Raw genomic sequence first — 57,671 nt, forward strand, 5'->3', positions numbered from 1 at the left:
CTAATCTAGTACAGCCCCAAGATATTTTGTCCACAAACTACCGCCTTTCATGATAAAAATCAGATCATTAACCTAGATAAGTGCATTAGCATTACTCATCGATATCTGCAGCCCATTGGCAAACCCAAATACATAGAAATTGACATTAAACAATCAACCAATACGCCCAAAAATACCCAACCTCAAGCAAAAGAAATGAATCACACGCAATGAAACATTATCTACATTCACAAACCATTCACAAACCATTCACTTAACAAGGAGTAAGCCATGACACAAGTCAATCGCCAATACCAAAAAACCTTACCAAACAGCAACTTAACCTACTTTGACGCTCGCCAAGCCATCAATGCCATCTCGCCTGACGCTTATGATAAGCTGCCCTACACTTCTCGCATTTTGGCGGAAAATCTCGTCAATCGTGCCGATAACGTGGATTTGCCGACCTTGCAGTCTTGGCTTGCCCAGCTGATTGAAAACAAACAGGAACTGGATTTTCCTTGGTATCCTGCGCGCGTGGTGTGCCATGATATTTTGGGGCAGACCGCTTTGGTGGATTTGGCGGGCTTGCGTGATGCAATTGCCGAAAAAGGCGGCGACCCATCCAAAGTCAATCCTGTGGTGCAAACCCAGCTCATCGTGGACCATTCATTAGCCGTAGAATGTGGCGGCTACGACCCTGATGCCTTTGCTAAAAACCGTGCCATTGAAGACCGTCGTAACGAAGACCGTTTCCACTTTATCAACTGGACAAAAACCGCCTTTGAAAACGTGGATGTGATTGGTGCTGGCAACGGCATCATGCACCAAATTAACCTTGAGAAAATGTCGCCTGTGATTCAAGTTAAAAACGGCGTGGCATTCCCTGATACCTGCGTGGGTACGGACAGCCACACACCGCACACGGACGCTTTGGGCGTGATTTCTGTGGGCGTGGGCGGGCTTGAAGCCGAAACCGTGATGCTTGGGCGTGCGTCCATGATGCGCCTGCCTGACATTGTCGGCGTGGAGCTGACAGGCAAACGCGGTGCAGGCATTACCGCGACCGACATCGTGCTTGCTTTGACCGAATTTTTGCGTAAAGAGCGTGTCGTTGGCGCATTTGTGGAATTTTTTGGCGAAGGCGCAGAAAGCCTGACCATTGGCGATAGAGCCACCATTTCCAACATGACCCCAGAATACGGCGCAACCGCCGCCCTGTTCTATATTGACAAGCAAACCATTGATTATCTGACCTTGACAGGACGCGACCCAGAGCAAGTTGCGCTGGTGGAAGAATACGCCAAAACCGCAGGGCTGTGGGCGGACAGCCTAAAAACCGCACGCTATCCACGCGTTTTAAAATTTGATTTATCCAGCGTAACACGCAACATCGCAGGCCCGTCCAATCCGCACGCACGCGTTGCCACTGCCGATTTGGCCGCCAAAGGCATTGCCAAGCCCTACGAAACCCCAAGCGATGGCAAAATGCCTGACGGTGCGGTCATCATCGCTGCCATCACATCTTGCACCAACACGTCCAACCCACGAAACGTCGTTGCTGCAGGGCTTTTGGCAAGAAACGCCAACCGCTTAGGCCTAACCCGCAAGCCTTGGGTAAAATCATCGTTCGCCCCCGGCTCAAAAGTTGCCGAAATTTACCTAAAAGAAGCAGGATTGCTGCCTGAAATGGAAAAATTGGGCTTTGGTATCGTCGCCTTTGCCTGCACAACGTGTAACGGCATGAGCGGTGCGCTTGACCCTGCCATTCAGCAAGAAATCATTGACCGCGATTTGTACGCCACCGCTGTACTGTCAGGCAACCGCAACTTTGACGGACGCATTCACCCTTATGCCAAGCAGGCGTTTTTGGCAAGCCCGCCATTAGTTGTGGCGTATGCCATCGCAGGCTCTATCCGCTTTGACATTGAAAATGACGTTTTGGGCGTGGTAGACGGCAAAGAAATCCGCCTAAAAGACATTTTCCCAAGCGATGAAGAGATTGACGAGATTGTCGGTAAATTTGTCAAACCTGAGCAATTTCGCCAAGTGTACATTCCGATGTTTGACCTTGACCGCAGTCAAAAAGCCGACAGCCCGCTGTACAACTGGCGTGAAAAATCCACCTACATCCGCCGTCCGCCCTACTGGGAAGGTGCGTTGGCAAAAGAACGCAGCTTAAAAAACTTGCGTCCGCTTGCCATTTTGCCCGACAACATCACCACCGACCACATCTCGCCGTCCAATGCGATTTTGGCAAGTTCAGCAGCTGGTGAGTATTTGGCGAAAATGGGCTTGCCGGAAGAGGACTTTAACTCTTATGCCACCCACCGCGGCGATCATTTGACCGCCCAACGTGCCACTTTTGCCAATCCAAAACTGTTCAACGAAATGGTGAAAAACGAAGACGGTACGGTGCGTCAAGGTTCGCTGGCGCGTGTAGAACCCGATGGGCAAGTGATGAGAATGTGGGAAGCGATTGAAACCTACATGAACCGCAGCCAGCCGTTGATTATCATTGCAGGCGCGGATTACGGGCAAGGCTCAAGCCGAGACTGGGCGGCAAAAGGCGTACGACTTGCTGGCGTAGAAGTGATTGTTGCCGAAGGTTTTGAGCGTATCCACCGCACTAATTTGATTGGCATGGGCGTGCTGCCATTGCAATTTAAAGACGGTACTACTCGCCACACACTTGCCCTTGACGGCACCGAAACTTACGATGTCATCGGCGAGCTTGCGCCACGCTGTGATGTGCAGCTTGTCATCACCCGTAAAAATGGTGAAGTGGTCAAAGTACCCGTAACGTGCCGTTTGGATACCGCCGAAGAAGTGCTGATTTATGAAGCAGGCGGCGTACTGCAACGCTTTGCACAGGATTTTTTACAAGGGGAAATGACAGCGTAAACTTTTAATATTGTGATAAAATCGACAGACAGGCTTGGTTAAGGCTTGTCTGTTGGTTTACACTGGGCGAAATCATGGATTTAAAAAGAGATATTTCCAAGAACGTGCTTGAATTTGCGCAAAAGCGAGACGTCTTGCATCATCGCTATCTGTCTTTTGATTTTTGCTATCATTATTTTTATAACATCAATACTTCAACGCAAGATCGTGAAAAATCTTGTTATGTATTGTGGAGTTATCTGGCAAGCTGGGGAATGCTTCGTGGTTCGAGCTTTTTGTTATAACAAAATCCCACGTATCTCGAAGAGCTTATCGATTATTTTGATACACTGGATAAAAGTTATTGGCAATTAGATGTTGATGATATTGAGTATCAAGAAGTGTTGTTAGAAATCTATCAAAAAAGCAAAGAACACATCATTAAACATAATGAAGCGCATCTTGTTTTAATTACAAAAATTTTGCTTGGCGTTTTTGGTTTTGTGCCTGCTTTTGATAGATATTTTTGCAGCGCTTTTAGAGACATCAGCAAAAATCAAATGGGTTTTAGAGCGGTTAATAAAACCTCACTAAAATTTATACAAGATTTTTACCAAGCAAACCAGCAGGAAATTGACGAATTGCAACAAGGATTGTTTGTAAAAGATTTTAAAGGCAGTCCAACCACCTTAAATTACCCCAAAGCCAAAATTATTGACATGTACGGCTTTCAATATGGCTTAAATATGCCGCATAAACCCTAAAATAAACAACAGCAAAAGGAGTAGCTATGCAAACCCCCATCCCAGCCACCTATATGCGTGGCGGCACATCAAAAGGCGTGTTTTTTAAGTTATCAGATTTGCCTGCCGTATGCCAAGTGGCAGGCACGCCAAGAGATAACTTTTTAATGCGTGTCATTGGCAGCCCTGACCCCTACGGCAAGCAAATTGACGGCCTTGGCAATGGCTCGTCCAGCACCTCAAAAGTAGTGATTTTATCGCCATCCGATAAGCCTAATCACGATGTCAACTACCTGTTTGGGCAAGTCGCCATTGATAAACCGATGATTGACTGGTCTGGCAACTGCGGCAATCTCACCGCTGCGGTCGGTGCGTTCGCCATCGCGCAAGGCTTAGTGGCAAACGTCCCCACAGACGGCATTTGCACCGTGCGCATCTGGCAAGCAAACATTGGCAAAACCATCATCGCTCACGTCCCGATGGCAAATGGTGAAGTGGTAGAAACGGGCGATTTTGAGCTTGATGGCGTAACCTTCCCTGCCGCTGAAGTGGTGATTGAATTTCTTGACCCTGCCGATGGCGAAGGCGCCATGTTCCCCACTGGCAATGTCGTGGATACCTTACAAAGTCCTGATTTTGGTACGCTGTCCGCCACGCTGATTAACGCAGGCATTCCCACCATTTTTGTCAAGGCACAAGATTTGGGATTGACAGGCACAGAACTGCAAGATGACGTGAATAGCGATGGCGAATTATTGGCAAAACTGGAGCGGCTGCGTGCGATTGGCGCGGTAAAAATGGGCTTGATTGATGATGTCAGCGAAGCCGCCACACGCCAGCACACGCCAAAAATCGCTTGGGTTGCCGCCCCTGCTGACTACACCGCATCCAGTGGCAAAACCGTACTGGCAACAGACATTGACGTGCTGGTGCGCGCGATGAGCATGGGCAAGCTGCACCACGCCATGATGGGAACAGCTTCTGTCGCCATCGCCACAGCCGCCGCCGTAGAAGGCACGCTCGTAAACACAGCAGCTGGTGGCAGCAAGCGAGATAAAGTCTGCTTTGGACACCCATCAGGCACGCTCACCGTGGGCGCAACCGCCGAACTAAAAGACGGTAAATGGACAGCCACCAAAGCCGTGATGAGCCGCAGCGCAAGACGCATCATGCAAGGCGTGGTATTTGTGCCAAGTGATTGTTTTTAATTAGGTTTTTGAAAATGGCTTGTCATAAGCTATTTTGATAAACTGATATTTTGACAAGCCTACAAACTGATAAACTGGACGAATTGGCAAGTGATTGGCTTTTCGTCCTTTTGGCGTGGTTAAAATTTTTCACAACACCAAAACCCCACCAACATTCTCGCTTTACAAAACCCACAAATTAGCCGATAATTAACACTCAATCGCAAACCACCAAACCAAAACCCATGCACGCACTCATCATCGGCGCAACAGGCGCAACAGGCTCGCAACTACTCACCAAATTGCTTGCCGACCCTGCTATCAGCCACGTTACCAGCTTTGTGCGCAAAGACGCAGACGCAACGCACCCCAAACTCACCACGCACGTCATCGATTTTAATGATGTGGCAAGCTGGCAAGAAAAAGTCGTTGGCGATGTATTGTTTTGCTGTCTTGGCACGACCAAAAGAGCCGCGGGCAGCCAACAAGCGCAGTGGAAAATTGACCACGATTATCCGCTTGCTTTCGCCAAAGCCGCCAAAAATCACGGCGTGCCCACACTTGCGCTCATCTCATCAGACGGCGCAGACGCTCGCAGTCCGCTGTTTTATTACCGCATGAAAGGCGCACTTGATGATAAAATTTTGGCGCTCGGTTTTAAAAACACGCTGATTTTTCGTCCGCCGCTGCTAAAACGCCCCAATTCTGACCGCTTGGGCGAAAACCTTGCCGAAAAAGCCATCGCATTTGCCAATCGCTTTGGTCTGCTAAAATCCGCCAAACCCATGGCTGTGGCGGACTTGGCGCAGGCGATGCTTTTGGCGGTCAAGCGCCAAGAAAACGGTATTATTGATAAAAACCAAATCCGCAAACTTTTGGCAAATTAGACCGACAAAATTGACAAACTATCCATTTACCAAAAAACCTAACCAGCTTTAAAACAGGCAAACGAAAACAGACAAACGCTCTTTTGTTTGTCTGTTGCGCCAACTTTTATTGTCTTTACGCCTTGCCAATTTTCACGACACCAACAAACCACTTGCCCAATCCAAGCAAACCGCCACGAATTACAAAATTTCACAAAACACGCCCATCAAAATCAGCGAAATACTAGCATTTTTAAGTAAACGTGGTAAAATGATGTGTTACCCTATTTTTACAAAATGCGTATGACCACACAACAATCGTCTCAAAAATCTTTTTCGGCAACGCTCATCGCCATCATTTTACGCTGTATTTTGGCGGTACTTGCTTTGGTGCTGATTTTGGTGCTGGCGTTTCCCATCGGCTTTTATGGCATGGCAATGTACCTTGAGCCGACCTTGCCAGACGTGAAAAACATTGGCGATCACAAGCTAGAAATGCCTTTGCAAATCTACACTGCCGACAACAAACTCATCGGTCAGTACGGCAATCGCTACGCCATTCCAGTAAGCTTTGAAGAAATTCCTAAGCCGCTTATTCATGCGTTTTTGGCGGCAGAAGATGCCAGCTTCTTTGAGCACAGCGGTATCAGTGTCAAGGGCTTGGGGCGTGCCATCACCGAAGTGGTTACTGATGACGACACCCAAACGGGCGGCTCAACCATCACCATGCAGGTGGCGAAAAACTACTTTTTGAGCTCTGAGCGCACCATTGACCGTAAGCTGACTGAGCTTTTTATCGCGCGTAAGATTGAAAACGAGATGACCAAGAACGAGATTATGACGCTGTACGTCAATAAAATCTATCTTGGTGAAGGTGCATACGGCATCGCAGCAGCAGCCAGACGTTATTTTAGTAAGACGCTCGACCATCTAACTTTGGCGGAGATGGCGATGATTGCAGGCTTGCCAAAAGCGCCGTCCGCCTTTAACCCTGTGGTCAATCCAGAACGTGCGCTTGAACGCCGCAACTGGATTATTGGGCGTATGCTGCACGAAGGTTTTATCAGCCAAGCCGAACACGATGAAGCCGTTGCCGCGCCGATTGGGCTAAATTTATATCAAGAAAAACTTGATTTGAATATGCCGTATTTGGCGGAATTGACACGCTCTACCTTGACCGAGCGTTATGGCGAGCAAGTGATGACAAGCGGCTGGCGTGTGCAGCTCACCGTGAACAGCCGTGAGCAAACCATCGCCCAAAATGCCCTACAAGCAGGTCTGCGCAGCTATGACAACCGTCACGGCTGGCGTGGCGTGGAAGCCGAAGAAGGCGATTTAAAAGATTTTAAACGCATTGAAAACACCTACCCTGCCAAAGTTACCAAAGTCAGCGCAAGCAGCTTTCAAGCCGAGCTGCCAGACGGCAAAGCCATCACCGTGTACTGGTCTGGCATGAATTGGGCGCGCAAATATTACAGCGCCAACCGTGTGGGCGGTGGTTTTGGTAATGCGCACCAAATGGTAAAAGTAGGCAACATCGTACGCGTTGCCCCAACCAACCAAGCCATGACCGCTTGGCGTATGATTCAAGTGCCGAAAGTGCAAGGCGCGCTGGTGTCAATCCACCCTGAAGACGGCGCGATTCGTGCGCTGGTGGGCGGTTATAGCTTTGACCAAAGTAAATTTAACCGCGCTACTCAAGGCTACCGCCAGCCGGGCTCTATCATCAAGCCTTTGCTGTACGCTGCCGCCCTAGAAACTGGTAAATTTACGCCAGACACGCCAGTATCTGACGCCGCAATTCGCATTGACGGCTGGCGACCACGCAACGCTGATGGCAGATTCACAGGCTATATGCCAGTGCGCCGTGCGCTGGCTTTGTCAAGAAACACGCCATCAGTGCGCCTGCTTCGTGCCACAGGCTTAGAAGAAGGCCGTAATATGCTGACCATGCTTGGACTAGAAAGAGACCGCTTGCCAAGCAGTTACACGCTGGCGCTGGGTACAGCAGACGCCACGCCACTACAAATGGCGACAGGCTACGCCACCATCGTCAATGGCGGACACCGTGTGCAGCCTTACATCATTGAGCGTATTTACGATTTTAACCAAAAACCCATTTACCAAGCCAATCCTGTGCAGGCGTGCGCCATTTGCTTTAATCAAAATCTTGATAAGCTAAACGCCAATGCCGCCAAAGCCCAAGAAAAGGCAAACGAAGCGGCTGAAAAACAAACCGATGAAACGCTAGTACAAGAAGCGCTTAACGCCACCGCTCAAGCAGATCGCCTACAGGACAACATCGTACCGACGTACAGCCCAGCAACTCAAGCGCCACGCGTGCTAAGTCCTGAGACGGCTTATAATATGTCCATCATGATGCGCGAGGTCATCACCAGCGGTACAGGTCGTAAGGCGCGTGCTGTGGGACGCTCGGACGTGGGCGGTAAGACAGGTACGACCAACCAAGCCAAAGACGCTTGGTTTGCAGGCGTACACCCAACCAGCGCAACGGTTGTTTGGGTTGGCTTTGACCAGCCATCAACGCTGGGTGCCAGAGAATACGGTGGTGTTGCCGCCTTGCCGATTTGGGTGAATTTCACACGCCAGCAGCTTTCACGCACGCCACATCAGTGGGTGAAACCCGGCAACCGCTCACAAACCGAAAAAGAAACGCAATCCATCGTCAATCTGACGGACGATTCACCAACTGCCGCCCGCTAATTAAGACGGTTAAGGGGAAATTATGGAATTATTTCTTAGCATTTGCCTTGGTGTTGGCTTGGCTGCCAGCGCAGGATTTCGTGTGTTCGTGCCGCTGTTCGCCCTATCTTTGGCGGCGCACTTTGGCATCATTCCGCTGGCAGAAGATTGGCAATGGGTGGGCAGTACCTCAGCGCTTGTGATTTTGGGCGTGGCAAGCGTGGTGGAATCTTTGGCATATCTGATTCCATTTGTGGATAATATCCTAGATGCAGCCGCTGTGCCGCTTGCAGGCGTGGCTGGCACGCTGGTGATGGTCAGCACGCTCAGCGATTTTAGCCCTGCGATGACGTGGGCGCTGGCAATCGTAGCTGGCGGCGGTGCGGCTGCCACCATCAAAACCACATCCGCTGCCACACGCGCCGTATCGTCCGCCACCACCGCAGGCATGGCAAATCCTGTGATTGGCGCAGCGGAAACTGGCGCGGCGATTGGACTGTCCGCCCTAACCATCGCCCTGCCTGTGCTTGGCGTGGCGGTGGCAACTGGTCTACTGGTGCTTTTGATTTGGCTTGTCGTCAAAGCCAAAAAACGCGCGAAAACTTGGTAAGATTTGCCAAATTCACCACACAATCCATCTTTGTTTAAAAAACAACCCTTTGATAAATGGTTATCAAAGGGTTTTTGTTTGGTTGGCAAGCTTTATCCGAAACGTTGGGCTGCGCTTTCGCCAACCCAACTTACGGTTTGCATTTAAAGAACGATTTGTAAATTGGGCTGAGCAAAGCAAAAACCTAACATTTAAAATCAAAATCCACTCATTCTCCCGCCTGCGCGCACACCACCCAGTCATAGCCTGTTTGATAATCGATAAAGGTAAGCCATTCTCTTGGTAAATTACTGATGATTTTTTTGCCTGTTTGCACGCCTGCATCGGCGTTTTTGGGTATGGGCGCTGGTAAATTTAGACGCTTGCACAAATGCGCCATCACCTCAAAGCTGCTCGCAGGTGTAAAATCAGTCGCCAAATACAGCGGCTTTGGCGTACGTTCGTGTAAAATCCGCCACAAAACCGCCACCAAATCGGTGTCCATAATACGGTTTGTCCAATGCGCACAGTCCGCACCGTCTGTATGAGCAGTAGTCGCCAAACGCAGCAGCCGAGTGCGCGCCCTACCATAAATGCCGCTGGCACGCACGATGATTGCCCTTTCGCCAAAGGCTTGCACCAGCGCATTTTCAGCCTGCAGCAGCACTTGGGCGGTGGGCGCAGCGTGGACAGGTGGCGTGTTCTCATCGATGATGTCGCCAGCATTTTGCCCGTACACAGACGTGGACGACACAAAAATAATCCGCTGCAGCGCACCAAATTCACTCGCCAAACTCGCTAAATTAGCACACACCGCAAGGTAGCTGTCTTGATACGCTTTTACTCTATCGCTCGTTTTTCGGCTTGGCTCGATAGTTTGGGGATTGGCGGTTTGAGAGCTGGCGTTTGGCAGATTGGCGGTTTGAGAATTGGCGGATTGTGGCGTGATGACAATCACCATGTGCGTTGCCAAATGCAGCCCTGCTTGCACCAGCGCAGCTTTATCCATCGTGGCAGCGTTGATTGACCGATGACAAAGCCTGCCGCCAAGCCTTGCTTGCTGGGCGTACGCTTTGGGCGATGTAGATACGCCGATGATACGGCTGTTTGCAGTTTGCGCTGATAAATCGCCTGTTAAATCGCTCAACAAATCGTCCGCCAGCCGCTCAGTCAATGCCAAGCCAATACCGCCTTGCCCAATGATTACATAATTTGCCATCTTAGCTGTTTTCACCCTTGCTTTTCACTTTTTAATTTTCACACCTATCAAAAATACGTCAGCCACTGCGCCATCAGCTGCTGCTGGGTGTCGCCCTTGCCCCATTCCACATCGCCTGTCATGCGCAGCGCTTGGCGTGCGTTGATGTCAAATTGCGCACCGACAGACAGCTTAGGCTGAACGTACAAATCACGGCTCACGTCCGCTTTGTCGTGATGATACCACACAGGCAAAGACAGCTCGCCCAGCGCACGCCAACGCCCCGCAGGCTGATACACACAGCCCAAATCCAGTCCACCGCCCACACGGTAGCCTTGATTGAGCTTGCCAAGCTGCGCACCATAGCCAATCAGCGCATAGCACAGCGTATCGCCCAGCATTCCTGTGCCTGCTGCGCCTTGCCCCAGCGTCCATGACTTGCCCTTTTCTAGGCGAACGTCCAGCACCAAATGATTATCATTCGCTGCACTTGAAGCGTCCATCACTCGCATTAGACGCAAATGCTGCCCCCATGCACTTGCCGATTTAGGTTTGTCATCGGCTGGCGTTGCAGTTTTGGCGGTATTGGCGGTGTTAATAGTCGCGTTATTTTTGGCGGTGTTGGCAGGATTATAACTGCGCACCGAAAATATCGTCAGCTCATCAAGCGACACATCGCCATCGCTTGCGCTAAGCGTCATGCTCGGCAAGCTTAGCGCATGAAACTGGCGCACGCCTGCAGGACGATCCAGCGCGTCTTGGTATGCCGAGCGCACACTGATGATTGCCTTAGTATTGCTTGGCTGATGGTGCGCCTTATCGGCAAAATCCGTCACGCCAGCGCCCAGCCCCAGCCGATACACAGGCGAGCTTTTGGCGGCGTCATTATTGCTTGGGCGTGCCACGCTCACATCACGAAAATTGGCAAGCGGCTGCGCCAACAGCGGACGGATGTCTTCGCCATTGGTATAAGCCTTATTGATGGCGGCTTGTTTTTTGGTGGTGTCAGACGGCATAAATTCACGGCTTATGATGATGCCTTCTTGATCCATGATGCGTGCGATTTGCGATGGAATGACGATTTTACCCACCTGCTTGCGCAAATTTTCATCAGGGCGCACTAAGTCAATCAAGCGCACAATTTCAGTGGCGCAATTATCATGCGTGAAAAAATACGGCCGCTGCAAACTTTGCACTTCATAAATGTGGCGCAGCACTTGGCGCAGCTCATCATCGTTTAAATTCAGCCGATACACCCACAAATCACGCCCATCGGTGTGCAGATAATCGGACGCTTTTTTAGCAAACGGCATGATTTCCATCACGCCATCATAGCTGCCCAGCATGGATTTAATCGCGCCTTCAGCTTGGCTGTCCCTGCGATTGGGCGCAACGGTATAATTGATTGCCGTGGCGGTATCCGTGCTGCCGTCCTTATCCACACGCATAAAAACGTGCGCAAATGCTGACGCTAGGCTGTTGCCATGCTCTTCAGCAAACACCAAAGACAAGCCATGACCGCCCAGCAAATCCGCCCATGCGTCAAATTCTGCGCACGCCAACTCTGGCGTATTGATGCCCAATTTTTGCAAGTTTTCTTGGATAAAATGCGCGCGTGCAGGCAAGCGGCACAGCACAGCTTCATCTTGATTTTGCACAGCTTTTAGCATGGCGATGAGCTCAGCTGTCGGGTCTTGACTGCCGTTTGGTGCAAGGAAAAATTCTGGGTCGTCTTGCTGGCTGATGCTGCTTATCACCGCCTTGCCTGCTTTATCCTTATCCGCCGTTGGCATGAATAATAATCGCCGCCAAGTGGTGTGCGCCGCCCATGCGTCAATCTGCGCTTGGCTGAGCGAAAATGGCGTGGCGTTTTCCGTATTTGGCATATCATTTGCTGGGTTTGACACATCATTGAAATTTGCCTGACTGATATTCATCTGACTGGCAGCACTCACCGCCTGCGCCAAATCTGCCGACAGCTCGCCTGTGCTAAATGGCGATGGCAAAGCAGCCTGTGCCGACATCAGCGCACAACTTGACCACACTGCCACACCAACCCACGGCAAAAATGGCGTGCGTGCGCTGATGGGCTTGGCGTGCGCTTTTGTGGTGGCGGTTTTGGGCGATTTTTTGGTAAAATAACACATGGCGTTCTCATTAAGACGGTTTTAATTGACGATTTTACAAATTGGCACGCACCGCTGGCAAGCCGCAATTTTTCAAAATCGCTTTAAATTCTTACAATATTTTTTAAACGTGTTTTAGGCAGGATAATCATCACTATCCCAACAAAGCCGTTTTTAAAATAACTGATTTAAATCAATAAGTTTAAACCCTATTTAAAAACAGCAACTCAAAACAACACATTTAAAATAACACAAGTATAACCCATCATGACACATTTCACCATCAATAAAGGCGTACTAAGTGGCGCAGAATTCATCGCATCGCCCAATTTTAACGCACGCCCAAAGGACTGCACCGTAAGCGGTGTCGTCATTCATAACATCAGCCTACCACCTGAGCAATTTGGGCAAACCAACGCAGCAGGCGTACATCACGTCAAGGCGTTTTTTCAAAATGCGCTCAATCCTGATGATGACCCGTACTTTACCACCATTCACCAAATGCAGGTGTCAGCGCATTTACTCATTGAGCGTGATGGCACGGTAACGCAGTTTGTCAATTTTAACGACCGCGCGTGGCACGCTGGGCAGTCGTGCTATCTTGGGCGCGCTAATTGCAATGATTTTACCATTGGCATTGAGCTAGAAGGCAGCGACACCACTGCCTTTACCGCCGCACAATATGACGTACTTGCCGCCATCATCAAGGCGATTTATGCCGCCTATCCTGACACACGCAGGCATTTGATGGGACACAGCGACATCGCCCCAAATCGCAAAACCGACCCCGGCGTGCATTTTGATTGGATAAAATTGCGTGAAATGCTTGGCAAAAGCGAGTAAAATAGTCAGCTTGGCAAGTAGATTTAATCAAGCAGGTTCAATAAAGGCAAACAGCGCACTTTTTAAACACGCTTTTTTAAGTATACTTTTTTAAACAGTCGCTGGTAAATTTGGCGAGTAGTGATTTTATAGCAAGTAATGATTTTATTTTAAATTAAAATCAACAACCAAAATTAGCAGCCAAAACCAACAACCAAGCTCAAATCACCAAACCAACCCAAACCAACCGCATTTTTATCACAACACAAGGCATTTTTCATGGCTAAATCCAGACTTTTTCGCTCAACTCTCATTGTCAGTGCCATGACCATGCTCTCACGCGTGCTGGGTCTTGTGCGTGATGTGGTGCTGATGGGCGTATTTGGCGCAGGCGGCTTGATGGACGCATTTTTGGTGGCGTTCAAAATCCCCAATTTCTTACGCCGCTTATTTGCCGAAGGGGCGTTTAGCCAAGCCTTCGTGCCTGTGTTATCCGAATACAAAGAAAAACGCACCCTAGACGCTGTGCAGGTGCTGATTAGCCGTGTGTGCGGCGTGCTAAGTTTGGTGCTTTTGGTGCTGACGGTGGCGGTGATTGCGCTTGCGCCTTTTGTGGTGTCGGTTTTCGCCCCCGGATTTAATGATGATGCCGCCAAATTTAGCGCCGCAACCGAACTTTTGCGCCTGACCTTTCCTTATTTATTTTTCATCTCATTGACGGCATTTTTAGGCAGTATTTTACAAAGCTATGGACGCTTTGCCGCACCTGCTTTTGCGCCTGTACTGCTTAATGTGTGCATGATTGGCGGTGCGCTGTTTGCCATGCCGCTGTTTGAAGCTGGTGTGATTGGCGCACCGATTATGGCGCTTGGCTGGGCGGTGGCAATCAGTGGCGTATTACAGCTTGCCATTCAGCTGCCAGAATTGTACCGCCAAAAGCTGCTCATCGCCCCAAAAGTGGATTTTCGCCACGAAGGCGTGCAGCGCATTTTAAAACTGATGATGCCTGCGATTTTTGGGGTGTCGGTTACGCAAATCAACCTTTTGCTAAACACCGTTTTTGCATCTTTGATGATTGGCGGTTCGGTGTCTTGGCTGTACGCTGCCGAGCGTCTGAGCGAGTTGCCGCTTGGGCTGATTGGCGTGGCGATTGGTACGGTGATTTTACCAAGTCTGTCTGCCAGCCGTGCCAATGCGCGTGATGATGAGTTTCGTCTGACGCTGGATTGGGCGGCGCGCCTAATTGTGCTGGTGGGTCTGCCAGCAAGTCTTGCGATGTTTGCGCTGTCTGATGTGCTGATGAATGCGCTGTTTGTGCGTGGCGAATTTAGCACGCATGACGCTGCCATGAGCGGACTTGCCCTAAAAAGCATGGCGGGCGGTATTTTGGGCTTTATGCTGATTAAGATTTTCGCACCTGCGTTTTTTGCGGGGCAAGACACCAAAACGCCAGTCAAAATCGGCATCGTGTCGGTATTTGCCAACATGATTTTTAGCGTGATTTTTATTGGTCTGTTTTATTTGGCGAACTTGCCTTTGCATGGCGGCTTAGCATTGGCGGCAACGGGTGCAAGTTTTGTCAATGCTGGCTTGCTGTATTATTTCTTGCACACGCGCGGGATTTTTCGCTTTGGTGCGCACTGGCGACGTATGGGTGCGCAATTTGCCATTGCCGCTGCCGCCATGATGGCAAGCCTGTACATTGCCCTGCCGTATTATCCTGCCGAAGGCGAAATGTGGCACAAAATCAGCATTTTGCTGGGACTGTGCATGCTGGGTGCGGCGGTGTATGCGGTGGTATTATTAGCAACAGGCTTTCGTCCACGCCAGCTTAAGCCAAGCTGGAGCGGTCAATAGTGCCAAACTTTTTGCCAAGCCGCCTACGAAACGTTACACAGCACCAACACACGCTTACACTTAAGCCCTTGTAACTTTGCGCCTTGCCCTAACATAATAAGTTAAGTGTTGTTCGTTTGCTGTTCATTAGCGAACTTGGCGAACGAACAAACGCAACCAATTCACAACCAACAAAAGGACACACCATGCAACCAATCAGCCAACCGCACGCCAGCCACATTGACCCAAGCCTAAACCTTGAGCAAGTGCGTGCCGAATGCCAAGCGCTCGCCAAATCTCGCGCCAAATTCTCAGCAGGCGCCGCCATCATTCCTGTGCCGTTTTTGGACGTGGCGATTGACGTGGGTATGCTTTCTAAATTATTGCCAGAAATCACCGAAAAATTTGGGCTGATTGACCCAACCGACCCAAACAACCCAACGGACGAAAAACTGCGCCAAGAAACCATTCGTGAGCGCATTTTGGCAATCGGTGGCTTGGTGGCAACACGCGGTCTGGTGAATAAAACTCTGCAAGGCTTTGGCACGCGCATCATTGGCAAGCAAGTCGCCAAATATGTGCCGTTTGGCGGACAAATGGTGGCGGCGACATTGGGCTACATGATTTTTAAGAAAATCGCCTTTGACCACATTGACACTTGCTACAAAACCGCCAAAGAAATTCAACGCAACAGCGTTCGTGCTGGCGCACAAAGCCAAATCTGAGCGGTTTGAATGTAAACGGCCAAATCCAAACGATGATTTAAGTGATAATTTAAGCAATGAATTTTGCCAAATCACCTAAAATCTGACCATTTAACAAAATACCAGCCGTCAAATCATCATCAAAACCATGGTGCAAGCCTTGAAAATTGGGGCTTGTGCCATTTTTTTGCAAAATTTTTCTTTTTTGGCATAATAAAACTGCGTGTTTTATTTGAGAAAATCGCCCAAACACGCTACAATATACGCCACACTTTATTTCTTGAGTTTAGCCCTAATTTTTAGCCCTAGCCATTTGCCAAGGTAATCTTATGACTTTTGTTGTAACCGATAACTGCATTCGCTGCAAATACACTGACTGCGTGGAAGTCTGCCCTGTGGACTGCTTCTACGAAGGCCCAAACTTCCTTGTCATCAATCCAGATGAGTGCATTGACTGCGCCCTGTGCGAGCCAGAATGCCCTGCCAACGCCATTTTCTCTGAAGATGAAGTGCCAGCAGGTCAAGAAGAATTTTTGGCAATCAACGAAGAACTCTCGCAAGTTTGGCCAAACATCACCGAGAAAAAAGACGCATTGCCAGAGCATGAAAAATGGGACGGCGTTTCAGGTAAATTGCAATACCTAGAGCGCTAATCGCTGCGTTTTTTCAATTCTCAAACTCGCCTACGGGCGGGTTTTTTGTTTGGATTTTACTTTGTGGAGTGTTGGATTTGATGGGGTTTTTTGTTCGTCTTGGGCTTGTGCGCCCTGCCGTTCGCCCTGAGTCTGTCAAAGGGTAAACGTAGAAAGGTTTTTGGCAAAGGATTGAACCCAAAAAAACCGCCCATGGTTTTATTTTCCGTTCGCCCTGAGCTTGTCGAAGGGTGGACGTGGCGGAATTTTAGCCTAAAAAACCGTCCATGGTTCGACAAGCTCACCACGAACGGTTTTTTAAATTACAAACGGTTTTTTTTGAACGGTTTGTAGGCTGGGTTGAGCTTGCGAAAACCCAACAAATTTAAGAAGTTGTCTTAAAAAACGTTGGGTTACGCTTCACTAACTCAACCTGCAATCTATGGTTTAGATTAAGTTAGCTTAAATAAAGCAAAAACCCAACCTTTCGAACTTGCCTTTCACATAAATTACAACAAACCACCCCATTACAAACCCATCACCAACTTTAAAAACCCCAAACCCCACAATGTTGAAAATTTCTCAACTAATCTTGAGAAATGTGAAATTGCCCAATCTTATATTCCTTGTTATAGTATGCGCTTTTCTTGGCAAGATTGCCGCATTCATCTGACATAATCCAAACCATGACCAATACTCAAACCAACACACCGCACCAACAAACGCTCAGCCTAGCCATCAGCCACACGCCCATGCACGCCTATCAATGGCTCGTGGTGGTGCTGGCTGTGGTGCTAAATATGCTTGATGGCTTTGATGTGCTGGCGATTGCCTTTACCGCCAAAAGCATTCAAAGCGAACTTGGGCTAAGCGGCGCGCAAATTGGCACGCTGATGAGCGCAGGCTTTATCGGCATGGCGATTGGCTCTGTGGGACTTGCACCTTTGGCGGATAAATTTGGTCGCCGTCCGCTGCTGATGCTTGCCACACTGCTGTCGGCGGTGGGCATGCTGGGGACGTATTTTGCCGCAAGTTTTGAAGCGATTGGCTTTTGGCGTGTGGTAACAGGGCTTGGCGTGGGCGGCATTTTGCCTTGCACAAACGTCATCGTCAGCGAATACGCCAACCAAAAATGGCGCGGATTGGCAATCGCCATCTATGCGTGCGGCTTTGGCGTGGGCGCAACCTTAGGCGGTGTGTCGGCTGTCATGCTCCAAGACGAATTTGGCTTTCGTTCGGTGTTTTTGACTGGCGCAGTTTTGACAGCGCTTGCACTCGTTGCCTTGGCGGCATGGCTGCCTGAATCGGTGGCGTTTTTAGAACAAAAACAGCCTGCCAACGCCCTTGCTAGACTGACGCAAATCGCCCAAAAAATCGGCAAAACAGGCGATTGGCAATTACCCACCGCCAAACAAACCGTCAAAAAAGCGCCCATCGCCCAGCTGTTCGCCCCTGCGCAAATTCGCACCACGCTTTTGATTTGGCTGGCGTTCATTGCCGTGATGTCGTCATTTTATTTCATCAGCTCGTGGACGCCTGCGCTGCTTGAGACTTCTGGACTTGCCAAAGAGCGCAGTCAGACACTCGGCATGGCGATTTCGCTGGGCGGTACGGTGGGTTCGCTGATTTTTGGCGTGCTGGTGAGCCACTTTAGTGCCAAATCGGTGCTGATGGCGTTCGTTGCACTGTCATCTTTGGCGATTATCGGCTTTGTGGCAAGTCCCACGCTTGCCATCGCCCTTGTCATGGCGGTGCTGGTCGGCAGTCTGGTGAACGGCTGCATCACCGGACTTTATACCATCAATCCCACGCTGTATCGCACCGAATTTCGCAGCACAGGCGTCGGCACAGCGATTGGCGTGGGGCGTATCAGCTCGATTATCAGCCCGATTTTGGCAGGTCAGCTGCTGGATTTAGGCTTTGGTAAGGACGATTTATACCTTGGGGCAAGTGGTTTTATTTTGCTTGCACTTATCGCTTTGTACTTTTTGCGCACGCCAAACGCACAAAAAACGCACGCCTAATCTTAACACCCAACTTATTTTTAGCTTTTCAACTTTTCAACCCAATCAAAGGAAACACTCATGTCAAAACTTTTCCTAAACGCCACCACCAGAAACATCGCGCCTTATCGTAATGACGTGGTCGGCTCATTTTTGCGCACCGAAGCCTTAAAAACCGCCAAAACCAAGCTAAACGCAGGCGAAATCAGCCAAGCCGATTATGACATCGTGCTAAAAGATGAAATCACAAAACTTGTAGCACTACAAAAACAAAACGGACTGCACGCCGTCAGCGATGGCGAATTTAGCCGTGTGTGGTGGCACTTGGACTTTTTGGCGGAATTGGACGGCATGCAGTGGGTGGAGACGGAAAATTTCTCCGTGCAATTTAAAGACGCCAAGCCGAAAAGCTACAGCGTAAAAATCGTGAATAAGATTGATTTTTCGGACGCACACCCTTTTGTCAAGGCGTACAAATTACTCAAAGAAGCCGCTGGCGACACACCGACCAAATTCACCATTCCATCGCCTTCTATGCTGCATTTGGTGGCGTGCGTGCGTGATGTCAATTATCAGCCGCTGCCGATTTACCAAGACGAAAATGCGCTGTATGACGACATTGCGAACGCTTATATCAAAGCCATGCATACGTTTTATGACTTAGGGTTGCGTAATTTACAACTGGACGACACCAGCTGGGGGCAATTTTGTGCAGTGGATAAGCGTGCAGAATTTGCCGCGCGTGGTTTTGATTTTGATAAATTGGCACAAGATTACGTCAATATGCTCAACCGCATCGTAGACGCCAAGCCAGCCGATATGCAAATCACCATGCACATTTGCCGTGGTAATTTTCGCTCAACGTGGTTTTCAGAAGGCAGCTATGCGCCCGTTGCCGAAGTGCTGTTTGGACAGTGCCGAGTGGACGGATTTTTCCTAGAATACGACAGCGATCGTGCGGGCGATTTTACGCCGCTTAAGCACATCAAAGACCAGCAAGTCGTACTGGGCTTAATCACGTCTAAAACTGGTGATTTGGAAAATAAAGACGACATCATCGCACGCATTAAAGAAGCTGCGCAATATGTGGAGATTAACCAGCTGTGCCTGTCGCCACAGTGCGGCTTTGCGTCCACCGAAGAAGGCAATATTTTGACCGAAGAAGCGCAGTGGGCAAAAGTACGCTTGGTAAAAGAAATCGCCGAAGAAGTTTGGGGCGATTAAACCGATTGGTGAATTGGTGTAATTGACAGCGGCTTGTTGTAGACAGGCTGCTGTTTTTTAGAGCTATAGATGAGATTAAACAAAAACCTGACATCCAAAATGAGATTTGTATTTAGAAATGGTGTTTTTTATAATACCGGGTTGCATTTCTCCACCTTTCCAAAACAAAAAACACCCTGCAATCAGGGCGTTTTTCTCTTTTCGCTCAATTCAAAACCATCAATCCAAAAGCTTAAAAAAATGCTCGCGGTAATGGCGCAGCTCACGGATAGAATCACGGATGTCGTCCAATGCCAAATGCGCGCCGCCCTTTTGGTAGCCAGATGCCACATCAGGTCGCCAGCGGTAGCACAACTCTTTAATGCTTGACACGTCTAGATTGCGATAATGGAAAAATTTTTCAAGTTTTGGCATTTGTCTTGCCAAAAAACGGCGGTCTTGGCAAATAGAATTGCCGCACATCGGCGACACGCCAGCATCGCACCATTTCGCCAAAAATGTCAGCGTCTGTGCTTCGGCATCGGCAAGTGTTATCGTGCTGCGGCGCACACGGTCAATCAGCCCAGATTGCCCATGCTGATTTTTATTCCAATCGTCCATGCCGTTTAGCACCACGTCAGGCACTTTAATCGCAAGCACCGGCCCTTCGGCAAGGATATTGAGCTGATCGTCCGTAACAATGGTGGCAATCTCAATGATTTCATCGGCTTGCGTGTCAAGCCCTGTCATCTCAAGGTCAATCCAAATCAGGGCTTTTTTGGTGGATTTTTTACTGCTGGGCTTAGGATTTTGGATTTTGATTTTGTCCGTCATGATGATTTCTTGCTTAAGTTTATCGTTTGCTGTGCTTTGAGTGGCTTTTGGCAAGTGCTGATTTACCATCGCACGTTTAGCTCGCCATTGTACCACAATTTTCACATCATGAATTATCTAAAAGCACAAAACCACCAAACAAAAAACAACTTGCCAAAAACCATGTATTGAAAAAACCATTTGTCAAAACAACTCACCAAAAGACAGCTTATAAAAACCGCTCGCCACACTCATGGCTTAAAATCTCTGGCGCTTACGATTGCCGCCTTATCATTATCCAGCATGGTAAGCAGCATAGTGGCGTTATCGGTGCGTGCGTGCATGGCGGCTTGGGCGTTGGCTTGCAGCGCGCCTTCATATTGCCCACGCCACAAAAGCAGCTGACTGCGCGCTCTGAGTGCATGAATGGTGGCGATGGTTTGGGCGTGCGTGTTTTGGGCATGGTTGGCTTGCAAAGTATAAGCCTTTTGGGATAAATCCCACGCCAGCACATCATGACTGCCATCAAACGTCAAAGGCGACAGCAAATTTAACGCCTTGGCAAAATCACCTGCGTTGATGGCGTGCTGCGCCAAATACAGGCGCAAATCTCGCCTTTCAGGATAAATGGCTTGGCAAGGCGCAAGTACGTCCACCGCCTGCTGATAGTCCTGCTTGGCTGCCGCCAAATGCGCAGCCGTAATGCACGCCAGCACATCATCGCTGTCAAATTGCCCTGCCTGATAGACGCTTTGGGCTTCTTGATGGCGCTGATTATCCGCCAAATACATCGCCAACGCCAGCTGCGCACCCTTGCTGTGCTTAGCATTGACACGCAGTTCGGTTTCGTTTGCCTGCTTGCTAAGATAATTTAACCGCCAATACAAAGCGTCAAACGCCTGCGCCTGCGCTTGTTTTTGGGTCATGGTGGGCGCGGTGAAATTCGCCGCACGCTGTGTGGATTCAGACAGACGCTCCGTGGTGAACGGGTGTGAGCGCATAAAACTTGGCGCAAAAGCATTGGCGGTACGATTTAGCGACACTTGCCGCTGCAGCTGCTGAAAAAATCTTGGCATGGCTTTGGCATCAAACCCCGCCTGCGCCAAAATCTGCTGCCCCACTCGGTCGGCTTCTCGCTCATGCTCACGGCTGTGCGCCGCCATCGATTCTGCGCCCATTGTCTGCGCACCAATCATCATCGCCGCTGCCGCATCACCGCTCGCTGCTGACGCTGCAATCGCTGCCAGCAATCCACCAAGTCCAATCGCCAAAAATTTCTTGCGATTATCTAAATTATGCTCATAGTGCCGCTGCGATAAATGCGCAATCTCATGCGCCATCACGCTTGCCACTTCATCAAGCGCATCCGCTGACAGTATCGTGCCTGCATTCATGCCAATCAGCCCGCCCGGCACGGCAAAGGCGTTGATGTTGCTGTCGTTAATCAGCACCACCGACAGCAGCGACTGCCCACGCACCAGCGCATTCATCTGCGCACCCATTTGCACGAGCTGCTGCACCGCCCAAGGATCATCAATGAGCGGCAAAGACGCATTGATTTGGCGCAACGACCACGCTGCGATTTCTTTATTGCGTCTTTGTTCTTGAAAATTTGCGCCTGCGCTAAGATTTGGTGTGGTAAAATTAACCGCTGACGGATTTGCAGCTGACACGCCCAGATTTGCCGAATTTTGTAAATTCTGCGCATGAGCATTCGCGCTAAAACGCACGCTGGGCAAAGAAAATCCACCATCAAGCCGAGCAGCATCGCCAAAGTTGCCGTAATTTTGCGCTTGGCTGGAATTTAAGTTAAGACTTTGATTATTCAAAGAGTTTTTAGCAAAATCACGCACAGTGCTTGATGATTTTGCTGGATTTTGCGCCATCATTGCCGTGCTGATGGGCGCATCGTTTGGCGAATTGTTTGGCGCATCGTTTAGCAAATTACCTGATGGCAAATTTAGCGCATTGCTTGCCTGTGGTTCATTCAAGCCAACGTTTGCACTGGCTGCATTTACCAAAACCCCGACCGACAAGCCCACACCGACCGCACGTTTTATTATGGCAGGCAGTCGCTTCGGTGCGGTAAATTGGCTTGGTAAAAACGGATTTTGCGCTGGATTTGGTTGTGCGATTTGGGTCATCATCAGCACATTAGGGCGTGTTTTTCTTGTCATCAAATTAAAATAAAAAGCCGTCAATGCACTGACTATACCACACACCGCCACGATTTTCAGCCATCTTTGGTTGCGCAAATCCTGCTTTTTGTAGGAATTTTTTGGCAAATCTTACGCACACCAAATCCCACAACACTCCGCAAAACCTTATAAAACAAGCCTTGTAAAGCAACGCACCGCCCCCATATTTAAACTTTCTTAAATTTAAAAAATCGCCATGCCACAAATTCACTTTACCGAAAATTTACAAAACAGTCTGACCGAGCCGCAGCGCAGCGTCATTACAGACAGCCTAAATGCACAGCTCACAAAAGACGGCACGCTGCCAAACGACACGCTGACTTTGGGTGCGTTTTTTGACGCTCAAGGTTTGCCTTGCCCCATGCCGCTACTTAAAGCCAAAGTCGCCCTGCGCACCTTGACGGCACAAGAAAGCCTGTACCTTTTGGCAAGCGATGGCAATTCACAGACCGACATCGCCGCTTTTTGCCAAAAAAATGCGCTCGCCATGCGCACATGGACGACCACGCACGCACAAACAAGCGCAACAATCTTTCACTTTATCATTACCAAAAATGTGTAAAAAGTCTGGCGTTATTCATCATTAAGCCGTACAATAGAAGCTCACCAACTTTGACATTTTAAACATTTTGACAGCGATGATTTGCACTGATGGCTTGGTGGGCTTGCTTGATATAAAAACAAAGCGTGGCGGAAATTGACAAATGCTGGCGAGTGTTTTTTAAAACGGAAATTTGTGCCAAAACCTAAACACAAATTTCGCCCAAGTTCATCACACAGTAAAACCTTAAGCACAAATCCAATCAAAACCTAAGCGTATAACACACAACAATGAGCAAAAGACCTTCCAAAAATCACCCAAACCGCTACGACAGCGACGATTATGACGGCTATCAAAACGACTTTGATGGCGGTTTTGCTGATGAGCTTGATGAGTTTGCTCATGAATTTGACGATGAATTTGCCCAATACGCAGACGTAGACGAACTGGACGGCTTTCATGAAGTGGACGATCAAGAAGCCCTAGATGACGAGTTTGCTGACGAATACGCAGACGATTTTGAAGAATTTGACACAAACGAGCGCAAATCGGACACACCTGCACGCACGCCTGCCATCATTGACGGCAGCACAGGCAAGCATTATGACGTGGCGACCAAAGATTTGGTGCCTGCCATGCCAACCAACCTTGCCGCACCGGGGGTGAACTTAGGCGCGTACATCAACACCGTTCACCAAATCCCAATTCTCACCCCAGAAGAAGAAAAAACCCTTGCCGAGCGTTATTATCACGATGGCGACGTGGAAGCCGCGCGCCTTTTGGTGATGAGCCATTTGCGCTTTGTGATTCACATCGCACGCAGCTATTCTGGTTATGGACTCTCCCAAGCTGACCTAATCCAAGAAGGCAATCTTGGCTTGATGAAAGCCGTCAAACGCTTTGACCCCACCAAAGGCGTGCGTTTGGTGTCCTTTGCCGTGCATTGGATTAAGGCGGAAATTCACGAATTCGTGATTAAAAACTGGCGCATTGTGAAAGTCGCCACCACCAAGGCGCACCGCAAGCTGTTTTTTAACTTGCGCAGCCTAAAAAAATCCAGCAATCAGCTCACCTTAGAAGAAGCCGAATCCATCGCCAAAGACCTAAACGTTACCGTCAAGCAAGTGCTGGAAATGGAAGCACGCTTGACCAGCTATGATGCGTCTTTTGAAATGCAAGACTCGGACGAAGACGAAGGCCGCTACGCACCGCAGCTGTTTTTAGAAGACGCCATTGACCCTGCCGATGTGGTGGAAGAAGCCGACTGGGAAGAAAACACCACCAGCGCACTTAAAGAAGCGATGAGTGAGCTGGACGAACGCTCGCGCGACATCATCACGCAGCGCTGGCTTGCCGACCAAAAATCCACGCTGCATGATTTGGCAGCGGTGTACAACATCTCAGCTGAGCGTGTGCGCCAGATTGAAAAAAACGCCATGGATAAAATCAAAGAAGCCATGACGATTGACAGCATGATTTTAAATAATTAAATCAGCTTAGCAAAATCATTACAACTCACTGATTTTTCATGCGTTTTTAATAAAATTTCAAAAATACTTATGAATCAGCAAACCATCAGCACGCCAAACCCAAACCCAGCCAGCACGCCTGACACTCTTTGGCTAAAAATTGCCGCCATCAATCTTGCAGCGGCGGTGGCGCTCGGTGCTTTTGGGGCGCACGGACTAAAATCTTTCGCCAGCGAATATGCGCTTGGCATTTGGCAAACTGCCACGTTGTATTTATTTGTACACGCCTTGGGCTTACTTGCGCTTGGCGTGGCTTGTGTGCTTGGCAGACTGCGCATCACTTTGACGGCTTGTCTTTTACAGCTTGGCGTGCTGATTTTTAGCGGCTCGCTATACGCCCTTGCGCTGGGCGCACCCAAATTTTTAGGCGCAATCACGCCCATTGGCGGCATGACGATGATTGTCGGCTGGCTGACGCTGTGCTTTGTGCGTGTGCGCCAAGCCTAAACCGACCGTGTTATTATTTTAAACTGCTTAGCAAATAAAACCAATCGCCAAACCAACCATGAAAACCATCACCATCAACGGACAACTCAAGCAAACCCGCGAAATCAACGTACTTGCCCTACTTGAAAGTTTATCACTCACCCAAGGGCGTTTTGCGGTGGAAATTGATGGCGCACTTGCGCCAAAAAGCAAACTTGCCGATACCACCATCACAGACGGCATGAAAATTGAAGTGGTGCAAGCAGTCGGTGGCGGCTAATCAAACCGCCTGTCTTCAAACCCACAACCAAGCCAGCCATCATGCAAGTTCATTCATTTTTAGACCCTGCCAGCGAGACCTTCAGCCACATTTTGGTGGACACTCGCCACAAAAAATGCGCCATCATTGATCCTGTGCTGGATTTTGATGTGGCAAGCGCACGCACCAGCACCGCCCAAGCCGACAAACTCATCGCTTTTGTAGAAGAGCACGGACTGAGCGTTACGCATTTGATAGAAACGCACGCCCATGCCGACCACCTATCCGCCGCTGTGTACTTACAAGAAAAACTGGGCGGACAGACCGTCATCGGCACTGCCATTCGCCAAGTGCAAAAAACTTTCGGTGAAATTTACCACTTGGGTGCAGAATTTCGCACGGACGCCAGCCAGTTTGACCTACTCACCGAAGATGGCACGCAGTTTTTTGTTGGCGACATTCAGCTCACCGCCATCAGCGTGGCAGGACACACGCCTGCAGACATGGCTTATGTGGCAAGCATAGACACCCAAAGCCCGATTATTTTTGTGGGTGATACCTTATTTGCGCCAGACGTGGGAACGGCTCGCTGTGATTTTCCCAATGGCAGTGCGCACGATTTGTACGATGCCATCGGCAAACTTTTGCAATACCCAGACGACACACGGCTGTATCTGTGCCACGACTACCCGCCAGCCGCATCGCAGCGCAGCCACCAAGCCTATACCACCGTTGGTGAGACGCGCCGCCATAATATCCACGTCAAAGACGGCATCAGTAAAGACGAATTCATCGCCATGCGCACCACGCGCGACCAAAGCCTACCCATGCCACGCCTGATGCTGCCTGCTGTGCAAGTGAACATCAACGCAGGACAGTTGCCTGCCGCCCAAGATAATGGCGTGCGCTATCTAAAACTGCCGCTGAATGTTTTTTGATTTGGGCTAGGTTTGGAAGTTAGGTTTGAAAACTAAGATGTAAAATTTAGGATTGGCTTGAAAACCAAATAAAATGGCGTTGCCACCCAAACCAGCCATTTTCACACCCAATAAAAAACAACCGCCAAACTACTGACAGTTGTTTTTGTTCGTATCAAATTAAGATTTACAGTGATTTTTTAGCTTTTAGCAACTTTTTTAATTACACTTGACGCAGCTTCAAATAACTATCAAACCGCCATCAAGCCATGACCAGCCCAGCAAAATCATCATAACGCCCACGGTTTTTCACCCCTTGGCGCTCTAGGCGTGTCTTGTGTTTGCGCACTTGGCGTGTCAGCATATCCGCCATCTCGCCAATCGCTGGATACAGCTCATCAGCACTCGCCTTGACAAACATTTCTTGCCCAGACACACGCAAAATCGCTTCGGCTTGATAAGAGTTTTTACCGTCCATCTGCGTGCCGTCTTTGGATAAAATCACATGAATACTTTGGATTTGGTCAAAATGGCGCAAGCATTTGGCAAGTTTCTCATGCACTTCTGCCTTGGTGCGCTCAGTGATGGCAAGATGATGACCGTTGATGAAAATATTCATTGCTTCTCTCCTTGTCTGCAATTTGGCTATACCCATCTTTTTTGATGAGTGCGTTTACTTTGCCATAAAATTTCACCACTGACAAGGCATATAATTGTAACTTTTTGTAAATTTACTCGCTTTTTTAAAAATAACTATTATAATTCAAAAATTTGTTTTTTAGACTGATAAATTCTCGGTAAAATTGACAAAATTTATCAGTGCATCATTTGAGTTTGCCACCCATCTGTGCTAGAGTTGGTGAAAATTCCGCCCATTTTATAAATTTACCATTCATTTTAATCATAAAATCCCATGAGCATTCGTATTGCCAGCATTCAGCTAAACAGCCAAACCGACATTGAGCAAAATCTTACCATCATTGAAAAAGCCATCAATCACGCCGCCAATGAAGGCGCACGCTTGGTCGTCTTGCCAGAAAACGCCTGCTTGATGGGACGTCAAAGCGAGCTTGCTGCACGCTTTGATGAAGTGGCGCAGCGTCTTGGCAAGATGGCAAAATCCGCCAAAGTGCATTTGATGGCAGGTACGCTGCCTTGCCCCACACGCCCTGACGGTACGCCAGTGCCAAATGAGCGCAGCCGCCAGACAAGCCTTGTCTTTGATGACACAGGCGAGCAAATCGCACGCTATGATAAGATTCATCTGTTTCGTGCCACGGTGAATGACAGTACGGGTAATTATGATGAGAGCAAGACTTTTGAAGCAGGCGATACGCTTGTGGTTGCGCCGCTGCACATTGATGGACAAGTGGTGCGCTTAGGCTTGATGATTTGTTTTGATGTGCGATTTGCCACGCTTGCCCAAAGACTGCGACAAATGGGCGCGGACATCATCAGCGTGCCAGCAGCGTTCACGCACCGCACAGGTCAGGCGCACTGGCAAATGCTGCTGCAAGCGCGTGCGCTGGACAGTCAGTGCATGGTGATTGGCAGCACGCAAGGCGGTACGCACCACATTGGCAGCCGCACTCGCCAAACTTGGGGTCATGCGATGATTGTCAATGCCACAGGTGAGATTGTGGCAAGCACTGAGCGTACTGAATGTTCACAAATGGGATTTGAGATGGTGATGGCGGATTTTGATACCAAAGCGCAAAAGCAAATTCGTGAAAATATGCCGATTTTTGAGTGTTTTCGGATTTGACAAAAAGGTTGGATTGGGGTGATTTGTAAGTTGGGTTAAGTGAAACAAAAACCCAACATGGTTTAAAATCCACCCTAAATATTGTCATATTTTCCCGTTCGCCCTGAGCTTGTTAAAAGGTGAGCATGATAGAAATTAAAACCCAAAAAAAACCGCTCATGATTCGACAGGCTTACCACGAACGGTTTTTTGAACAGTGGAGTACTGGGTTGCGCTGTCAATAACCCAACCCACAACCAAAACCCCAAACCTAATCATAAGTTTGAGGCTTGTTATTCATCACTTTAAAAAACATCAAATCACCCAGACCACGACATTTTTAGCACGCTTGCCACCACCCAAGGTGTTACAATCACCGCCAAAATACTTGCCGCACCCAAAAGCGCAAGCGTTGGCAAGCCGTTTAGCCCCGTGGCGTACAAATCCACCGCCCCAGTCGCAAAAATCAGCACAGGCAGCTGCATCGGCAGCGCAATCAGCGGCACAAGCACCGCACCGTTTTTTAAAGTCAGCGTCAGACTGCTGGCAATCGCCGACAGCGCAAGCATCATAGGCGACCCCACCACGATAGACAATGCCAATATCAAGGCTTCGTCCATCGCCATACCAAACAGCGGCACCGCAAGCAAACTTAGCACCGCCACACAGCCAGCACTAAAAAGCCAATGCACAATCAACCGCGCCAGCACCCACACAGGCAAAGGCGCATCAGACACCACAAGCTGCGCCAGCACGCCATTTTCCATCTCGCCACGGAACAAATCATCTACACCAATCACCAGTGCAATCAGTGCCGCAATCCACACCGCAGAACTCGCCAATCGCAAAAGCAGCGCAGGCTCACTGCCCACCGCCAGCGGAAACAGCGTGATAATCAGCAAAAACAGCACCAGCGGAAACAGCCACTGCACCGCGCCTTGGCGTTTGATTTGCCATTCTCGTACCATCATGGTGGTAAAGGCTTTTTTCATCATAGGGCAAACTCCGCCAAATCCAGCGTAGCATTACTGGCATGGGTCGGCTGATGGCTGGTCATCAGCACCGCACCGCCACTGGCAGCAAATTCACGAATGCGTGCTTCTATGCGTGCCACCATCGCCACATCCAGCGCCGTCAAAGGCTCGTCCAGCAGCCAAAACGGTGCGTGCTTTGGTGTCAGCACAAATAATCTTGCCAAGCCCACACGTCTGGTCTGCCCCGCCGACAGCTGCGCACTGGACACATCTTCAAGCCCATCAAGTCCCACTTGCGACAGCGCAAACGCCAGCACATCATCATCGGTATCCACGCCATATAAAGCCAGCAAAAACCGCAAATTTTGCGCCACAGTCAGCTGCGCACTGATGCCCAGCTGGTGCGACACATACACACATTGGCGCACGCCATCTGCATTGGCGTGCCACGTCATCTCGCCAGACAGCACAGGCAAAAGCCCAGCAATCTGCGATAAAAGCGTCGTCTTGCCAAGCCCATTTTCGCCAATCAAATGACACACATCACCTGCGTGCAATGCCAAATTCACGCCTTGGCACAGCACAAAATCGCCACGCTGCACCGCCACATCACGCATGGTGAAAATTGGCGCAGACTTATTGGTGGCTGCGTTTGCTTGATTGGCATTAGCATAAAGAGAGTTGAAATTTAAATCCGAATTTTGCGACATGATAAACAGCCAAACACCCCAAATAAGCACCATCATACCAAAATTTGCAAAAAATTTCCCAAAAATCGCTTAAATTTGCTATGCTAAGCCCCACTAATACAAAAACAAAACAATAAATTGACACCATGAGTTTATTAGACAAATTCAAACGCCTGTTTCAAGCAAGCAGCAAAAGCACACAAAGCAAAAACCCAGCGCACACTCAAAAAAGCAACGCCGCCGATTATGACGAAAACGATGAGCAACTTGACGATGCACTGTGGGATAATTTTCGCAATTTTTTGGACGCACAGCACACCCTAAAAACCACCGACACGCCCCACTTACACCCCATCACCACGCTGATTAGCCTGTGGCTTGATGAGCAGCAATTTAAATACGAACACCGCAAGCCAAATCGTTCGCAAAATCAAGCACTTGCAAGCGTTCATCACCTGATTATGCGCTTTTCGGACGATGCGATTGACTGGACGTGCGTGTTTCGCATCAATGAGTATAACCAGCTGGTTTCGCTGTTTGGCGTGCTGCCTGACACCGTGCCGCAGAGCCATTTTGCGCCCATGCTGGTGCAGATTGCCAAGGCGAATTTAAATATTGGCTTTGGCTCGATTGAGCTTGACCCAAACGATGGCGAAGTGCGCGCTAAATTGAGCTTTGATGCCGAATTTACCACCATCAATGAACGCTCGCTGTTCACTTATTTGCAAGGCTTGGCAGGACTGACCGAGCTTGCGCAAAAGCTGTACGATGACGTGCTTGGCGATGACGACATCAGCAGTGATGTGCGCCAATATTTGCCCGATGAAGTCGATGACGAGCCGTCCAGCGATTATTTTACGCCCACCGAGCGCGCGCAGTGATGAGTTGTTGAGAAGTTATTAAAAAATCGCCAAGAAATTATTATTGATAAAATCAGCGTTTTAAGCTGCAAAACTTATCACAAAATTCACCAAAAATTATCAACCGTCATTTCTAAATCACCGTTCATTTGCCAGCCAAACCATGCTAAAAATTGCCCATTCACCGCTATTTTGCCACCCTGTGCCAGAAAATCACCGTTTTCCAATGGCAAAGTACAATCTGATTCCTGAAAAATTGCTTGCCGAAGGTGTGATTGACACAGAAAATCTGTTTCACCCTGCCAAATTAAGCGAGCAAGAAATCCTAAGCACGCACACTCAAGAATACTGGCTTAAGCTCAAAACCCAGACGCTTAGCCGCACCGAAGCACGCAAAATCGGCTTTGAGATGTCGCAGGCTTTGGTGGAGCGTGAACGCTACATCGCACACGCCACTTATGAATGTGCGCTGTACGCCAAGGCGCATGGCGTAAGTCTTAGCACGTCAGGCGGTACGCACCACGCCTTTGCCGATCATGGCGAAGGGTTTTGTATTTTTAATGACGTGTGCGTGGCGAGCAATTTGATGCTGACACGCAATGAAGCCAGCCGCATTTTAAGCGTGGATTTGGACGTGCATCAAGGCAATGGCAACGCCGCCATCATGGCAAATAACCCAAACGTATTTATCTTTAGTATGCACGGCGCAAAAAATTATCCTTTCATCAAGCCGCCATCAGATTTGGACGTGGAACTTGCCGATGGCACGGACGATGAAGCCTATTTGGCGCAGCTGCACACGCATTTGCCTGCCATCATGGAGCGTTTTCGTCCTGATTTTATGTTTTATCAGGCGGCGGTGGATATTTTGGCAAGCGATGAATTGGGCAAACTTGCCATCAGTCCAGCTGGCGCAAAAGCGCGCGATGAATTTGTGCTAAGCACCGCCAAAGCGCATGGCGTGCCTGTGGCGGTGGTGATGGGCGGCGGCTATTCTCGCAATATTGACAGCGTGGTAGAAGCGCATTGCCAGACTTTTCGTGTGGCGAAGGCGTTGTTTGGGTAGGTATGGCACTGATTTTTTAATTGCCTTAAAAACCCAAAATCGGTAGAATAAAAATACAATACCTTTTAAGGGAGCGCGATACAAGTGACTGCTTTGATTTTACGCCTGCCAGATGACATAGTTGCCAATGCCAAAACATTAGGGGTTTTTGACGAAAAAAACTTACAAACTTTGGCGGAGCAATCTGTATTGAACTTTTTAAAACAAAAAATTTCACAAAATGAGCGTACACCACAGACAAGCACCCAAACCATGCCAACAACTTATCCGCTTGGCATGATGCAAAATCAAATCGTATTGCACGACGATTTTGATGAACCTATTGATGATTTGTTTGAATGCTTGACTGAATAATTATGAAAGTGCTGCTAGATACCCATATTTTGCTTTGGTGGCAAATGAACAGCCCCAAACTTTCCAAAGAGTTGATCAATTTGGTGCAAAATCAAGCCAGCGAAGTTTTTGTCAGTAGAGCTACGCTTTGGGAAATCGCCATCAAAAAATCCCTTGGGAAAATTGATGTCAATCTTGCAGATTTGATTAAATTCACCGAAGATACAGGTTTTGCATGGCTGGACATTGACGAAAAACCCATCATAAATTTGTTAGATTTGCCCGTATTTACAGATCACAAAGACCCATTTGATAGAATTTTAATTTCTCAAAGTCTCACTCACAATCTACTTCTGCTGACCGCCGATCAAAAAATGAAACCCTATCACAGTAACATTCGAGTTTTTTAAACAAATAAACCGCCATTTCATCAACAAAAATGGCGGTTATTTATTTAAAATAAAAGTTTGTCTTGCGCTCAATCATCAAGCCGACAACTTAAGCCGACAGCGGACATCCTTCAGGCAAATCATCGTTTTGCGCTTTGCCAGTCATGGCGTCCACAATGCGCAGTTTTGGCGCAGGTTTTTCCGCCACCAAGCCAAGCTCCGCCATCAGGCGATCGTCATTGGCTTGCGATTGATTGCCCGTGGTCAAAAGTTTATCGCCATAAAAGAAAGAGTTCGCCCCTGCCATAAAAGCAAGCGCCTGCTCGCCATCGCTCAGACTTTCACGCCCTGCCGACAGCCGCACATAGCTGGTTGGGCAGCAAATGCGTGTAACAGCGATGGTGCGTATCCATTCAATCACAGACAGCTTGCCTTCAGCCAAAACCTTATCGCCAAGCGGCGTACCCTTAATCGGCACGAGCAAATTGACAGGAATGGACTGCGGCGGCACAGGCATTTGCGTCAGCTCATACACCCAATCAATGCGATCTTCACGGCTTTCGCCCATGCCCACGATAGAGCCAGAGCAGACGTTAATGCCCGCCTTGCGCACATAATCAAGCGTCTGCAAGCGATCATCGTACGAGCGTGTGGTCGTTACTTGGCTGTAATAATTGCGCGATGTGTCAAGGTTATGATTATAATAATCAAGCCCTGCATCCGCCAAAGCCTGTGCTTGCTCAGGCTTTAGCATTCCCAAAGTCATGCAAGTTTCAAGCCCTAATGCTTTAACTTCGCCAATCAGCTCCACCAAATACGGCATATCTTTTGCCGATGGGTGCTTCCACGCCGCCCCCATACAAAAACGTGATGAACCTGACGCTTTGGCACGTTTGGCAGCTTGGATAACTTTTTGAATTTCAAGGCGTTTTTCGGCGTCTAGCCCCACTTTATCCCGATGATGACCCGACTGCGAGCAGTAGCCACAATCTTCAGGGCAGTTGCCAGTTTTGATGGATAATAGCGTACTGATTTGCACTTCATTGGCATTAAAATGCTGGCGATGAACGCTCTGGGCTTGCATCAGCAAATCCATGAGCGGCAAATCAAACAGCCGTGCGATGTCGTCTTTGCTAAAATGTGCGCTTGACGTGGTGGAAGTGTTAAGCATAAAAATCCCTTATGTATTTGATTGTTCACTGATTTTTATAGATTTTTGGCGGTTTGACGCTTGCCAAATATTTTTAGCAATAGCCACCAAAAACCGCCATGCCATAGCCAATCAGTAAACAAATGTTCCGTTATTCTAATCAATTTTCTTAAAAATAGCAAATGCCGTAAGCTGGCAAATCACTTACCAAGTTTGCGCTTAATCACACCCAAAACCTGCTCAGCATAAGGCTTGGCTTGGGCGATGTATGGCTTGGCTTGATTGATATAGGCTTGATATTCTTCAGGAATTTTGGTGGCGTGCTTAGCAATGCCTGCAAACCACAGCACCAATTTATAATCGCCCGTAACGCTGACTTCGCCTGCTTGAATCGCACTCATCAAGGCCGCCACATCGCCTTTGGTCAAAAGGCGCGCACCTGCCATAGAATCGTTAAAATGCACCGTCAAACCTGCCGATTCAGCCACGCCCAAACCTTGATGAAAACGCCCTTGTTCAAAGCGATAAAAGCGTGCCATGCTTGGGCTGGTGAATTGCAATGTTACGTCTTTATTTTCAATCAAGCCATTAAAAACGTCATTGCTGCGATTTTTGGCAAGCTGCTGCAAGCGAAACCCAAGCGATGCAAGCAAAGCATCAAGCGCATCGGTTTTTACATCAATGATGGGTAAGGTGAACATAATTTTACTCTTTTTAGAATTTGGTATGATATTTGTTGCTATCAATGGGTAAGTTTTGGCGGTTTTGATGAATTCAATTCAAACAAATCAAGCACCGAAAAACACCAAATTTGGCACATTCTGGCTGATTTTGCCAAATCTTTGGCGCATATTGTACCAAATCCGCACAAATTGTGCGAATTACAATTTATGCCCATCAAATCTTGCGCGCCAAAAATCAGCGCAACCAAATTTCGCTGTGGCAAATTCAACCGCAGTAAATTCAGTCTTCATTAAAAACGCTTAAAAACACGCTCAAATCTTATCAAAACGATGACCCAGCGCATACAGCACGCCTTCAAGTCCTGTAACGTTAATCGCTGCGTCCGCCTTGGCTTGTACGATTGGCTTGGCGTGATAAGCAATGCCCACGTCCGCTGCCGCCATCATCGGCAAATCGTTCGCACCATCGCCCACGCACACCACTTGCTCCATACCAATGCCTAATTTATCCGCCACTTTTTTGGCGATTTGCGCTTTTTTGGCACCATCTACGATGTCATCGTCAATCTGCCCTGTCAGCCTGCCATCATCAATCAACAGCGGATTGGCGTGGTATTCGTCCATGCCCAGCGTCTCAGCAACGTACTTGGCAAACGGCACAAAACCGCCCGACACCAAAATCGTATAATAACCCAGCGCTTTAAGCGACTGCATCAGTGCGTGCGCCCCGGGCTGAAAACTGATGTGCTTGGCGATGATTTCGTCCACCACATCCGCACTCACCCCTTCAAGCAGCGCCACACGTCTGGCAAAGCTCGTATTAAAATCAATCTCGCCACGCATGGCTTCTTCGGTGATTTCGCTCACCTTATCTTCAATGCCACAAAACTTGGCAAGCTCTACGATGACTTCTTGCTCAATCAGCGTAGAATCCATGTCAAAGCACGCCAATTTATGCGTGTTCAGCATTTGTGGTAACGACAAAATATGCACATCCGTATCAAATTCACGCAAATGCGCGCTCAGCTGCTCATCAATGATGTGCGCCGCCGCTTCACGCTTGGCGCTAGACATTTCAGTGCGCACTTTTGGCGCAAGCAAATAGCGATGAATGCTCACATCGCTTAGCAAAACCTTAGGCGTGATGTGGTGCGCCGCCGCCTTTGCCGCTTCGTCATCTGCCACAAAAATCAGCTGCCAATTCGCCTGCGCCTGCACCCAATCATTCATCAATGCGTCAATCTTGGCGTGATTGGCTTCAGCCTTACTCACCACCACGATGGCAAAAATCGGCAAAGTCGCCAGCACCTTGGCATCGCTTTCGCCCACGCCATCAGGCAATACGGGCAACGCCTGATGAAACGCTGTGCGCCATGCTTGAGACTGATTTGGCAGTGCATAAATGGTCATGATATTCTCGCTTGTAATTTTAAGTTTGCCTGCCAGTTTACCGACACACGCACATTTTCTCAAGCGTTTTTTGTGGTTTTTGGCAAAACTTTGTGCAAATTTTAGCCACTTTCGCGCTCTGCTATCGCCAATTTATCGTCAAATCACGCCCCATTAACACACCGTTTTACGTCAAGTTTTCTACCTGCGAAATGCAATTTTAAACACAGTTTTCGCATGGTTTTTTATATGGTTTTGCGCACGATTTTATGTGCGATTTTCTATGCAATTTGGCGCATTTTTAGCCATCTTTTGACAAACTTGCATAAATTTACGAAAAATCATCGCAAAATCAAGATTTTCTTACATTTTTCGCTTTAAATTTTCGGTGTTTTGGTGTATTTTATACGGATTTTCTTTTTGTCAAGCAAGACTTGGTTTTTCGGTGGAATTTCAGCGCCAAAATCGGCAATGCCATTTGCAATAAAATCGCAGCAAAACCACCGCTAAGCTAGGGTCAAGATTTGACTTAAAAATAAAAAACCACGAAATTTTTACGACTTTTTTAACCGTTCGGCACTTTGATTTTTCGCAACAAACCAAACAAAATCAAACCGCCACCAACCATCACAACGATCATGACCTATTTAGCGCCACGGCAAGGGCTGTTTGCCGCCATCGTCTTGCTGAGTTTATGCTTGCATACTTTATTTTTCGTGCTGAGTGAAGAGCGAGAAATCGGCAAGCAACACCACGCCGCTGCTGAGCTGTCGGCAAGTCTTTTGGCAGGCGAGCTGACCGTGCCACTGACGGCAAACGACCGCGTGAGCATGAGCGTCATCGCCAAGCGCTATGCGGACGATTCGCAAATCGCCTTCGCTGGCGTGTATGACGCCAAAAATCAGCTGCTGGTGCCTGTGGGCGATGAAAGCGGCTCGGGTATGTCTGCCAAAGAGCCTGTGGTGTCTGGCGAGAAAGTGCTGGGCGGCGTGATGGTAAAAACCAAACCCATCAGCCGCGCGCAAATCATCTCTGACCATTGGGAATTTTTGCTGGCGGTGCTGGGTCTGCACGTTTTGATTTTCTTGGTGTACGGCTATGTGGCACGCCCAAGCAAAGAACTTAAAGAGCAAATCGCCAAAAATGTGCGTGCGCGCCTGCTTGAAAAAGGCTTGCTTAGCCCTGCGGCATTGGCAGCAGACAGCCAAAAATCTTATGCTGATAAATCCCACGCCGAAAAAGCCGACAAAGCGCACGCCAGCAGCGGCACCGATGGCGATGACACTGAGCATTTGGCAAATCCTAACTCAAGCGATGCGCAAAACACAGCCAGCACTGACGAAAATTCTGCGCCAAACGGTACGACTTCTTTTACCATGCAAGTGCTGTTTGACGACCCAAATCGTCTTTTGGCGGCAGTTGGACGTGAAAATAAATTGGCGTATTTTGCGCTGTGCGACCAACTGCTAGAAAAAGCCACGCACGAACTTTTGCAGTTGCCACTATTGGCAGGCGTACACGCCCAAAGCCCCACCACCTTTAATGACGTGGGCGCAAGCGTGGTTTTGTATGGCGAACACCCCGCCAAAGTCGCCACCGCTGCGGTATTTTTATCCAAGCTGACCTTGCTTTTAAATCAAGTGGTGTACGACAAACATCGTGAACTGCGCCGTTTTGCCCTGCAAGTACGCACCACCGCCAGCGACACCACGTCCGCCCAAGCGGTGCGCAGATTGGCGCAAAAACGCCGTGAAGTGCCGCTGATTTTGATGAACGAACACGCCTTGCGTGAAGTGGAAGTGTATGTGGGGCTTGCACGCTTGACCAGCCCAAGCTCGGTAGAAGAGCGTGAAAGCCGCCAGCTGCAATCGGTTACCAAAGCCACCGCTGACCGCTTGCGTTCGGTGCGTGATTCGGTGCTGCTTGCTGATTAAGTTTTGGTTGGCAATTGGCATTGACAAGGTTTTGGTGGTAAGAATTTAGCGATAAATTTCACCAGCCAATCACAAAATACTTGACAAATCATCAAATAACCGCTATAAGGCATAACCAAGACAATAAATTTAATCCTTAAGTTTCACCCCACGGTATTGCGGCGCAAATCTTGCCCAGACCATCACTAAAAGGAGCAATCATGAGCGACATTGACGATGATTATGATGATGACTTTGAAGAAGATGCCGACGCCCAACTTGCTGACGAAGGCAAAGCCAAGCCGCTTGAAAAACGCTTGAAAATTGACGCATTGCTTGAAGCACAGCGCCTAAAAAAACTTGAGCGCGCATTGGAAGAAGACGATTTTTCAGAGTTTGATCTTGACGATGACGATTTTGACGATGATTTTTAATCATTAAAGCCACTCAATAAAATCACCCGATTTCATCATGCGCACGCAGTTGCACGGCTTATATCAAATCTTGGTATAAGCCTTGTTTTTTGGCAAAATTGTGTTAAAGTGAGCAAAGCTAAACGTGATTTTAGCCCAATTTTCAACCACCAAAAGAGATGATTATGTCTAAATTGACCAAAGACGAACTGTTTGATTATCTGTCATCAGACGCAAACACCCAAGGACTTGACCCCATCGCTGCGCACGGCTTTTTGACCGCCACAGTCGTGGGCAAGCCGCTACCAAACTGGATTTCGGCATTTTTTGAAGGTGAAGACGCAAGCGTGTCAAGCGCGGTTAAAGACGCACTTCATGCGTGGCGCGAAGAGCTGTACGACACCCTAAAAGCCGAGCAGCCAATTGAATTGCCATTTGATGCCAGCGAAGAAGCCGAAGATTTTAGCGAAGATGGCGACTTGGCGGCGTGGGCGATTGGCTTTGTTGATGCCATGTATTCGGACGAAAACGTGGACTGGTTTGACGATGAAAGCGTGGAAGATGACGTGGCGGAGCTGACTTTGCCGATGGTGGTACTGTCTGGCATTGACCCTGATTTGGACGAAGTGCGTGATGAAGAAATGCTGGCGCAGATGGCAAACGCCCTAGAAGACAACATCACCGAGCTGTTTTTGCTGTTCCACACCAATGATTGATTGCTTAATCACTTGATAAAATCAAAAAGCAAGTCTGTGATGGACTTGCTTTTTGCTTATTGGCTTTTTTGATATTGGGTTTGGGCGGTTAGACTGCCACAGTTTTGGTAAAAATTTGTTTATAAATAACATACTGCGCAATAAGCATCATCGGCACAGTTACCAAAAGCCCCAAGCCAAGCGGTATCATGGATAAATACATCAAAAATGTCATCACGATGTTATAAATCAAAATCGCCGCCATGTTTTTAAAGCAGCCACGCAGCGCAAGTTTGATGGCAGCAAACGACTTATAACGATGAAAAATCACCAATGCCATTGCCACAGTCATCGCGCTGGTAAGCACCCAAGACACCGCCATTAGCAGCAAATAAGCAGCCACGACAAGCAGCGCCAAGCCGACTCCAAACTCTTGCAGACCAAACATTTGACCCACCAAATAAGCTGACCCTGCCAACAATGACATCGCCACAACAAGAAAAATAACGAACACCACATACACGACAGCCAGCACAACAGACAGCTTTACTACTGGTTTTGCATCACGATGAAATCCAGTGAAAAAATCGCTGAACTTCATGTTTTGTGTCAAATCCGCGCGCTTGGCAGCATTTAGCACCCCTGCCATCAAAAACATGAAAAATAAGCCAAGCACCAAAGTGGCAATGAATTGCAGCACCTGATACGCTGGCTGCTGCTCCGCCAACAATGCAGGTGGTACTAACGCAGCCAACGACAGCACAAACAAAAGCAATGTAAAACCAATCCAATGTAATGTAATGGCTGCGCCTTAAAAATCTGCCAAGATGCCTGAATCCACGACATACTTTCTCCCATTGGCAGCTTATTTGGCACATCAAGCACCATCAGCTCACCAGATGGCGGCGTGATGGATGTATTGGGCAGCGGTGGCGGAATTTCGTTTTGCATGATTCACCTTAATCATAAAATATCAAACAAATGGCACAAACCGACAAACAACACCAAGCGACACCAATCAACACAACGTCAATGAATGATGAGTTTTAATTTGCTTTGGTTTGTCAGTTGCCAAATTTATCTAATTATCATATCACAAACCCAACAAAATTTTACAAGTGCTTCAATTTTCGTTACAATTTAAGGCATTGATAATTCGCATTATTTCACGCTTTCACAGGAAAATTTATGAAACTTTCAAATTTAGAACACCTACCCAACCACACCATCACCGAGCGCCTTGATGTCGTGTATGGCAGCACCGTACGCAGCAAGCACGTTGGCAAGGACTTACTGGCTGGACTTAAAAACATCGTGGGCGGCGAGCTGACCGCCTATACCGAATTATTAGAAGAAGCACGCACCGAAGCCATCAATCGCATGATTGCCAAGGCGCAGGCACTGGGCGCGGATGCCGTGGTGGGCGTGCGTTTTTCTACGTCCAGCATTGCCGCTGGTGCTGCCGAATTATTCGTCTATGGCACGGCGGTGAAAATCGCACCGCTGCACACGCCTGCTTTTGCGCACGGTCAGCCAGCACAATCTGGCGCAGCGCAAACCCTGAACGCACAACCTTCAAACACGCAAACTACAGCCGAACAACCAAGACGCTTCAACCCATTTGGTGAAGACAATGTCTGAGATGAGTGCTTTGCTGCTGAATAATTTGGGGTTGGTGATTGCGCTGTTGCTGCTGATTATTGGCTGGATTTTTGGCAGACGCAGTGAGCGCAAACACTTGCAAGAATTGAACTTGCACGAACAAAGTCTGGCGCACGTCATACTGACAAGCGAGCGCTTTGCCGTGCAAAATTACGCCAGCGAAAGCCTTTTGGTGGTGGGTAATGTGGTGGTGGCGCAAGACCGCTTTAAGATGGTGGCAGCCACGATTTTAAGCCTATTTGGCAAAAATCTCACCGTCTATGAAAGTCTGCTGGAGCGAGCACGCAGAGAAGCCATTGTGCGCCTAAAACGCCAAGCGGCAGCGGCTGGATTTCACTATGTGACAGGCGTGCGCCTTGAAGTGAGTAACATCGGTGCGCACGACCCATCAGGCAGCGCAGTGGAAGTCATCGCTTATGGTACAGCGGTGCATTTGCGCTGATGGCGGATTGAAACGTGTGTTTAAAACACTGATTAACGTTTCGCAACAATAGCAAGGCGTTTAAATAATGGCAACGTTTGAAAAATCGGCAAAATATGATGAAATTTTAATCAGCGCATTTTTCCACCATAAAATCAATGAACGCACGCACTTTGGCACTTAAAAACGCGCGATCCACATAAGCGGCGTACAAATCCACCGACAGCACATGATATTCAGGCAGCAGCCGCATCAGCCGCCCTGCCGCCAAATCCGCTTCAATCGCCCAACTTGGCAAGCACGCCAGCCCCACGCCTGCCTGCACCAGCTTGGCAATCATCAGCGTATCATCGCTTTGCACCGTGCTTTTTACAGCGATGTCATGCACCGCCCCTGTCGCCAAATGACGCAGCTGCATGGGTTCGGCGTTAATATGGCTTGGTTGCACCATTTCGTGCTGAGCGATTTCTTCAGGCGATTTTGGTATGCCGTGCTTGCGCAAATAGCTGGGCGCTGCCACCAAATAAAATTCCACCACGCCAAGCGGACGGATAATCATGGACGGATTTGGGTTATTGGACAATCTGAGCGCCAAATCAAAACCGCCCGCCACCAAATCCACCTTATAATTAGACAGCGATAAATTCAGCGACACTTCTGGATAACGCGTGCGAAATTCTGCCAGCCACGTTGCTACCTTAGTACTAGCAAACCACAGCGGCATGGCGATTTTCAGCTCGCCTGTAGGTCTTGCCTGCGCACCTGCCGCCTGCTGCGCCGCCGCACCCAGCACGTCCAAGGCGTGCAAAGACTGCCGATAATACTGCTCGCCCACTTCGGTCAGATGAATACTTCGGCTGTTGCGGTGCAGTAATTTTGCGCCAAGCATTCGCTCCAAATTGGCGACGTGCTTGCTCACCATCGGCACCGACATCGCCAGATGGTCTGCCGCTTTGGTGAAACTTTTTTGCTCCACCACCTGATGAAACGCACGAATGCTTTGCAGTGTGTCCATGCCGCCCCTTGATTGATTAAATTTTAAAATTGACCGATAAAATAGTATAACGCCAAAACACCTTGCCGCCAATCATTTTATAAAAACGCTTTTAAAGCACATTACCAATCCGCTTTCGCCTTGCACTTTTCATAAAAAAAACGGAAAACCCTAAGATTTTCCGTTTTTGTACGCATTATAAGTGCTTGATTGTTGGTAAATTAGCCCAGTAAATCAAGCCAGCAAATTAACGCTCGCCCAAGCCTTCTGATAAGGTCTTGGTGATTGGCTTCGTCAGATACGACAGCACGCTGCGCTCCATCGCCTTGATGTCCACGCTTGCGGTCATACCGGGGCGAATCACAATGTCATCGGCACGCCCTTCAAATTGCGCGCCTGCGATACGAATCTGCACACGATAGTACGGCTCATCGCCACGCTCGGTTTTTTGCATCAACGTGTCTGGCGAAATGTACACCACTTCACCATTCATCGCACCAAAGATGGAATAATCATAAGCGTCCAATTTCACGCTGGCATCTTGCCCTTCTTTAACATAAGCGATGTCCGCTGGGCTGACTTTGGCTTCCACAATCAAATCGCTGCTCGTTGGCAAAAGCTGCATGATGATGTCGCCTGCACGCACCACGCCGCCAATGGTGGTTACTTCAATGTTATTCACCTTACCTTCGGTCGGCGCAAACAAACGCTTCTCGCCAAGCACTTGGGTGCGCTCACGCAGCTGCTCTTGCTCAGCTTCTAGGTCTTCTTGGGCTTTGGTCAGCTCAGATTGCGCTTCTTCAAAATATTTGTTGCGCTTATTGGTGATTTGCGCTTCAATGTCCGACACTTGGCGGCGCAGGCGAATCACTTCAGCTTGGCTGACATCGCCTTGTGCCAAAAGCGGCTCATGAATTTGCAATTCTTGCTTTGCCAACGCCAGCATTTTTTCAAGCGATGACACGTCTTCTTGAATGGCTTGGCGACGGCGGTTGTAAAGCTCGGTTTGGTTTTGCATATATTCAGGATAACGCTGCACGCTGGCAGGGAAAGTCAGCGGCTTATTTAAAATCTCCGCTTCTAGGCGAGAAACGCGTGCTTGTAGTGCTGCTGCTTTGGTCGCTGAATTATCCACTGCTGCCTGCGCACGCTCTTCTTCTAGCACAGCAAGCAGCTGACCTTTGGTTACATCATCGCCTTCTTTTACCAAAAGCTCAGTCAAAACACCACCTTCAGACGCTTGAATGTCTTGGGTTCTGGCACTGGCGATGACGGTGGCTTGCGCACGCGTTACTTGGTCAATTTTGGCAAAATACGCCCAAGTCAAAAGCACGATGACGGTAATCAGCGACAGCCAAATCACACGTCTGGCACGGCTGGTGTTCGGTTGGTGGGGTTGGTATTGATAAGACATAACTATAATCCAAATATCGCCTATGAGCCGTTAGTGTCGCCAGTTTGCGAGCCGTTTTGTGGGTTGGTTGGTGTGTTATTTTGTGTATTATTTTGTGCATTTGCTTGCGCAGGTTGATTTTGTGCCGGCTGAACTTTCACGCCTTGCACTTGTGCGGTTTGGCTTTGCGCTTGGTTTTGCACTTGGTTTTGTGTCGCTTGCGCTTGTGCGATTTGCTGCTTATTGATTTGCACGCTGACCTGCGCAGGTGCTTTTGCTTGCGTGGTTTGTGCTTGTTGAGCTTGCAACTGAGCCTGCGCTTGAGCTTGAGCTTGGGCTTGAGCAGCTTTTTGTGCGTGCATGGCTTGTGCTTGCGCCTGAGCTTGCGCATTTGGATTTTGCGGATTGCTCGGTGGGTTTTGTGGTGCATTGGCTTGAGCGTTAGCGGTATTAGCATTAGCAGCTAAGCGTGCTTGCTCTTGACTGACGACTTTCGCACGCTGCTGCGCCGCTTCTTCGTTTTTGCGCAGCTGATCCAGCACCGCTTGTTTTGGCCCATCCATTACCACACGGCTGTCCGCCATGATGATGATACGATCCACCAGCGCAAGCAAGCCAAGTTTGTGCGTAGAGACAATCAGCGTCCTACTTGGGTCTTGCAGTTCTTGGGCAAGCACCTGCAAGCACTGCTGCTCTTGCATATTATCCATAGACGCGGTCGGCTCATCAAGCAGCCACACCGAAGGCTTGGTCAGCACTAAGCGTGTGAATGCCACCAGCTGTTTTTGTCCGCCTGACAAGCCCTTACCGCCTTCACTGATTGGCAAATCCAGACCGCTAGAATGTCCAGACACCAAGCGAATCAAGCCCGTGCGGTGCAAAGCATTGTTTAGCACGTCATCGTTTGGCGTTGGCATGCCGATGAGCAGGTTATCACGCAGCGTGCCTTGAAATAGGCGGTGATCTTGCTGCAAATAACCCACTTGATCAGACAGACTTTCACGGCTGATATGCCCAACATCCAAACCATCAAGCAGCAAATGCCCTTTGGTTGGCGCATAAAGACCCGACAGCAGCTTAAGCAATGTGGATTTACCAGAGCCGATAGAACCCAAAATCGCCACACGCTCGCCAGCACGGATGTTCAGCTTGTCAATTTGCAAGGCTGGACGCTCGTTGTCGGCATAATTAAACGCCAGATTTTCGCCTTGATAATTGCCATAAATCTTACTTGGCGACAAAGGATAGCTCACACCGTCATTGTCTTGCGCCAGCTCAAACAGCTTTTCAATGTTGGCGCGCGCCGCTTTGGCGTGCGAATGTTGCACCAGCATATTTGGCACATTCATCACAGGCGCCAAGATACGACCGCCAAGAATAGTACTGGCAATCAAGCCACCAATCGTCATATCGCCATTCATCACAATGAACGAACCAACAATCACAATGCCCACATAGCTCACCTGCTGCAGCATTTGCACGCTGTAGTTTAGGTTGTCGTTGGCGTGGCGCATTTTTAGGTCGTTGTTGGTCGTGGTGTCGGTGATGTTTAGCCAGCGCGACAAAAATTTCCAGTTGCCCGCACCTGCTTTGATGGTTTCAATGCCTTCAACCGCTTCTACCAAAATACCTGTTTTTTGGTATGATGCCTGCGCCCCATCGGCAGCGATTTTGTCAATTTTTTTACGATTGGTAACGCCAAGAATGATGCCAATCACCGCCGCCAAAATCGGCACTGCCGCCACCCAAGGCGACGCAATCACTGCAATCAGCACGATGAACAAAATACTCATCGGCAAATCCACCAGCGTAAACAGCGTACTGGCAGTGAAAAAACTGCGCACTTGCTCATAGCCACGCAGCTGTGCCGCAAGCGAACCCACCGAATTTGGCATTTGATCCACACGCAATTTCAGCAGTCTTTCAAACAAAGCGCGCGACAGACTTTGATCCATGCCCACCACCATGCGATCCATCACTTTTGAACGGGCAAATTTCATAAAGGCTTCAAAAATAATCACCAAAGCCACGCCACTTGCCAAAATGATGAGCGTATAATGGCTGCGTGTCGGAATCACACGGTCGTACACCTGCATGGAAAATAAAGACACCGCAAGCGCAAGCAAGCTAATAAGAAAAGATGCAATCACCGCTTCTAAAATCACGCTTTTGTGCTGTTTGATGCTGTCAAACAGCAGCTTTTTAAACGTGGTTTTTTGCTCGTTTTGCTTGCTGGCATTTAGGCGTACACGCGCCACCATGTCAAAATCGCCCGCCGCACAGTGGTGCGAACCTTGCTCTTGGACAAACAGCCACTGATTTTGCTGCGGCTGCTGCACAATGCGCCCAAACCCAAGCGTGCGATGGTGTGCCACAAGCGGCATAAAGGCGGCATCTGGTGCTGCCAATCGCTCTGGCAAATCGTCCACGCCCAGCACCTGCAACATGGTCATCAGACCAGAATAAGCGTCTTCTATTTTTTGGGCGCGGTCTTTGGCACTCTGCAAACGGTTTTTATCCACAGGATAGCCTTGCTCTTTTAGCAAAATGGCAAGGGCGTGCGCCAATTCGTGTGCGTCTGCCGAAATGGTCGCTGGCGTGGTGGTGGGTTGTTGGGACATCGATTTTATCCTTTTGCCAAACGCAAACGCGTGGCATGGCGGTTTTGGTTAATAAATTTGGCGTGTTTGGTATTTACTGATTGTCGGTTTCATCGCCGCTCAAATCATCACTTGATGAATTTTCAAGTGGATTTTCTGGCAAGTTTTCAGATGACAAATTTTCAGCTGACTGCTCAACTGGCTGTTCAAGCAAATCGCTTGGTTCTGTAGCATCGCCAATCTTGGCGTCTTGCGTTTTTTGCGTAGCTTGCTCAGCAGCTCTTAGGCTTGATAAATAGGCAGCGTACTGCGCAGGATTGCGAAAATCACTCAAGCCAAGCCCTACTTCAACTTGCGGTATTTGTTCGGTTTGCTCTGCCTGCTCTACCAATGTTTGCTCGGCTTCGCTTTCAATGTCAGACACTTGCTCGGCTGGTGTTTCGCTGACATCTGGTGTTTCGGTAGCGGTTTCGTTTGTTGTAGTTTCGCTTGCAATGTTTTCGTCTAAAATCGTTTCGCTTGCAACGTCTTCACTTGCAATGCTTTCACTTGACGTGTCAGCCAACGTGGTTTCGGCTGGCTCACTTGGCAGGGATTCGGTCGGTTCAGCTGGCAAAGTTTCAGCTGATTCAGTCGGCTCAACTGCCTGCGGTGCGGTTTCAGACACAGCTTGAGCTACGGTTTCAGGAATGATTTCAGGCGCAGTTTCAGTGATGCTTTCCGCTGCATTTTGATTAGGCAAAGTTTCTTCTGTAACGTCTTGGGAAACGTCATGAACAACGTCTTGCACAGCATTTTGCATGGCGGCTGGCAAATCTGAAATTTCATTTGCGGCATTTACATTGTCAATACCATTAACATTATCAACATTTGCCACATTGTCATCAGCACCTGCCCACATCACGCCATCTCTGGCGATACTGCTGGTGTCAGCGCTTGGCGAATTTTGATGGGTCAGCGACTGCATGGTGTTTGCCGTCCAGTCTTTCGCCTGCGCCAGTGGGCTAAATTCTTCGTGCGTGGCTGGGTCAGCATGGTAGTTTTGTTGCCAAGGCATCAAGCCAAAATCCACTTGCAATTTATAAAAACTTGCCACCATTTGCGCTTGCACTTGGCGCAGCTGCTGCTCGTATTGCGACTGCTCACGCACGGCATTTAGCACTTCCAGCCATGATTTTTTGCCCGCAATGAACTGACGGCGATAAGAATTGAGCACGATTTGCGCACCGCCCACCGCCGCTGTCAAGGACAATTCTTGGTCGCGTGCGCTGACAAATTGCTGGTATTGCGTTTGAATGGCTTCCATGGCGCTGCGTCTGGCGGCTTCTTGGCTTTGCATCAGGCTTTGGACGCGCGCTTCAGACGCTCTTGCCAATGCAAGGCTAGAAAAACCTGCGCCCGGGTCATAGCTTAGCCCAATCATCAAATCATCTTCATGCTTACCGCCACGATGGCGATATTCGTTCGTGTACTGCGCATACACCGATGGATAACGGCTGGCTCGCTGCGATTTGACCTCGTGGCGTGCCGCTTCCACTTCAAAATGCTGGCGAATGACGCTTGGGTGATTGGCACTCATATCGCCAAAAGCAAGCTGCCCAAAATTCACCGACTGCGACTTGGCTTCTTTTGCCATTTGCGACAGCGGCAAAGACTGCGTTGGCACGCCAATCGGCTGACCGACCAACTGCTCAAGGCGTGCTTCGGCAATGCGCTGCTGCTCGATAGCGCCTTGTAGTGAGTTTTGGTCTTGTAAAATGCGGTTGGTCACCAAATCTAAGTCAATTTTTGCGGACGCACCTTGTGCCACACGTCTTTGCATCATGGCTTCAAAATCCGCCAGCTGCTCAAGATTTTTGGCGTACAGCTCTTTTAATGACAAGGCGTAAATGTAGCTTTGCCAAATGTCAATGGTGTTTTTGGCGACTTCATTTTGACGCTCCATGATGCCTGCGACTGCTGCTTTGTCATCGTACATCGCGCGGTTGATGTCGGCAGTCAAGCGACCACCCGTCCACAGCGGCTGACGAATGGCAAGGCTTGTTATCGTGCCGTCATTGCCTGCGTGCTGCGTGCTGAGCGATGGCGTTGGCAACAGCCCCAATTTGGCAGCCGTCACGCCTTCTGCGGCTGCGTCTTTATCAGCGCGCGCCGCCCCAACCAACGGGTGCGTCTGCACAGCATGGCCGATAAGCCCGTTCACTTCAAGCGGGTTTATGGCTGCCACTGCCAGCTGCGTAAAGCCAGCCGCCAGCGACATCATTGCCGCAACCAGCGTTTTTAGAGCCAAAATTCGTGGAGTTTTTTTCATAAATCAACCATGCCAAGCCCAAGAATGAGTCTTAGAGCGAGCCAAAAAGATCAGTATATACAACAAAAGAAAGGATTGTCTGTGGAGTGAAAGTCAGCCAAATCAAGCTGGCAGCAGGCACAAAAATTTGCCGAATTATAGCAAAATTTGCCGAATTATAGCAAAATTTGCGCAAGATTACCATGTGGCTTACTAAAAGTATACGAAGGAAGATAATAGCAGCTTGTTTATTTGGATAAACAATAAAGACCTAGCCAAAATACCGATCCAAGCCATCTTGAATGCCTGATTGAATCATGCTTTTTAATGGTTTGGCGAAAAATGCCAAATCCGCTTCAAAAACTATTTTATCAGCGTCTAAGGTTGCACGCCCCGTAACGCCAGCTTTTTTGATGGTGGCGGTGTCGCTATTTGCGCCTTGCTGATAGTCGGCTTCTACACCAAATTCACTTTGGGCGGCGGCAAGCCATTGCTTGGCTTGGGTGCGTGCGGTGTTTAAGTCAAATTGATGGGATTTTTCAATATAAATGTCTGGCATGACTGAAATTTTCTTAATTATGTGATTGTTTTTATTAGGTTTTTGGCAAAGTTACGCCTGTTTGTCCTTGGTATTTGCCGCCACGGTCTTTGTAGGAAGTTTCGCACACATCGTCCGCGTCCGATTGGAAAAATAGCATTTGCGCCACGCCTTCGCCTGCATAAATGCGTGCTGGCAAGTTGGTGGTGTTGCTAAATTCTAGCGTAACATGACCTTCCCATTCAGGCTCAAGCGGCGTAACATTAACGATAATGCCGCAGCGTGCGTAGGTGGATTTACCAAGGCAGATGGTCAGCACATCGCGCGGAATTTTAAAATATTCCACCGTGCGAGCCAGCGCAAATGAGTTTGGCGGAATGATACATTCATCGCCCACGATGTCAATAAAACTGCGCTCATCAAAGTTTTTTGGGTCAACGATGGCAGAATGTACGTTGGTGAACACCTTAAATTCATTGGCGCAACGCACATCGTAGCCGTAGCTTGACGTGCCATAGCTGACCAGCTTTTCGCCTTGTTCGTTGTAGCGCACTTGATTTGGCTCAAATGGCGCAATCATTTCGTGTTCTTGTGCCATGCGGCGAATCCAGCGATCGGATTTGATAGACATAATAGGTTGTTTCCGTTAATTGACAAAATGCACAATAAAATCTGTCTATTATACGGTGTTTGTGCTTTATGGTCAAAGACTTATCGCAGGTGGCGAGTTTGCTATTGGTAGTGAAATGCCAGATAAAAATCATTTACCAGCTGGATTTGCATTGATTAACGCTTGCCAAGTTTTACCCAATTAACGCTCGCCTGCCAAGCTGAATTTAGTGTAAAGACTGGCGCAAAGGCTGATGTTTAAAGACTGGCGCTTAGGGTGATTTTAGGCTAAAATGGCAAGTTTGGCGATGCGATGCGTTTTTATCAATTTTATCCAAAATCGCCAATTAAAATTTAAAATTATTACATAAACTATTAAAAATTTTACAAAAATCCAGCACAAATCCGACCACCATGACTTCAAACCGACTGATTGACCCAGCTCCAAAAAAAGACGATTCGCTTGACCGTGCCATTCGTCCTGCCACGCTTGCCGACTACATCGGACAGCCGAAAGTACGCAGCCAAATGGAAGTGTTCATCACCGCTGCCAGACAACGCGGCGAAGCGCTGGATCACACGCTGATTTTTGGGCCGCCGGGGCTTGGCAAGACCACGCTTGCTAACATCATCGCCAGAGAAATGGGCGGCAATCTGCGCTCAACGTCTGGGCCTGTGCTGGAGCGTGCGGGTGATTTGGCGGCAATGCTGACCAATTTAGAAGAAGGCGATGTGCTGTTTATTGATGAAATTCATCGGCTCAGCCCTGTGATTGAAGAGATTTTATATCCTGCGATGGAAGACTATCAGCTGGATATTATGATTGGTGAAGGGCCAGCAGCACGCTCTATTAAACTTGACTTGCCGCCTTTTACTTTGGTGGCGGCAACCACTCGTGCGGGACTTTTGACATCACCGCTCAGAGACCGTTTTGGCATCACGCAGCGGCTGGAATTTTATGACGTGGCGGATTTGACTACCATCGTGCAGCGTTCGGCTCGGCTGATGGGCATTGCGATGGACGCAGGTGGCGCTGCTGAAGTGGCACGCCGTTCTCGTGGTACGCCGCGCATCGCCAACCGCCTGTTGCGCCGTGTGCGTGATTATGCCGAAGTTAAAGGCGATGGCGTGGTGGTGCAGGAAATTGCCAGCAGCGCACTGGATATGCTGGCAGTGGATAGACAAGGGCTTGACCATTTGGACAGACGCTATTTGCAAATGCTGCATGAGCGTTTTGATGGCAGACCTGCTGGCGTGGAAGCGATTGCGGCAGCAATGGCAGAAGACCGCGGCACGCTTGAAGATGTGATTGAGCCGTATTTGATTCAGCAAGGCTACATTCAGCGCACACCAAAAGGGCGTATGCTTTTGGCAAAGGCGTTGCAAGAAGGGGTTTTTGATTAAGGTTTCGACCCTTAAAATAAACACCCTTCTTTTATTCAAGTCTTTAATAACTTAGCTAAAAGTTTAATAAAAGTCTTAGCGGCCTGCACCAAGCTCCGCTCCAGCCTGTTTTTGCTTCATCTGGCTGATTTCTTTGGCGCGCTCAGTCGTGCCAAGCGCCTGCTTGTCTTTATCGCTGAGCACCGTCTCTTGATAACTCACTCTTTCATCATACAGTGATTCATTTTGATGATTTTGCGCCAAAAAATCCGCTGATGGTTTGTGTAATTCACCCTGAGAAGCTTGAACAGACGTTTGAGACAGATTTGTATTACACGATGAAACTGAAGTAATATAGCCCATCAATTCATCTTGCATAGAAGCAACGGCTGGCGCACCCAGAACCTTCTGATTAACCACAACATTCAAAGCGTTTGGCTGGCTCATCACTTGAAAATATTGAGCTGCCGTAGGCATATGTGACCAATGCCAAGGCTCATCTTCGTATCCGTGCGTGCGTCCCGGTGCGTACACTTGACAGAACCCAAATCTGGGTGCATTGCTCAGCAGCCACTGATGCGTGCGGCGACCCTCTTGAGTCTCCCAATAATTCAATTCCACACTATTAAAATCAATATCCGTACCCCAATGATGACGACTTGTACCCGGAAAAGATGAATAACGCAAAATATCCTGAGCCTTATACACATCATCATTAGGACTGTCTGCCCATTTTCTCTCCCAAATTCTCTTTTGGTGAGCATAAGAGCGATAAGCAGATACAATCTTTAATCGAATACCGTCATTTTGTGCCGCTGCAATCAAATCCATCAATGGCTGATAAGTCTCACGGTGAACACGCTCATCTTTATTGGTGTACTTTGAATCAACCGACGTCAAATGACTTTCACCCACACCATTCACCGCTGATAACGCATCATGATTTGCACTATTAAGCGCCTGATTATTTGGCTGCGGATATGCATCTTGTGAGTTCTGTTCAAGGTTTTTAACATCATGCAAAGCAGCATTCTCATGCTCATCACTTGCATTCACCTCATCAACCGACTGCACTTCTAATACGCTTTCATTTTGATAATGATTAAAAAAACGCAACAAGAACTCGCGTCCTGCATACGCAATTCCCAAAAGAATTACTAAACAAATCAAAATCTTCCACAACAATGACGTTAAAAAAGATTTTTTCTGCGATTGATGTTTGTCATGATGTTGCATATTTGACGCTTTGCTCCAAATGATATTAAATATTGACAAGCCAACTTAATTTTTGATTTAAACCAATCAATAAAATTTAAGTTAGTAATTTAGATATGCGCCAAAACTATAGCCTGTCAGACCTGTCACATCAACTACTTTTACCCAGCAACCATACAATCCATTGATAGTCTCACAGCGGTTAGTTTCACCAACCACCCAAACCTCTTCTTGGTCATACAAATAACCCAACTGACGGCCACCACGGCTCGGTGCTTGTCTAACCAATACACGGCCTCCGTATTGAGTCAATACAGTCGCTCTGTGACGAACCACGCGTTCGGAATTTTGTGGAGCGGCTGGTTTAGGCGGCAACTGTCCCAGTGGCTCAGAATCGATATCCGCCACAGAACCTCTTTCAAACTCTGGAGCGTCTTGCAACTCTTGCTCTATCAGATCTTGTTGAGCTGACTCGTGCGCTGATTGTTGCTCGCTGTTTTGGGCGTTATCTTCTTCAAGCACAGCCTTTGCTGCTGCCTTAAGAGCCTTATCACCAGTCTCGCCACAAGCCGTCAACAAAGCCGCCATAAATACAATAGATAAAACTTTTTTCATTATTGCACCAATTCATAACCTTAAATTAAAATTAAACAAGCATTAAATCTGCTTTTGTAGGATTATTGTAATAAAATTCTTTCTGTAGTGCAAATAATTAAAAGAAATACTTATTGGCAGCCCGCCAAATTCTTATTTTGATTCAAAAAAACCTCACCACCTTACCCCAATCTTACCGCCCAAGCAGAAATCAGCCACGATTTGAGCCAGTGTTGCAGCGCATGGGCGAAGTTTGCGACAATGTTGCTCATTTGGCGTAAAAAACACAATTATCCTACATATTGCCCTGCTTTTGTGTATGACATTTGCCGACAAAATCAGTATCATACGCACAACACACAATACGAGTGATCTGTATGACGTTGTTTGCCTTTTCTTTGAGCGCGCCATTCACCCAAACCAAAACTCACGCACCACACACCGCAAGTCATTCCTTTTCTTGCGCCAAATTTTGGCTGATGCTGTGCGCTGTGCTGATGACGCTGGCATCTGCCGAAGCGCAAGCAACGCCACGATTTATCAAGGCGACAGGCACATCAAACCATGCTGCGCTCAGCGTCAGCAAGTACGAAGCCGCCTTAATCCAAGTGCTTGGCGAAATCTGCCCGTCCATGCTTGGCAGCAACGAGCGTGTACAATTCGCCCACGCTTATAACCGCCAACTGCGCGCCTTTATCCCCACCAGCGCCGACCCGCACGAAACCTTGCGCCTGCTGAGCAGCGAGCCTGAATACCGCGCCACTTTGCACAACGTACGCGCATGGACGGCAAGCTACCCACGCCACGAAAATCAAGCGCTATGCCGAGAATTTGCGCAAATGTATTTATAAGTCAATCACAACCCATCTGTAAACGCCGCCGATGTAAAATTGGTGGCGTTTTTTACTTTTTGGCAAATAAATTGTTTAGTCAATTCACCCAATTTTCACTCATCTGTTTTTAAACGAACAAAACCATATTGCCAAGCCAAACTCTAAATAAATCAATAAACCCAATCATAAAATACACTTTAAACAATCAAAGCACCCACAAGCTGTGCCCAAAACCCACCAAAAATATGCTATGATACCCAAAACCAACACCGCTTGGTCAAATTTCTTACACAACCAACCAAAAGAACGATTATGACTTATCAATTCAACCGCACTTATCCTAATACTCGCCTGCGCCGTATGCGTGTCTCTGATGGCATTCGCCAGATGGTCGCTGAGTCGCATTTGCTGCCTTGCCACCTGATTGCGCCGCTGTTTGTCATTGAAGGGCAAAACGCGCGCCAAAGCATTGCCAGTATGCCAAACGTGGAGCGTCTTTCCATTGATTTGACCGTGCAATACGCCAAAGAATTGTACGCGCTTGGCGTGCGCATGGTGGATATTTTCCCTGTGATTGACCCTGCGCTTAAAACCCCAAATGGCGAAGAAGCCTTTAATCCAAACACCTTGGCTTGCCGTGCGGTGTCAGCCATCAAAGACGCACTGCCCCAGATGATTGTGATGACGGACGTGGCGCTTGACCCTTACACCACGCACGGTCAAGACGGCATCATTGACAATGATGGCTATGTGTTAAACGACATCACCATTGACACGCTGGTCAAGCAAACACTCGCTCACGCCAAAGCAGGTGCAGACGTCATCAGCCCAAGCGACATGATGGACGGCCGTATCGGTGCCATGCGTGTCGCCCTAGAAAGTGATGGCTATCATAACACCGCCATCATGGCATATTCTGCCAAATATGCGTCTGCGTATTATGGGCCGTTTCGTGATGCGGTCGGCTCAAGCGGCAATCTAAAAGGTCATAAAAAACAATACCAAATGAACCCTGCCAACCGTGCCGAAGCCTTGCACGAAGTCGCTCTTGACATCAACGAAGGCGCGGATATGGTGATGGTAAAACCCGGTCAGCCGTATCTGGACGTGGTGCGTGAAGTCAAAGACGCTTTTGGTGTGCCGACTTTCGCTTATCAAGTATCCGGTGAATACGCCATGCACATGGCAGCAATCCAAAACGGCTGGCTGTCTGAAGACGTGATTTTAGAAAGCCTGATTGGCTTTAGACGTGCTGGCTGCGATGGCATTTTGACGTATTTTGCGATGGAGGCTGCCAAAAAGATGAATGACTAAGCCGCCAATCGTTTTAGTCAATTTAACAACTCTAAGCAAGTCTTGACGCTCAAGGCTTGCTTTTTTGTGGTACATTTTCATGCTTTTTTATTCACCACATTTAAATGCACTTCATTTAAATACAATTTTAACGCACTCGCCATAATCACCCATGCTCACCGCCTGTTTCATCATTAAATTTATCGTGAAATTTTCCCCAAAGATTTGCGTTTTAACCTAGCACCACCCCAAAAATCATGCTAGAATGTGAAAGCATTTGCGCAAGATTAGCGCACCAACCACAACCAACGGAAAATTATCATGTCAGAACAAAAATCCGCTGAACAACAGCAGTTTGAGCAAAACGCCCTACACTACCACGAACACCCACGTCCGGGTAAAATCAGCGTTACCCCAACCAAGCAAATCGCCAACCAACGCGACTTGGCGCTGGCTTATTCTCCGGGTGTGGCAGTGCCTTGTCTTGAAATTGAAAAAGACCCAAAACTTGCCGCCAAATACACCGCACGCGCAAACCTTGTTGGCGTAATCACCAACGGTACCGCCGTGCTTGGACTTGGCAACATCGGCGCGCTGGCATCAAAACCTGTGATGGAAGGTAAAGGCGTACTGTTCAAAAAATTCGCTGGCATTGACGTGTTTGACATTGAAATCAACGAACACGACCCAGATAAGTTCATCGAAACCGTTGCCAGCCTTGAGCCAACATTCGGCGGCATCAACCTAGAAGACATCAAAGCGCCAGAATGTTTCAAAATTGAGCGTGAATTGCGCGAAAAAATGAACATTCCTGTGTTTCATGACGACCAGCACGGTACAGCAATCATCTCCGCCGCCGCACTGCTAAACGCCCTACAGCTTAACGGCAAAAAAATTGAAGACATCACTTTGGTTTGCTCAGGCGCAGGCGCAGCAGCGATTTCTTGCCTTGATTTGGTGGTGGCACTGGGTGCGAAAAAAGAAAACATCTATGTGCTTGATTCTAAAGGCGTAATTACCGCCAGCCGTGAAAATCTTGACGAATCAAAACAACGCTACGCTCGCGACACCGACAAAACCACGCTGGCAGAAGTGATGGTGGACGCAGACGTATTTCTTGGCTTGTCAGGCCCCGGCGTGGTCAGCCAAGACATGGTGCGCAGCATGGCAAAAGACCCAATCATCTTTGCGCTTGCCAACCCAACGCCAGAAATCATGCCAGAGCTTGCGCACGCAGTACGCTCAGACGTCATCATGGCGACTGGCCGCTCGGATTATCCAAACCAAGTGAACAACGCCTTGTGCTTCCCTTATATTTTCCGTGGCGCGCTGGACGTGGGCGCAACCACCGTGAATGAAGAAATGAAGCTGGCTTGTGTACACGCCATCGCAGCCATGGCACACACCGAATCACAAGACTTAGACAGCACAGGTAAAACCGCCAAGTCGTTCGGTCGTGATTATCTGATTCCCGGCCCACTTGAGCCAAATTTGATTCTGGAAATCGCCCCAGCCGTTGCCAAAGCAGCGATGGATACTGGCGTGGCAACCTTGCCAATCAGCGATTTTGACGCTTATCGCCAAAAACTGTCTGAATTTGTGTACAACACCGCCTTGGCGATGAAACCAATCTTTAACAAAGCCAAAGCCGATCCAAAACGTATCGTATACGCAGAAGGCGAAGACATCAACGTACTGCGCGCGGTACAAGTGGTGGTGGACGAGCAAATCGCTACGCCGATTTTGATTGGTCGCCCTGATGTCATCAACAAAGAAATTGAAGATTTGGGTCTGCGTTTGGTAGATGGCGAAAACATCACCATCATCGATCCGCACACCAACCCACGCTACGAAGATTACTGGAAGCACTACTACGAGCAAAACAAACGCAATGGCGTGAGTGTCGAGCTGGCACGCCGTGATGTGCGCCGTAAGACAAGTTTGCACAGTGCGCTGATGGTAGAGCTTGGCGATGCTGACGGCATGATTTGTGGCACATTCGGCTTCTACCATCTGCATCTAAACTATGTGCGCCGCGTGATTGATAAGCGTGAAGGCGTCAGCGGTCTGTATGCGATGAACGCCATTTTGATGCAAAACCGCAACCTATTCATCGCTGATACTTATATCAACGAAGACCCAACCGCTGAAGAGCTTGCCGAAATGACCGTATTGGCAGCCGAAAGTGTGCGCCGTTTTGGTATCACGCCGCGCGTTGCCCTGCTGTCGCATTCAAACTTTGGCACATCAGACCGTGAGTCTGCCGCCAAAATGCGCAGAGTTCACGACCTATTGACCGAGATGAATGTGGACTTTGAATTTGATGGCGAAATGCACGGCGATGCTGCGCTGGACGAGCGTATCCGTGAGCAAAGCTATCCATTTAGCACGCTCAAAGGCTCGGCAAACTTGCTGATTTTGCCAACGCTTGACGCAGCAAACATCGCCTTTAACTTGCTAAAAACCGCCACAGGTTCGGCAGCGATTGGCCCAATCCTACTGGGTGCGGACAAACCTGCGCACATCTTGACGCCATCAGCCACCGCGCGCCGCATTGTAAACATGACGGCATTGACCGTGGCAGACGTACAAGACCTAGAGCGCAAAAACAACGCCTAAACCTTGCGCAAAACAAAAGCACCGATTTATGTCGGTGCTTTTTTTGGTTTTGGTAAAATTGATTGGGTTTGTAGTATTGTAAATTGCATAGCTAAATTGCACAACCACTTGATTTACAAGAATTCAACCCTGCGCTTTTCGCCACGCCAGCATATGCTGCACATCTGCGTCAATGCCTGCTTTGAGCGAATCCAAACCATCATAATGACGCTCACCATGCAAATAATGCAAAAATTCCACTTTTAGCACCTTGCCGTACAAATCGCCTGCAAATTCTGGCAAATGCACTTCTAGGCGCTCTTGTGTTCCATTGACACTTGGGCGTGTGCCAACGCTCACCGCCCCCAAAAGACTGTGCGGCTTTGTGCCTTGAATGCCAGTTTTACCATCTTTGGCGAAATTTTGCCACGCCAGCGGTGTACCAGCTGCTTGAAAATCACTCGGCTTGCTTGGCGCATTGCAAGCAGCCGCACCATCAAGCACAAACACATCGGCAGCAAACACGCCTTGCAAGGCGGCTTTTTTACGATTCAGGGCGATATTTGCCGTTGGAAAATCAAGCGTGCGCCCAATTTGATCGCCATGCACCACTTCGCCTGTGATGGCATAATCTCGCCCCAAAAGCTGGCTAGCCTGCGCCAAATCACCCTGCGCCAAAGCGTGTCTGATGGCTGTAGAGCTGACTCGCTCACCTGCCGCCAAAACGCTCGGCAGCTGATCCACACCAAAACCCGCCTGCTGCAAAAACGCACGGTCGCCCATGCGGTCATGC

53 protein-coding genes (1 of these 53 running past the window's edge) are annotated in these 57,671 nt (G+C 48.6%); 32 read left to right on the forward strand and 21 right to left on the reverse strand.

The genetic code is table 11. The features are described from left to right. The first annotated feature begins 270 nt into the window (after positions 1 to 270). The 7 genes from acnD (at position 271) to B0181_RS01205 (ending at position 8,971) form a co-directional block, all read left to right on the forward strand. Entirely contained in the window at positions 271 to 2,883 is a 2,613-nt protein-coding gene (acnD, locus tag B0181_RS01170) for a Fe/S-dependent 2-methylisocitrate dehydratase AcnD (protein WP_078275668.1), read from the forward strand. A 74-nt stretch (positions 2,884 to 2,957) separates the two neighbouring features. Next, a complete protein-coding gene (locus B0181_RS01175; protein ID WP_078275669.1) occupies positions 2,958 to 3,167 on the forward strand; it encodes a hypothetical protein in 210 nt (69 codons plus the stop codon). A gap of 99 nt (positions 3,168 to 3,266) precedes the next feature. Then, the gene (locus B0181_RS01180; RefSeq protein ID WP_078275670.1) at positions 3,267 to 3,626 is read left to right on the forward strand and encodes a hypothetical protein; all 360 of its coding nucleotides are present in this window, start codon (positions 3,267 to 3,269) and stop codon (positions 3,624 to 3,626) included. A gap of 26 nt (positions 3,627 to 3,652) precedes the next feature. Continuing rightward, on the forward strand, positions 3,653 to 4,813 hold the full coding sequence (prpF, locus tag B0181_RS01185; RefSeq protein WP_078275671.1) for a 2-methylaconitate cis-trans isomerase PrpF: 1,161 nt from the start codon (positions 3,653 to 3,655) through the stop codon (positions 4,811 to 4,813). 224 nt (positions 4,814 to 5,037) lie between these two features. Beyond that, entirely contained in the window at positions 5,038 to 5,679 is a 642-nt protein-coding gene (locus B0181_RS01190; protein WP_078275672.1) for an NAD(P)H-binding protein, read from the forward strand. 282 nt (positions 5,680 to 5,961) lie between these two features. Beyond that, on the forward strand, positions 5,962 to 8,382 hold the full coding sequence (locus B0181_RS01200) for a penicillin-binding protein 1A (protein ID WP_078275674.1): 2,421 nt from the start codon (positions 5,962 to 5,964) through the stop codon (positions 8,380 to 8,382). Between the two features lie 22 nt (positions 8,383 to 8,404). Next, entirely contained in the window at positions 8,405 to 8,971 is a 567-nt protein-coding gene (locus tag B0181_RS01205; RefSeq protein ID WP_078275675.1) for a DUF4126 domain-containing protein, read from the forward strand. A 208-nt stretch (positions 8,972 to 9,179) separates the two neighbouring features. On the opposite strand, the gene B0181_RS01210 is transcribed toward B0181_RS01205, so the two are convergent. Together B0181_RS01210 and B0181_RS01215 are read right to left on the reverse strand one after the other, a co-directional pair. Continuing rightward, positions 9,180 to 10,169 (reverse strand): Rossmann-fold NAD(P)-binding domain-containing protein, encoded by a 990-nt coding sequence (locus B0181_RS01210; RefSeq protein WP_078275676.1) that lies wholly within the window; start codon positions 10,167 to 10,169, stop codon positions 9,180 to 9,182. A gap of 47 nt (positions 10,170 to 10,216) precedes the next feature. Further along, positions 10,217 to 12,295, reverse strand: coding sequence for an Lnb N-terminal periplasmic domain-containing protein (locus B0181_RS01215; RefSeq protein ID WP_078275677.1), 2,079 nt, complete (start codon positions 12,293 to 12,295; stop codon positions 10,217 to 10,219). Positions 12,296 to 12,538: 243 nt separating this feature from the next. Here B0181_RS01215 and ampD point away from each other — a divergent pair, with 243 nt between their 5' ends. From ampD to B0181_RS01245, 6 genes are all read left to right on the forward strand, one after another. Further along, a complete protein-coding gene (ampD, locus tag B0181_RS01220; protein WP_078275678.1) occupies positions 12,539 to 13,117 on the forward strand; it encodes a 1,6-anhydro-N-acetylmuramyl-L-alanine amidase AmpD in 579 nt (192 codons plus the stop codon). A 258-nt stretch (positions 13,118 to 13,375) separates the two neighbouring features. After that, positions 13,376 to 14,953 (forward strand): murein biosynthesis integral membrane protein MurJ, encoded by a 1,578-nt coding sequence (murJ, locus tag B0181_RS01225; RefSeq protein ID WP_078275679.1) that lies wholly within the window; start codon positions 13,376 to 13,378, stop codon positions 14,951 to 14,953. 185 nt (positions 14,954 to 15,138) lie between these two features. Beyond that, on the forward strand, positions 15,139 to 15,657 hold the full coding sequence (locus tag B0181_RS01230) for a hypothetical protein (protein ID WP_078275680.1): 519 nt from the start codon (positions 15,139 to 15,141) through the stop codon (positions 15,655 to 15,657). A 308-nt stretch (positions 15,658 to 15,965) separates the two neighbouring features. After that, complete coding sequence (gene fdxA / locus B0181_RS01235) at positions 15,966 to 16,289, forward strand: ferredoxin FdxA (protein ID WP_078275681.1); 324 nt, start codon at positions 15,966 to 15,968, stop codon at positions 16,287 to 16,289. A 665-nt stretch (positions 16,290 to 16,954) separates the two neighbouring features. Continuing rightward, positions 16,955 to 18,292 carry an MFS transporter gene (locus B0181_RS01240; protein ID WP_078275682.1) on the forward strand — a complete coding sequence of 446 codons (1,338 nt, stop codon included), beginning with the start codon at positions 16,955 to 16,957 and terminating at the stop codon, positions 18,290 to 18,292. Between the two features lie 60 nt (positions 18,293 to 18,352). Next, entirely contained in the window at positions 18,353 to 19,495 is a 1,143-nt protein-coding gene (locus tag B0181_RS01245; protein ID WP_078275683.1) for a 5-methyltetrahydropteroyltriglutamate--homocysteine S-methyltransferase, read from the forward strand. A gap of 219 nt (positions 19,496 to 19,714) precedes the next feature. Here the strand turns inward: B0181_RS01245 and orn are convergent, their stop codons facing one another. Both orn and B0181_RS01255 read right to left on the reverse strand, forming a co-directional pair. After that, positions 19,715 to 20,308 carry an oligoribonuclease gene (gene orn / locus B0181_RS01250; protein WP_078275731.1) on the reverse strand — a complete coding sequence of 198 codons (594 nt, stop codon included), beginning with the start codon at positions 20,306 to 20,308 and terminating at the stop codon, positions 19,715 to 19,717. A 230-nt stretch (positions 20,309 to 20,538) separates the two neighbouring features. After that, positions 20,539 to 22,572, reverse strand: coding sequence for a M48 family metalloprotease (locus B0181_RS01255; protein WP_133141491.1), 2,034 nt, complete (start codon positions 22,570 to 22,572; stop codon positions 20,539 to 20,541). A 109-nt stretch (positions 22,573 to 22,681) separates the two neighbouring features. Between B0181_RS01255 and B0181_RS01260 the strand changes: the two genes are divergently transcribed. From B0181_RS01260 to B0181_RS01280, 5 genes are all read left to right on the forward strand, one after another. Beyond that, complete coding sequence (locus B0181_RS01260) at positions 22,682 to 23,047, forward strand: sulfurtransferase TusA family protein (RefSeq protein ID WP_078275685.1); 366 nt, start codon at positions 22,682 to 22,684, stop codon at positions 23,045 to 23,047. 614 nt (positions 23,048 to 23,661) lie between these two features. After that, positions 23,662 to 24,516 (forward strand): RNA polymerase sigma factor RpoH, encoded by an 855-nt coding sequence (gene rpoH / locus B0181_RS01265; RefSeq protein ID WP_207384361.1) that lies wholly within the window; start codon positions 23,662 to 23,664, stop codon positions 24,514 to 24,516. Positions 24,517 to 24,585: 69 nt separating this feature from the next. Beyond that, the gene (locus B0181_RS01270) at positions 24,586 to 25,002 is read left to right on the forward strand and encodes a DUF423 domain-containing protein (protein WP_078275687.1); all 417 of its coding nucleotides are present in this window, start codon (positions 24,586 to 24,588) and stop codon (positions 25,000 to 25,002) included. 58 nt (positions 25,003 to 25,060) lie between these two features. After that, on the forward strand, positions 25,061 to 25,261 hold the full coding sequence (gene thiS / locus B0181_RS01275) for a sulfur carrier protein ThiS (RefSeq protein WP_078275688.1): 201 nt from the start codon (positions 25,061 to 25,063) through the stop codon (positions 25,259 to 25,261). 41 nt (positions 25,262 to 25,302) lie between these two features. Continuing rightward, the gene (locus tag B0181_RS01280) at positions 25,303 to 26,178 is read left to right on the forward strand and encodes an MBL fold metallo-hydrolase (RefSeq protein ID WP_078275689.1); all 876 of its coding nucleotides are present in this window, start codon (positions 25,303 to 25,305) and stop codon (positions 26,176 to 26,178) included. A 241-nt stretch (positions 26,179 to 26,419) separates the two neighbouring features. On the opposite strand, the gene hpf is transcribed toward B0181_RS01280, so the two are convergent. Further along, entirely contained in the window at positions 26,420 to 26,776 is a 357-nt protein-coding gene (gene hpf / locus B0181_RS01285; RefSeq protein WP_078275690.1) for a ribosome hibernation-promoting factor, HPF/YfiA family, read from the reverse strand. A 294-nt stretch (positions 26,777 to 27,070) separates the two neighbouring features. Here hpf and B0181_RS01290 point away from each other — a divergent pair, with 294 nt between their 5' ends. Then, entirely contained in the window at positions 27,071 to 27,922 is an 852-nt protein-coding gene (locus tag B0181_RS01290; protein ID WP_078275691.1) for a carbon-nitrogen hydrolase family protein, read from the forward strand. 299 nt (positions 27,923 to 28,221) lie between these two features. Here the strand turns inward: B0181_RS01290 and B0181_RS01295 are convergent, their stop codons facing one another. Next, on the reverse strand, positions 28,222 to 28,896 hold the full coding sequence (locus B0181_RS01295; protein WP_078275692.1) for a heme exporter protein CcmB: 675 nt from the start codon (positions 28,894 to 28,896) through the stop codon (positions 28,222 to 28,224). Next, positions 28,893 to 29,621: a heme ABC exporter ATP-binding protein CcmA gene (gene ccmA / locus B0181_RS01300; RefSeq protein WP_242620132.1), complete on the reverse strand. Its 729-nt coding sequence runs from the start codon at positions 29,619 to 29,621 to the stop codon at positions 28,893 to 28,895. The genes B0181_RS01295 and ccmA overlap by 4 nt, the downstream gene beginning before the upstream one ends. 89 nt (positions 29,622 to 29,710) lie before the next feature. Here ccmA and B0181_RS01305 point away from each other — a divergent pair, with 89 nt between their 5' ends. The 4 genes from B0181_RS01305 (at position 29,711) to B0181_RS01320 (ending at position 32,233) form a co-directional block, all read left to right on the forward strand. After that, positions 29,711 to 30,445 carry a hypothetical protein gene (locus B0181_RS01305; protein WP_078275693.1) on the forward strand — a complete coding sequence of 245 codons (735 nt, stop codon included), beginning with the start codon at positions 29,711 to 29,713 and terminating at the stop codon, positions 30,443 to 30,445. Between the two features lie 142 nt (positions 30,446 to 30,587). Beyond that, positions 30,588 to 31,490, forward strand: a complete 903-nt coding sequence (locus B0181_RS01310; RefSeq protein WP_078275694.1) for a histone deacetylase family protein — start codon at positions 30,588 to 30,590, stop codon at positions 31,488 to 31,490. Positions 31,491 to 31,574: 84 nt separating this feature from the next. Next, complete coding sequence (locus B0181_RS01315) at positions 31,575 to 31,844, forward strand: hypothetical protein (RefSeq protein ID WP_078275695.1); 270 nt, start codon at positions 31,575 to 31,577, stop codon at positions 31,842 to 31,844. A gap of 2 nt (positions 31,845 to 31,846) precedes the next feature. Further along, the gene (locus tag B0181_RS01320; protein WP_078275696.1) at positions 31,847 to 32,233 is read left to right on the forward strand and encodes a type II toxin-antitoxin system VapC family toxin; all 387 of its coding nucleotides are present in this window, start codon (positions 31,847 to 31,849) and stop codon (positions 32,231 to 32,233) included. An 88-nt stretch (positions 32,234 to 32,321) separates the two neighbouring features. Here the strand turns inward: B0181_RS01320 and bioB are convergent, their stop codons facing one another. The 3 genes from bioB to serB all read right to left on the reverse strand — a co-directional run bounded on the left by bioB (position 32,322) and on the right by serB (position 35,458). Continuing rightward, a complete protein-coding gene (gene bioB / locus B0181_RS01325; protein WP_078275697.1) occupies positions 32,322 to 33,383 on the reverse strand; it encodes a biotin synthase BioB in 1,062 nt (353 codons plus the stop codon). A 179-nt stretch (positions 33,384 to 33,562) separates the two neighbouring features. Further along, on the reverse strand, positions 33,563 to 34,063 hold the full coding sequence (locus B0181_RS01330; RefSeq protein ID WP_078275698.1) for a hypothetical protein: 501 nt from the start codon (positions 34,061 to 34,063) through the stop codon (positions 33,563 to 33,565). Positions 34,064 to 34,357: 294 nt separating this feature from the next. Then, positions 34,358 to 35,458 (reverse strand): phosphoserine phosphatase SerB, encoded by a 1,101-nt coding sequence (serB, locus tag B0181_RS01340; RefSeq protein ID WP_115338224.1) that lies wholly within the window; start codon positions 35,456 to 35,458, stop codon positions 34,358 to 34,360. A 614-nt stretch (positions 35,459 to 36,072) separates the two neighbouring features. Here serB and B0181_RS01345 point away from each other — a divergent pair. The 3 genes from B0181_RS01345 to B0181_RS01355 all read left to right on the forward strand — a co-directional run bounded on the left by B0181_RS01345 (position 36,073) and on the right by B0181_RS01355 (position 38,476). After that, positions 36,073 to 37,368: a hypothetical protein gene (locus B0181_RS01345; protein ID WP_133141490.1), complete on the forward strand. Its 1,296-nt coding sequence runs from the start codon at positions 36,073 to 36,075 to the stop codon at positions 37,366 to 37,368. A gap of 200 nt (positions 37,369 to 37,568) precedes the next feature. Further along, the gene (locus B0181_RS01350; RefSeq protein WP_078275702.1) at positions 37,569 to 37,781 is read left to right on the forward strand and encodes a PA3496 family putative envelope integrity protein; all 213 of its coding nucleotides are present in this window, start codon (positions 37,569 to 37,571) and stop codon (positions 37,779 to 37,781) included. Between the two features lie 173 nt (positions 37,782 to 37,954). Continuing rightward, on the forward strand, positions 37,955 to 38,476 hold the full coding sequence (locus tag B0181_RS01355; protein WP_078275733.1) for a YecA/YgfB family protein: 522 nt from the start codon (positions 37,955 to 37,957) through the stop codon (positions 38,474 to 38,476). An 88-nt stretch (positions 38,477 to 38,564) separates the two neighbouring features. On the opposite strand, the gene B0181_RS01360 is transcribed toward B0181_RS01355, so the two are convergent. Further along, the gene (locus B0181_RS01360) at positions 38,565 to 39,209 is read right to left on the reverse strand and encodes a hypothetical protein (protein ID WP_143821560.1); all 645 of its coding nucleotides are present in this window, start codon (positions 39,207 to 39,209) and stop codon (positions 38,565 to 38,567) included. After that, positions 39,197 to 39,406: a hypothetical protein gene (locus tag B0181_RS01365; protein ID WP_078275704.1), complete on the reverse strand. Its 210-nt coding sequence runs from the start codon at positions 39,404 to 39,406 to the stop codon at positions 39,197 to 39,199. The genes B0181_RS01360 and B0181_RS01365 overlap by 13 nt, the downstream gene beginning before the upstream one ends. A 237-nt stretch (positions 39,407 to 39,643) precedes the next feature. Between B0181_RS01365 and B0181_RS01370 the strand changes: the two genes are divergently transcribed. Continuing rightward, on the forward strand, positions 39,644 to 40,096 hold the full coding sequence (locus B0181_RS01370; RefSeq protein ID WP_078275705.1) for a YbjQ family protein: 453 nt from the start codon (positions 39,644 to 39,646) through the stop codon (positions 40,094 to 40,096). Beyond that, on the forward strand, positions 40,089 to 40,559 hold the full coding sequence (locus B0181_RS01375) for a YbjQ family protein (RefSeq protein WP_078275706.1): 471 nt from the start codon (positions 40,089 to 40,091) through the stop codon (positions 40,557 to 40,559). Before B0181_RS01370 ends, B0181_RS01375 begins: the two co-directional genes overlap by 8 nt. A gap of 106 nt (positions 40,560 to 40,665) precedes the next feature. Here B0181_RS01375 and B0181_RS01380 read toward each other — a convergent pair whose 3' ends face one another. The 6 genes from B0181_RS01380 to dcd all read right to left on the reverse strand — a co-directional run bounded on the left by B0181_RS01380 (position 40,666) and on the right by dcd (position 48,984). After that, the gene (locus tag B0181_RS01380) at positions 40,666 to 41,553 is read right to left on the reverse strand and encodes a LysR family transcriptional regulator (protein ID WP_078275707.1); all 888 of its coding nucleotides are present in this window, start codon (positions 41,551 to 41,553) and stop codon (positions 40,666 to 40,668) included. Between the two features lie 226 nt (positions 41,554 to 41,779). Further along, on the reverse strand, positions 41,780 to 42,946 hold the full coding sequence (locus B0181_RS01385; protein ID WP_078275708.1) for a beta-barrel domain-containing protein: 1,167 nt from the start codon (positions 42,944 to 42,946) through the stop codon (positions 41,780 to 41,782). Between the two features lie 20 nt (positions 42,947 to 42,966). Beyond that, positions 42,967 to 45,546: a type I secretion system permease/ATPase gene (locus tag B0181_RS01390; protein ID WP_078275709.1), complete on the reverse strand. Its 2,580-nt coding sequence runs from the start codon at positions 45,544 to 45,546 to the stop codon at positions 42,967 to 42,969. A 73-nt stretch (positions 45,547 to 45,619) separates the two neighbouring features. After that, complete coding sequence (locus tag B0181_RS01395) at positions 45,620 to 47,836, reverse strand: TolC family protein (RefSeq protein WP_078275710.1); 2,217 nt, start codon at positions 47,834 to 47,836, stop codon at positions 45,620 to 45,622. A 250-nt stretch (positions 47,837 to 48,086) separates the two neighbouring features. Beyond that, positions 48,087 to 48,374 (reverse strand): polyhydroxyalkanoic acid system family protein, encoded by a 288-nt coding sequence (locus B0181_RS01400; protein WP_078275711.1) that lies wholly within the window; start codon positions 48,372 to 48,374, stop codon positions 48,087 to 48,089. A 34-nt stretch (positions 48,375 to 48,408) separates the two neighbouring features. After that, a complete protein-coding gene (gene dcd / locus B0181_RS01405) occupies positions 48,409 to 48,984 on the reverse strand; it encodes a dCTP deaminase (RefSeq protein WP_078275712.1) in 576 nt (191 codons plus the stop codon). A 392-nt stretch (positions 48,985 to 49,376) separates the two neighbouring features. On the opposite strand from dcd, the gene ruvB reads away from it, so the two are divergent. Next, positions 49,377 to 50,366, forward strand: coding sequence for a Holliday junction branch migration DNA helicase RuvB (gene ruvB, locus B0181_RS01410; protein ID WP_078275713.1), 990 nt, complete (start codon positions 49,377 to 49,379; stop codon positions 50,364 to 50,366). 75 nt (positions 50,367 to 50,441) lie between these two features. Here ruvB and B0181_RS01415 read toward each other — a convergent pair whose 3' ends face one another. Together B0181_RS01415 and B0181_RS01420 are read right to left on the reverse strand one after the other, a co-directional pair. Further along, positions 50,442 to 51,581 carry a M15 family metallopeptidase gene (locus tag B0181_RS01415; protein WP_078275714.1) on the reverse strand — a complete coding sequence of 380 codons (1,140 nt, stop codon included), beginning with the start codon at positions 51,579 to 51,581 and terminating at the stop codon, positions 50,442 to 50,444. 81 nt (positions 51,582 to 51,662) lie between these two features. Beyond that, the gene (locus tag B0181_RS01420) at positions 51,663 to 52,175 is read right to left on the reverse strand and encodes an SH3 domain-containing protein (protein WP_078275715.1); all 513 of its coding nucleotides are present in this window, start codon (positions 52,173 to 52,175) and stop codon (positions 51,663 to 51,665) included. Between the two features lie 356 nt (positions 52,176 to 52,531). Between B0181_RS01420 and B0181_RS01425 the strand changes: the two genes are divergently transcribed. The 3 genes from B0181_RS01425 (at position 52,532) to B0181_RS01435 (ending at position 56,899) form a co-directional block, all read left to right on the forward strand. Next, positions 52,532 to 53,005, forward strand: coding sequence for an MCR_0457 family protein (locus B0181_RS01425; RefSeq protein ID WP_078275716.1), 474 nt, complete (start codon positions 52,532 to 52,534; stop codon positions 53,003 to 53,005). Between the two features lie 294 nt (positions 53,006 to 53,299). Beyond that, positions 53,300 to 54,301 (forward strand): porphobilinogen synthase, encoded by a 1,002-nt coding sequence (gene hemB / locus B0181_RS01430; RefSeq protein WP_078275717.1) that lies wholly within the window; start codon positions 53,300 to 53,302, stop codon positions 54,299 to 54,301. Between the two features lie 300 nt (positions 54,302 to 54,601). Then, on the forward strand, positions 54,602 to 56,899 hold the full coding sequence (locus tag B0181_RS01435; protein WP_078275718.1) for an NADP-dependent malic enzyme: 2,298 nt from the start codon (positions 54,602 to 54,604) through the stop codon (positions 56,897 to 56,899). 123 nt (positions 56,900 to 57,022) lie between these two features. Here B0181_RS01435 and ribF read toward each other — a convergent pair whose 3' ends face one another. After that, a protein-coding gene (gene ribF, locus B0181_RS01440; RefSeq protein ID WP_078275719.1) for a bifunctional riboflavin kinase/FAD synthetase crosses the window boundary here: on the reverse strand, positions 57,023 to 57,671 show its 3' portion. The gene runs 380 nt beyond the window's last position; only the last 649 of its 1,029 coding nucleotides appear in the window; its start codon lies off the right edge, out of view; its stop codon occupies positions 57,023 to 57,025.

The sequence above is a fragment of the Moraxella caviae genome (genome assembly GCF_002014985.1).
GTDB classification, from domain to species: Bacteria; Pseudomonadota; Gammaproteobacteria; order Pseudomonadales; family Moraxellaceae; genus Moraxella; species Moraxella caviae.

What these genes read in the sequence shown, in the direction of transcription:
- B0181_RS01305 (WP_078275693.1), top strand. Translation starts at nt 29,711, where the DNA reads ATGAGTTTATTAGACAAATTCAAACGCCTGTTTCAAGCAAGCAGCAAA.
- thiS (WP_078275688.1), top strand. Translation starts at nt 25,061, where the DNA reads ATGAAAACCATCACCATCAACGGACAACTCAAGCAAACCCGCGAAATC.
- B0181_RS01245 (WP_078275683.1), top strand. Translation starts at nt 18,353, where the DNA reads ATGTCAAAACTTTTCCTAAACGCCACCACCAGAAACATCGCGCCTTAT.
- B0181_RS01400 (WP_078275711.1), bottom strand. Translation starts at nt 48,374, where the DNA reads ATGCCAGACATTTATATTGAAAAATCCCATCAATTTGACTTAAACACC.
- B0181_RS01270 (WP_078275687.1), top strand. Translation starts at nt 24,586, where the DNA reads ATGAATCAGCAAACCATCAGCACGCCAAACCCAAACCCAGCCAGCACG.
- B0181_RS01190 (WP_078275672.1), top strand. Translation starts at nt 5,038, where the DNA reads ATGCACGCACTCATCATCGGCGCAACAGGCGCAACAGGCTCGCAACTA.
- rpoH (WP_207384361.1), top strand. Translation starts at nt 23,662, where the DNA reads ATGCCAACCAACCTTGCCGCACCGGGGGTGAACTTAGGCGCGTACATC.
- murJ (WP_078275679.1), top strand. Translation starts at nt 13,376, where the DNA reads ATGGCTAAATCCAGACTTTTTCGCTCAACTCTCATTGTCAGTGCCATG.
- fdxA (WP_078275681.1), top strand. Translation starts at nt 15,966, where the DNA reads ATGACTTTTGTTGTAACCGATAACTGCATTCGCTGCAAATACACTGAC.
- B0181_RS01435 (WP_078275718.1), top strand. Translation starts at nt 54,602, where the DNA reads ATGTCAGAACAAAAATCCGCTGAACAACAGCAGTTTGAGCAAAACGCC.
- B0181_RS01260 (WP_078275685.1), top strand. Translation starts at nt 22,682, where the DNA reads ATGCCACAAATTCACTTTACCGAAAATTTACAAAACAGTCTGACCGAG.
- orn (WP_078275731.1), bottom strand. Translation starts at nt 20,308, where the DNA reads ATGACGGACAAAATCAAAATCCAAAATCCTAAGCCCAGCAGTAAAAAA.
- B0181_RS01310 (WP_078275694.1), top strand. Translation starts at nt 30,588, where the DNA reads ATGCTAAAAATTGCCCATTCACCGCTATTTTGCCACCCTGTGCCAGAA.
- B0181_RS01415 (WP_078275714.1), bottom strand. Translation starts at nt 51,581, where the DNA reads ATGCAACATCATGACAAACATCAATCGCAGAAAAAATCTTTTTTAACG.
- B0181_RS01290 (WP_078275691.1), top strand. Translation starts at nt 27,071, where the DNA reads ATGAGCATTCGTATTGCCAGCATTCAGCTAAACAGCCAAACCGACATT.
- B0181_RS01370 (WP_078275705.1), top strand. Translation starts at nt 39,644, where the DNA reads ATGAAACTTTCAAATTTAGAACACCTACCCAACCACACCATCACCGAG.
- B0181_RS01385 (WP_078275708.1), bottom strand. Translation starts at nt 42,946, where the DNA reads ATGTCTTATCAATACCAACCCCACCAACCGAACACCAGCCGTGCCAGA.
- B0181_RS01230 (WP_078275680.1), top strand. Translation starts at nt 15,139, where the DNA reads ATGCAACCAATCAGCCAACCGCACGCCAGCCACATTGACCCAAGCCTA.
- B0181_RS01295 (WP_078275692.1), bottom strand. Translation starts at nt 28,896, where the DNA reads ATGATGAAAAAAGCCTTTACCACCATGATGGTACGAGAATGGCAAATC.
- B0181_RS01205 (WP_078275675.1), top strand. Translation starts at nt 8,405, where the DNA reads ATGGAATTATTTCTTAGCATTTGCCTTGGTGTTGGCTTGGCTGCCAGC.
- B0181_RS01175 (WP_078275669.1), top strand. Translation starts at nt 2,958, where the DNA reads ATGGATTTAAAAAGAGATATTTCCAAGAACGTGCTTGAATTTGCGCAA.
- prpF (WP_078275671.1), top strand. Translation starts at nt 3,653, where the DNA reads ATGCAAACCCCCATCCCAGCCACCTATATGCGTGGCGGCACATCAAAA.
- B0181_RS01330 (WP_078275698.1), bottom strand. Translation starts at nt 34,063, where the DNA reads ATGTTCACCTTACCCATCATTGATGTAAAAACCGATGCGCTTGATGCT.
- B0181_RS01375 (WP_078275706.1), top strand. Translation starts at nt 40,089, where the DNA reads ATGTCTGAGATGAGTGCTTTGCTGCTGAATAATTTGGGGTTGGTGATT.
- hpf (WP_078275690.1), bottom strand. Translation starts at nt 26,776, where the DNA reads ATGAATATTTTCATCAACGGTCATCATCTTGCCATCACTGAGCGCACC.
- B0181_RS01215 (WP_078275677.1), bottom strand. Translation starts at nt 12,295, where the DNA reads ATGTGTTATTTTACCAAAAAATCGCCCAAAACCGCCACCACAAAAGCG.
- dcd (WP_078275712.1), bottom strand. Translation starts at nt 48,984, where the DNA reads ATGTCTATCAAATCCGATCGCTGGATTCGCCGCATGGCACAAGAACAC.
- B0181_RS01365 (WP_078275704.1), bottom strand. Translation starts at nt 39,406, where the DNA reads ATGCAAAACGAAATTCCGCCACCGCTGCCCAATACATCCATCACGCCG.
- B0181_RS01210 (WP_078275676.1), bottom strand. Translation starts at nt 10,169, where the DNA reads ATGGCAAATTATGTAATCATTGGGCAAGGCGGTATTGGCTTGGCATTG.
- ccmA (WP_242620132.1), bottom strand. Translation starts at nt 29,621, where the DNA reads ATGATGGTGCTTATTTGGGGTGTTTGGCTGTTTATCATGTCGCAAAAT.
- B0181_RS01390 (WP_078275709.1), bottom strand. Translation starts at nt 45,546, where the DNA reads ATGTCCCAACAACCCACCACCACGCCAGCGACCATTTCGGCAGACGCA.
- B0181_RS01240 (WP_078275682.1), top strand. Translation starts at nt 16,955, where the DNA reads ATGACCAATACTCAAACCAACACACCGCACCAACAAACGCTCAGCCTA.
- B0181_RS01280 (WP_078275689.1), top strand. Translation starts at nt 25,303, where the DNA reads ATGCAAGTTCATTCATTTTTAGACCCTGCCAGCGAGACCTTCAGCCAC.
- bioB (WP_078275697.1), bottom strand. Translation starts at nt 33,383, where the DNA reads ATGCTTAACACTTCCACCACGTCAAGCGCACATTTTAGCAAAGACGAC.
- B0181_RS01420 (WP_078275715.1), bottom strand. Translation starts at nt 52,175, where the DNA reads ATGAAAAAAGTTTTATCTATTGTATTTATGGCGGCTTTGTTGACGGCT.
- hemB (WP_078275717.1), top strand. Translation starts at nt 53,300, where the DNA reads ATGACTTATCAATTCAACCGCACTTATCCTAATACTCGCCTGCGCCGT.
- B0181_RS01345 (WP_133141490.1), top strand. Translation starts at nt 36,073, where the DNA reads ATGACCTATTTAGCGCCACGGCAAGGGCTGTTTGCCGCCATCGTCTTG.
- ruvB (WP_078275713.1), top strand. Translation starts at nt 49,377, where the DNA reads ATGACTTCAAACCGACTGATTGACCCAGCTCCAAAAAAAGACGATTCG.
- B0181_RS01425 (WP_078275716.1), top strand. Translation starts at nt 52,532, where the DNA reads ATGACGTTGTTTGCCTTTTCTTTGAGCGCGCCATTCACCCAAACCAAA.
- B0181_RS01380 (WP_078275707.1), bottom strand. Translation starts at nt 41,553, where the DNA reads ATGGACACACTGCAAAGCATTCGTGCGTTTCATCAGGTGGTGGAGCAA.
- B0181_RS01320 (WP_078275696.1), top strand. Translation starts at nt 31,847, where the DNA reads ATGAAAGTGCTGCTAGATACCCATATTTTGCTTTGGTGGCAAATGAAC.
- B0181_RS01200 (WP_078275674.1), top strand. Translation starts at nt 5,962, where the DNA reads ATGACCACACAACAATCGTCTCAAAAATCTTTTTCGGCAACGCTCATC.
- B0181_RS01350 (WP_078275702.1), top strand. Translation starts at nt 37,569, where the DNA reads ATGAGCGACATTGACGATGATTATGATGATGACTTTGAAGAAGATGCC.
- acnD (WP_078275668.1), top strand. Translation starts at nt 271, where the DNA reads ATGACACAAGTCAATCGCCAATACCAAAAAACCTTACCAAACAGCAAC.
- B0181_RS01395 (WP_078275710.1), bottom strand. Translation starts at nt 47,836, where the DNA reads ATGAAAAAAACTCCACGAATTTTGGCTCTAAAAACGCTGGTTGCGGCA.